Here is a 56690-nt window from a genome sequence, read left to right as displayed (position 1 = left end):
GTCGGCCGGCCGGCCCCCACGGCGGAACGGAGGCGCAGGAGTCGATGGTCCCCGAGGTCAGGACGCGACCGGACCCGGCACCGGACGGGGGGCGGTGAGGGCATGCCGCCGGACCTCGCCGGTCTCGTCGCCGCGGACACCGGTCCGGCGCTGCTGGACTCCCCGCTGAGCCAGGTGGTGCGCGACACGGGCGCCTCCATGGGCCTGGTCTACCTGATGACCCCCGAGCAGGACCTGCTGCGGCTGACGGTGGTCGTCGGCGTCTCGCGCAAGATCGACACGATCTGGGGGCGGGTGGCGCCCGGCGCCTCCAGCCCCATCGCCGACGCCGTCCGCGAACGACGCATGGTGCTGCTGTGCGGCCACGAGGACACCGCCCGGCTGTACCCCCGGCTCGCCCTGGTCCTGCCGTACGACTTCCCGCTCGCCGCGGCCCCGATCACCAGCGGCTCCACCATCTGGGGCGCGCTGTGCCTGGTGTGGCCCGGCGGGCATCCCGGGCGGATCACCCGGCGGGCCCGGGAGGCGTACCGCGGGGCCTGCGACCGCATGGGCCGCCTCCTGCGCAGGGCCGCCGAGGACGGCGAGCCGGTGCTGCCCCCCGCCGAGCCGCGGGTGCTGCCCGCGCTCCGCACCCGCACCCACGGCCCGGACGAGGCCCTGGCCGCCGCCGACCTCGCGGAACGGCTCCCGGAGGGCTCCTTGGCCCTGGACCTGGACGGCCGGATCACCTTCGTCACGGAGACCGCCGCCGCCCTGCTCGGGGCGGAGGTGCCCGACCTCCTGGGCACCGAGCCCTGGGAGCTGCTGTCCTGGCTGGACGACCCGGTCTTCGAGGACCGCTTCCGCAGCGCGATGATCAGCCGCCGTCCCGGCTCGGCCACGGCGCTGCGCCCACCGGACCGCTGGCTCACCTTCGAGCTCTACCCGGACGGCACCGGTGTGAGCGTCCGCGTCACGCCCGCCCCCACGCCCGAGGCCGCGGACACCCCCGCGGCGCAGCTGCCCGCGGGCCCCACGCCGGACCGGGCCATCGCCCTGTACCACCTGCTGCACATGTCGGCCACGCTCACCGAGGCCGTCGGCACGCAGGACGTCATCGACCTGGTCGTCGAGCAGATGCTGTCCGTCTTCGGCGTGCAGGCAGTGGCCCTGCTGACCGCCGAGGAGGGACGACTGCGGATCATCGGGCACCGGGGCTACCACGAGGACTTCATGGAGTCCGTCGACGCCCAGCCGATGGACGTCGACAACCCGGCCGTGCGCGTCCTCAAGACCGGGGTCCCGGGCTTCTTCGCCAACGTCGACGAGTTCCTGCGGATCTACCCCGGCACGGTCGTCCGGGACCGCAAGGCCGCCTGGGCCTTCCTGCCCCTGATCACCTCGGGCCGGCCCGTCGGCACCATGGCCCTGGCCTACGACCGCCCGCACCCCTTCTCCTCCGGCGAGCGCAGCGTCCTCATCTCGATCGCCGGCCTGGTCGCGCAGGCCCTGGACCGGGCGCGCCTGTACGACGCCGAGCACAACCTCGCCATCAGCCTGCAGGCGCGGCTGCTGCCCCGCGCCCTGCCGGACGTCCCCGGCCTGGAGGTGGCCGCCCGCTACATGCCGGCCACCCGCGGCATCGACATCGGCGGCGACTTCTACGACGTGATCCGGCTGGACACGACCACCTGCGCCGTGACGATCGGCGACGTCCAGGGTCACAACGTGAACGCCGCCGCGCTCATGGGGGAGGTCCGCACCGCCGTCCGCGCCACCGCGGGCGCCTCCCCCAGCGAGGTGCTGGCCCGCTCCAACCGGCTGCTCGTCGACCTCGACCCCGGCCTGCTCGCCAGCTGCCTCTACGCCCAGCTGGACCTGGAACGGCACACCGCCTGCGTGGCCACCGCCGGACACCCGCCGCCGGTGCTGCGGCACCCGGACGGCACCACCGTGGTGCTGCCGCTGCCGCCCGGCCCGCTGCTGGGCGTCGACCCCGACGCCTGCTACCCGACGACGGAGATCGCGCTGCCGCCCGGCGCGGTGCTGGTGCTGTACACCGACGGCCTGGTGGAGACCCCGGGCGTCGACATCGACGTGTCCGCCGCCGACCTCGCGGCGCACCTCGCCCGGGCCGGCCCGGACGCCTCGATGGACGCCCTGGCCGACAGCCTCCTCGGGCACGCACAGCGGTCCGGCCCGCGCAACGACGACATCGCCCTGCTGCTCACCCATGTGACGGGACGGCCTGCCAGGCCCGCCGTGTGACGACCCCTCAGGGAGCCGTCCCGCCCCACACCGGGCGGCTCTTGCGCGTCGCCTTCCGGGCGAAATGGTTCCGCGAACCGGGCGCCCCGGCTGCTAGCATCGAGGCATGATCGCGAACCCGTACCACCGGCAGATGATGGCCCCCGCCCGGGGCCGCTGACACCGGACGCGTCCGCGTCTTCCGAGGCCCCCCACCGGGGCCTCGATCCTTTTGCGCGTCGGAGCCCCGCCACCGTCCTTCCCGGAGGTTCCGATGACCGCGCCCCAGGCTTCCCGTTTCTACGTCACCACCACCATCCCGTACGTCAACGCCCGCCCCCACCTCGGCTTCGCGCTCGAACTGGTGCAGGCGGACGTGCTGGCCCGGCACCACCGCCGACGCGGGGAACCGGTGCGCTTCCTCAGCGGCACCGACGACAACTCGCTGAAGAACGTGCTGGCCGCCGAGGCCGAGGGCATCCCCGTCCAGGACCTCGTGGACCGCAACGCGGCCGCCTTCGCGGCCCTGGACGGCCCGCTCGCGCTCTCCCTGGACGACTTCATCCGCACCAGCCGCGACCCCCGCCACCGCGCGGGCGTGGAGCGGCTCTGGCGGCGCTGCGCCGCCGCGGGCGACCTCTACCGCGAGCACTACGAGGGCCTGTACTGCGTGGGCTGCGAGCAGTTCTACACCCCGGACGACCTGGTGGGCGGCCGCTGCGCCGAGCACGGCACCGAGCCGCAGACGGTCGCGGAGGAGAACTGGTTCTTCCGGCTGTCCCGGTACACCGACGAGCTGCGCGGGCTGATCGAGGACGGGCGGCTGCGCATCGAGCCGGCCGCGCGCCGCAACGAGGTGCTCGCCCTGCTCGCGCGCGGGCTGCGCGACTTCTCCGTCTCCCGGTCCCAGACCCGGGCCCGTGGCTGGGGCATCCCGGTGCCCGGAGACCCCGGGCAGGTGATCTACGTCTGGTGGGACGCGCTCGGCAACTACGTCACCAGCCTCGGCTACGGCGGCCCCGACGGGGAGGGCGACGCGGCGTACGGCCGGTGGTGGGCGGGCGACGGGCGGCGCGTGCACCTGGTGGGCAAGGGCGTGCTGCGCTTCCACGCCGTCTACTGGCCCGCGATGCTGCTGTCGGCGGGGCTGCCGCTGCCGACGGACGTCCTCGTCCACGACTACCTGACGGTGGAGGGGCGCAAGATCAGCAAGTCGGCGGGCACCACCGTCGACCCGGAGGAACTGACCGCCGAGCACGGCACCGACGCGGTGCGCTGGTGGCTGCTGCGCGAGGTGCCGCGGGTCGGCGACGCCGACTTCACGCGCGAACGGCTGGTCGCCCGCGCCGACGCGGACCTGGCCGGGGGGCTCGGCAACCTGGTGCACCGGGTGGTGACGATGGTCCACCGGTTCCGTGACGGCGTCGTCCCGGAGGCGGGCGGGTCCGGAGAGCCGGGCACGGAGGCCTTGCTGACGGCATGCCGGGAAGCGCCGGACGCCGTCGCGGCGGCGCTGCACGACGTGGACTTCCGGCGTGCCACGGCCGCCGTCTGGCGGATCGTCGACGAGGCCAACCGCTGCATCGACGAGACCCGGCCCTGGGAGCTGGCCCGCGCCGAACGCCGGCACCGCAACGCCTCCGCCGGCCGCCGCCTGGACGCGGTGCTGGCCGCCCTCGTGCACGCCTGCCGTGCACTCGCCGGTGAACTGGAGCCCTTCCTGCCGGGTGCCGCGGCCCTGATCGCGCGGCGCTGCGCGGCCGGGGACGACGGCCGCCTCCCGTCCCCCGCACCGCTGTTCCCCCAGTCCGGCGCGGCACGGCGGACGGGCTGACCGCGGGGTGCCTTCGGCGTGGGGGCGGCTCGCAGGCCGGTGGCCGGCGGGTGTCCGGGCTCCGGGGCGGGTGGCCGCTCCGGTGGTGCCGGTCCCGTCGCCGTCCGCGGATGCGGTGGGCGCTGCCGCGCCCTCGCCGAGGGGGTCGCACGCCGTACGACGGGCCGCTGCGCCAGGGTGTGAACGCCGGGTCCGGGAAGAGGTGCCTAGGCCGTGTCGTCAAAGGAGCGCCGGCCGCCCGGAGGGCGGGCCCAGCGGCGTCTGGTGCGGTGCATCGTAAGGCGGAGAGTCGTCCTCGTAGTGGGCTACTCGGACGATTCGACAACGCAGCGAGGTGCCGTGCCAGGCGCCGCTGGGCAGGCGGGACTTTGACGACACGGCCTAGGTGTATTGACCCGCAGCGTTGTTGACGCGGCTGATTGGGGGCTTGCCTCCGAGTGCGGTGTGGCAGCGATGGTGGTTGTAGGTGTGGAGGAAGTCTGCCAGGGCTTTGGTGCGCTCTGCGTTTGAGGTGTAGGGCCGTAGGTAGGCCCATTCTTCGAGCAGGGTGCGGTTGAAGCGTTCGACCTTGCCGTTCGTCTGTGGCCGGTAGGGCCGGGTGCGTTTGTGGGTGATTCCGGCCGCGACGAGGGTGTCTCGCCAGGCCTTGGATTTGTAGCAGGAGCCGTTGTCGGTCAGGACACGCTCGACGGTGATCCCGTGGGCGGTGAAGAAGACTTGCGCCCGTTGCCAGAAGGCGATGGCGGTGTCCTTGCGCTCGTCGGGCAGGACCTCGCTGTAGGCCAGGCGGGAGTGGTCGTCGATGGCGGAATGGATGTAGCTGTAGCCGATCACCGGCGTGCAGTTCTGCCGCTGGGTGGTGGTGGCTTGCCGGTTTCGGTCTCCCGCGGCCCTGCCCACGGTGCGCCAGCCGCCTCCGTCTGGGATGTTGCCCAGTTTCTTGATGTCGACATGGACCAGCTCGCCCGGCCGGGCCCGTTCATAGCGGCGGATCGGCTCGCCGGTGGGTCGGTCGATCCAGGCCAGCCGGTGCAGGCCGTGCCGGGTCAGGATCCGGTGAACTGTCGAGGCCGGCATCCCGAGGATCGGCCCGATCCGTGCCGGGCCGAGCTTACGAGTGGTCCGCAGGTGACAGACCCGGGCCTCCATGGCGGCCGGTGTGCGGTGGGGGACGGTGTGTGGCCTGCTCGTACGGTCGTGCAGGCCGGCGTCGCCCTCGGCCCGCCAGCGGCGGACCCACTTGTGCGCCGTGGCGCGCGAGATGCCCATCTCCGCCGCGACATGAGCGACCGGGCGACCCGCGCAGACACGCTCGACCAGTAGCCGCCTGCCGTGCACGGTCAGGCGGGCATTACGGTGGGACACGAAGACCTCCGGTGCGGTGCAGTCCTAGACAGCTCCACCACACCGGAGGTCTTCGCCGTGATCAAGACCCAGCAGGTGTCAACAACGCTCGTGGTCAATACACCTAGCCCGCCAGCATCTTCTGGATCGCCTGCCGCGTCACCCCGAGCTCCCGTGCGATGTCGGCCTGCGACACGCCCTGGCCGATCAGGTCCTGCATCAACTCGCGCCGCTCGGCGGCGAACTGCTGGGCGAGGCGGGCGTGGTGGATGGCCTGCGCCCGTACCTCCTTGATGCGGCGGAGGGCAGGTTCGTGCGCGGAGAGGTCCCTGGTGTCTGCCATGACCACAGGGTGACAACCCGGGGTTGTCGTTGTCAACCCCCTGTTGTCGGGGCCCGGTTCAGGTCGTGGCGGGTTTGCCCGAGGGCTCGGCCTCCTCCCGCCCCTCCGCCCGGCCGGGGCCGGTCGCCGTGGACGGCAGGGCACGCCAGGGCAGGAGCAGGGCGCTGGCCAGGCACAGCACGCCCGCGACGACGATCGCGACGCGGACGCCCGCCACGGCGGCGATGACGCCGCCGGCCAGCATGGACAGGGGCTGGGCCGTCTTGGAACTCACCGACCACGCGGTCACCACCCGGGTCATGACGCCGTCGTCCGTGGCGGCCATGCGGTACGTGATGAACGACGGGTTGAAGACCCCGGCGGCCAGCAGCAGGAAGGTGTCGGCGGTGACCAGGACGACGGGCCCGAGGGGACCGGCCGGCGCCCAGGCGAGCAGCAGGAGCCAGGGGGTGCGCAGCACCCCGAACAGCAGCAGCACCCGGTGCGGGCCGAGCCGGCCGGTCAGCGGGGCGGTGAGGCGGGAGCCCAGGACACCGCCGAGGCACGGCAGCCCCAGCGCCAGGCCGTACTGCCACGGGGTGAAGTGGAGTTCGCGGAGCATCAGGACGGCCAGCAGCGGGTTGCTCATCATGATGGACCCGCCGAAGAGCATGGCGTTCCAGAAGAGCGGCCGCAGTCCGCGGTGCCCCAGGACGTAGGTCCAGCCGGCCACGAGGTCCCGGCCGCGGCCGTGCGACCCGGCCCGGGCCGGGGGCTCCGGTTCGGGCCGGCGGATCCGGCGGACGCCCAGCGCGGACAGCAGGAAGGAGACCGCGTCCACGGCCAGGGTGACCGTCGCCCCGAAGGCGGTGACGAGCAGTCCGCCGACCGGCGGCCCCGCGCTCAGGCTGAGCCAGTCGGTGGTCTCCAGCCGCGAGGCCGCCCGGAGACGGTCCGCCGGCGGGACGAGGCCCTTGAGGTGCGCGGTGCTCGCCGCGCCGAACACGATGGCCGCGGCCGCCTGGACGATGCCCACCAGGCACAACTGCGCGAAGGTGAGCACGCCGAGGGCCGCCGCGACCGGGACGCTGAGCAGCACGAGGCAGCGGAGCAGATCCGTGGTGATCATGACCGGCCGTTTGCGGCGGTGCTCGATGCGGCCGCCCAGGGGGAGGGTGATGGCGGCGCCCGCGAGCGCCGACAGCGCCGCGAGCAGGGAGACCTGGAAGGTCGTGACGTCCAGCGCCAGGACGGCCACCAGCGGCAGGGCCCCGGAGCCGACCGCGCTCCCCGCCGCGCTCACCGCGTAGGCGCCCCACAGGCGGCCGAAGTCACGTCGCGCATCCGTCACTTGCTCGTCCGGCGAGGTCATGACGGCGGAGCCTAGCGCCGGTGTCAGTCGCGGACGATCACCTGGGCGTGGTCACTCACGCCGAGTTCCCGCAGGGTGTGGTGGATCCTGCGCAGAGCGCCGTCCCTGTCCACGTCGTCGTCGAGCTCCAGGTCGAGGTGGCAGCTGCCCATGCCGGTCCCGGCGCCCGTGATCTCGCCGTCGGCCTCGAACGCGGCCGCGAGCGCCTCCTCGACCTCGTCGCGGTCGAGGGGCAGGGCCCTGAGCACGATCTCCACGAACACCGCGCGACCTCCTGCGAACCGGGTGCCGGTGCACCCTACCGGCGACGGCGACGGCGCCGGCCCGCTCCGGGTGGCCCTTACCCTTGACCCTTGTGTCCTCTCTGCAAGCCGCCCTCGCCGGTCTCCTCGACGGGCTCCCGCCCGGCCGTGCCACCCAGGCCGTCGACCGGCTGATCGCCACCTACCGGGGGCGTACGCCCAGCAGCACCCCGATCCTCCGCGACCGCTCCGACGTCGCCGCCTACGCGGCGTACCGCATGCCGGCCACCCACGCCGCGGTCGGCGCGGCGCTGGCGGAGTTCCGGGCCCGGGCGGGGGAGTGGGCCCCGGCGAGCCACCTGGACGTGGGCGGCGGGACCGGCGCCGCGACCTGGGCGGTCGCCGACGCCTGGGAGGACGGGGCGCACACCAGCACCGTCCTCGACTGGTCGGACGCCGCGCTCTCGCTCGGCCGTGAGCTGGCCGCCGGGGCGGAGCACGCCGGCGTGCGGGACGCGCGCTGGCACAAGGCGCCGCTCGGCACCGGGGCACGGCTGCCCGAGGCGGACCTGATCACGCTGTCGTACGTCATCGGCGAGCTGACGGAGGCCGACCGCGACGCGGTCGTCGCCGAGGCGGCGCGCGCCGCGGCCGGCGCCGTGCTCGTCGTCGAACCGGGCACCCCGGACGGCTACGCCCGGGTCCTCGCGGCGCGCGAGCGGCTCATCGCGGCCGGCTTCCACGTCCTCGCCCCCTGCCCCCACGACGGCACCTGCCCGGTGCAGGCCCCGGACTGGTGCCACTTCGCGGCCCGGGTCGCCCGCACCTCGCTGCACCGGCAGGTCAAGGGGGGCTCCCTGCCGTACGAGGACGAGAAGTTCAGCTATGTCGCGGCCGCCCGCTTCCCCGCGGCGGGCGACGGCTCACCGGACCGTGTGGTGCGGCATCCGCAGATCCGCAAGGGACAGGTCCTCATCGACCTGTGCACGGTCGAGGACGGCCTGCGCCGCGACACCGTCAGCAAGCGGCACGGGGCGCTCTACCGTGCCGCCCGCGACGTCGCCTGGGGCGACGCGTGGCCGCCTCCCGCGGCGGAGCCGGAGTAGCCCCGGGTCCGCGGGGGCGACCGCCCGCCGCCGGCGTGCGGCACCGCGCAGGGCGCTCAGCGGTCGCCCAGCACCGCCATGGCCGCGTTGTGCCCCGGGACGCCGCTGACCCCGCCGCCGCGCACCGCGCCCGCCCCGCACAGCAGCACGTTCGCGTGCGCGGTCCCCACGCCCCAGGCGCCGCCGCCCGACTCCGCGTAGGGGAACGCCAGGTCGCGGTGGAAGATGTGCCCGCCGGGCAGGCCGACCTCCCGCTCCAGGTCGAGCGGGGACTTCGCCTCGATGCAGGGCCGCCCGTCCGCGTCCACCGCCAGGCAGTCCGCCAGCGGTTCCGCGAGCACCGCGTCCAGCTGCGCCAGGGTGGCCTTGAGGAGGGTTTCCTTGGCCTGCGCGGGGTCGTCGGCGAAGAGCCGCGCCGGGGCGTGCAGCCCGAAGAGGGTGAGGGTGTGCACGCCCTGGGCGGCCAGGTCGGGGGCGAGGATCGACGGGTCCGTCAGCGAGTGGCAGTAGATCTCGGACGGCGGCGCCGTGGGCACCGCGCCCTCGGCCGCCTCGCGGTAGGCCCGGTCCAGCTGGGTGTACGACTCGGCGATGTGGAAGGTGCCGGCGAAGGCGTCGCGCGGGTCTACCGCGGTGTCGCGCAGCCGCGGCAGCCGCCGCAGCAGCATGTTCACCTTGAGCTGCGCGCCTTCGGGCTTCTCCGGGGCCGTCTCGCCCAGCAGCCCGGCCAGTGCGTACGGGGAGGCGTTGACCAGCACGTGCCCCGCGCCCACGCTGCCGCCCTCGAACGACACCTCGGCCCGGGTGCCGTCGGTCTCGACGGCCGTGACCTCGGTGCCGGTCACGATCTCCGCCCCGGCCGCCCGGGCCGCGTCCGCCAGGGCGTCGGTGAGGGCGCCCATGCCGCCGACGGGCACGTCCCAGTCACCCGTGCCGCCGCCGATGACGTGGTAGAGGAAGCAGCGGTTCTGCAGCAGGGAGGGGTCGTGCGCGTGGGTGAAGGTGCCGATCAGGGCGTCGGTCAGCACCACGCCGCGCACCAGGTCGTCCTCGAAGGCGGCCTCGACGGTCTCGCCCAGCGGCCGCTCGAACAGCGTCGACCAGGCCTCCGGGTCGTCCACGGTCCGCTCCAGCTCGGCCCGGGACGGCAGCGGCGCGGTCAGCGTCGGGAAGACGCGCTCGGCGACCCGCTGCGTCATGCCGTAGAAGTGCTGCCAGGCCTCGAAGTCGCGGTCGGAGCCGGTCAGCCGGACGAAGCTCTCGCGCGTCGCGGACGGCGACTCGGCGTCGACGAGGAGCCCGCCGTCGCCGTAGGGGGTGTAGGAGGAGATGCGGCGGCGCCGGACGGCGAAGCGCAGCCCCAGGTCGTCGACGATCTTCCGGGGCAGCAGGCTCACCAGGTACGAGTACCGGGACAGCCGTGCGTCCAGACCGGTGAACGCCCGCGTGGAGACGGCGGCGCCGCCGGTGCCCGGGAGCCGCTCCAGCAGGAGCACGGAGCGGCCCGCGCGGGCGAGGTACGCGGCGGCGACCAGGCCGTTGTGGCCGCCGCCGACGATCACGACGTCGTACGAGGGGTGAAGGGGCAGCTGCGACATGGGCCCTTTCGTATCACGCTCAGTCGCGCAGCTCCATGGTGCAGCACTTCACGCTGCCCCCGGCCTTGTGCAGTTCGGACATGTCCACCGGCACCGGCTCGAAGCCGCGCTCGCGCAGCCGCCGCAGCAGCCCGGTGGCCCCGGAGGGGACCAGGACGTTCAGGCCGTCGCTGACGCAGTTGAGCCCGAAGGCCGTGGCGTCCTGGCGGGTGGCGGTCAGCGCGTCGGGGAAGAGCCGGCGCAGCACCGCGCGGCTGCCGGGGGAGAAGGCGTCCGGGTAGTACATGATCTCGTCGCCGGCGAGCACGCACAGCGCCGTGTCGAGGTGGTAGAAGTGCGGGTCGGTGAGCTCCAGGCCGATGACGGGGCGGCCGAAGAACTCCTGGAGCTCGGCGTGCGACAGCGGGCTGCTGCGGAAGCCCTTCCCGGCCAGCAGCCAGCTGCCGGTGACGGCGAAGTCCCCCTCGCCCTCGTTGACGTGGTGCGGGTCGTGCACCTCGCCGTAACCGCGGTTCAGGAACCACTCGCGGTGCGCGGGCGCCTCCGCGGCCCGCTCGGCGTTGGCGAAGCGGGCGCCGAAGACCCGGCCGTCGACCACGGTGGCGCCGTTGGCGGCGAAGACCATGTCCGGCAGGCCCGGCAGCGGCTGCAGGATCTCGACGGTGTGCCCCAGCGAGCGGTAGCGGTCGCGGAGGTCCTCCCACTGGAGCAGGGCGAGCGCGGGGTCGACCGGCTTCGTGGGGTCCATCCAGGGGTTGATGGAGTACGTGACGCGGAAGTACGTGGGAGGACACATCAGATACCGGCGGTACGAGGCGGTGCGCGCTGCGCTCAATGAAGGCTCCTCGCGGTGTGGTTGAGGCCGTAGTGACATGGTGGACCCACAGCGGACACCCCGCACCGGATTGCGGACGCAAACACCCCCCGGCGGAGCCCTCCCAGAAGCACGAGGGGGCCGTCTGCCGGGTTGTCCAAAGTTCCCCTTATGATTCGGGGGTGTTCGATTCCAGGCACATCAAGACCTTCCACACCGTGGTCACGGCCGGCTCCTACTCGGCCGCGGCCGCGGCGCTGGGCTACACCCAGCCCGCGGTCACCCAGCAGATGAAGGCCCTGGAGCGCTCGGTGGGCACCGCGCTCTTCGTCCGCGTCGGACGGCGCATGCGGCTGACCGAGGCGGGTGAGGCGCTGGCCCGGCACGCCGAGACGATCCTCGACAGCATCACCGTGGCCTGGGAGCAGATAGGCGCGGTGACCCGGCTGGAGACCGGCCGGGTGAGGCTGTGCGCCTTCCCCAGCGCCAACGCCACCCTGATCCCCGAGGCGCTGGCCCTGCTCGCGGCCGAGCACCCCGGGATACGGGTCGAGCTGCTGGGGGACGAACCGCCCGACTCGCTGGAGCGGGTCACCCGCGGCGAGTGCGACATCACCCTCGCCTTCACCTACCCGGGGCTGCACGAGGCGGTGCCGGACGACCTGGTCGAGATCCCGCTGCTGGAGGACCAGCTCATGGTCCTGATGCCGGCCGGGCACCGGCTGGCCAGGTCCCGCTCGGTCAGGCTCGGCGACCTGGCCGACGAACGCTGGATCGCCGGCTGCATGCGCTGCCGGGTCAACTTCCTCCACGAGTGCGCCGAGCTGGGCTTCGCCCCCGACATCGCCTTCGCCACCGACGACAACCTCGTGGTGCAGTCGCTGGTCGCGGAGGGGCTGGGGGTCGCGATGATGCCCGGGCTGGCGCTGTCCTTCACGCGGCTGGACCGGGTCACCGGCCGGCCGCTGGACCCCGTCTCCCGCCGCCGGGTCGCGGCGTACGTGCCGCGCGACCATCTGCGGATCCCGGCCGCGGCCCTGGTGCTCGACGCGCTCAAGGCGGTCGCCGAGCGGCGCAGCGGCTGCTGACCCGCACCCCATCCATAAGGAGGGGCAAAGCGGGGTGAAGGAACTGTCAGTGGACGCGCGGGCCCGTGCGCACGGACGCTGCGGACATGACCTCCGCGACCGTTCCGGCGCTCTCCGCGCCCACCGCCCGGCTGGCCCGCCTCGTCGACGAGGTGCGCGAGACGGTCGGCCGCGGCCTGCCGCCCGGCCCGACGGCCCACCTGGTGGGCGAGCGGCTCGCGCCGCACCTCGGCGCCCCCGACCTGCTGGCCGAGCGGCACGCCGAGGGCGACCCGGACCGCTACCGGCAGCACATCCTGCACGCCGAGGAGGACGGCAGCTTCTCGATCGTCGCCCTGGTCTGGCTGCCGGGGCAACGGACGTCCATCCACGACCACGTCTCCTGGTGCGTCACGGGGGTGCACCAGGGGCAGGAGCACGAGCGCCGCTACCGGCTGGTCCCCGACGGCACCGGCTCCCGCCTCGTCCCGACCCAGGACGTCGTCAACGCCCAAGGCGAGGTCTGCGGCTTCGCGCCGCCCGGCGACATCCACCAGGTGTGGAACGGCGGGACCGGCAAGGCCATATCGCTGCACATCTACGGTGCCGACATCTCCCGCCTGGGCTCCAGCGTGCGGCGGGTCTACCGGCTGCCGGTCGGCGAACGGTGAACCTCCGCACCGCGACGCGCACCCCCGTGCCCGTCGCCCGTGGGGCGGCGCCGACCGCCCGCCCCGCCGCGTCCCCCGCCGGAGGCGGTGCGGGCCGCCGCCGGGCCACAGCCACCGTGCTGCCCGGGCTGCTGGTCACCGCCCTCGGCGCCGTCCTGGCGACCGCACTGCACCGGCTGCTGCCGGCCGTGCCGGTGCCCACCACCGCCGTCCTCCTCGGCATCGCCGCCGCGAACCTGCCGGGCCTGCGCGCGACCCTGCGCGGCCGGGCCCGGCCGGGGCTCACCTTCGCCGGGAAACGGCTGATGCGCATCGGCATCGTGATCCTGGGACTGCAGCTGAGCCTCGACGACGTGCTCGGTCTCGGCTGGGCCACGGCCGGCATGGTGGTGTGCGTCGTGGCCGCCACCTTCTGGGGCACCCTCTGGCTCGGCCGCCGCATGGGCCTGCGCGGCGACCAGCCGCTGCTCATCGCCACCGGCTACTCCATCTGCGGTGCCTCCGCCATCGGCGCGGTGAGCCAGGTCAGCGGCAGCGACGAGGAGGACGTGGCCGCGTCCGTCGCCCTGGTCACGCTCTGCGGCACCCTCGCCATCGGCGTGCTGCCGCTGCTGCACCACCCGCTCGGCCTGGACGACGTGCAGTTCGGCCGCTGGGCCGGGGCCGGCGTGCACGACGTCGGACAGGTCGTCGCGACGGCTCAGACCGCGGGCCCGGCGGCACTCGGTGAGGCGGTGCTCGTCAAGCTGATGCGCGTCGCGCTCCTGGCACCCCTGGTCGCCGCGGTCGCCTACGCCCTGCGCCGGCGGCACGCCATGTCGGGCGCCGCGGGGCCGGACGCCGCCGCCTCCGCGCGGCGGACCCCGCTGCTGCCCCTGTTCGTCGTCGGCTTCCTCGTCATGATCGCCGTGCGCAGCACCGGAGTCCTGCCGGCCGGCGTGCTCGACGGAGCAGAGCAACTGCAGCAACTGCTGCTGGCCATGGCCATGGTGGGGCTCGGCAGCATGGTGCACCTGCGCGCCCTGGCGCGAACCGGGCCGCGTGTGGCCGCCGTCGGCCTGATCTCCTGGACCCTCATCGCCACCGTCTCCTACGCCGGCGTGCTCCTCACCAGTTGACGACCCCGGCCGCCGGCCGACGGTCAGCCGAGGGCCGCGAGGCCGGGCAGGCCGAGGGCGACCGCGAGGACGGCAAAGCCGGTGCCATGCGCCCGGCACCCCGCCCGGGCCCGCCTCTAAGGTGAGCGCATGCCGACACCGCAGACCGACCCCGACGACGCCCTGCTTCCGGACACCCGCCGGGCCCTGCTGCACCGCATCGCGGTCGCCCAGTCCAGCAGCCGTACTCCCTCCCTCGTGGGAGCCGTCGTCCGGGACGGCGAGGCCGTGTGGACCGGAGCGCGCTCCTGCGTGGACGGGCACGCCCCGGACGGGGACACCCAGTACCGGATCGGCTCCCTCACCAAGACCTTCGTGGCCGTCCTGGTCATGCGGCTGCGCGACGCGGGGCGCCTCGGGCTGGACGACCCCGTCGAGAAGCACATCGGCGGCACCCCCGCCGACGGCGTCACCGTGCGCCAACTCCTCACGCACACCGCCGGACTGGCCGCGGAGACCCCCGGCCCCTGGTGGGAGCGCACGCCCGGCGCGCTGCGGCCGGAGACGGCCGACCTCCTCGGCGGGACGCCGCGGCTGCACCCCGCCGGCGAACGCCACCACTACTCCAACCCCGGGTACGCCCTGCTCGGCGCCGTCGTCGAGGCGCTCCACGACGGCCGGCCCTGGGACGAGGTGCTGACCGCCGAGGTCCTCGAACCGCTGGGGATGACCCGTACGACGCGCCGCCCGCAGGCCCCGCACGCCGGGGGCTGGGCCGTCCACCCGTACGCCGAGCTGATGATGGCCGAGGCCGTGCAGGACACCGGGCTGATGGCCCCCGCGGGCGAACTGTGGTCGACCGCCGACGACCTGTGCCGCTGGGCCGCCTTCCTCGCCGCGGGCGACGCGCGCGTCCTGGTGCCCGCGACGCTGGAGCAGATGCGCCGGCCGGCCGCGCCGGGCGACGACCAGGGCCTCGGCGTGCAGCTGATGAAGACCCCGGACGGCCGGGTGCTGGTGGGGCACGGCGGCTCGATGCCCGGCTTCGTGGCCGGGCTGTGGTGCGACACGGAGGAGGGACTCGGCGCGGTCGTCCTCGCCAACTCCACCACCGGCGCCCCGGCCACGACGATCGCCGCCGACCTGCTGCGCATCGTCGCCGAGCGCGAGCCCCGCATCCCCGAGCCGTGGCGGCCCGACTCCGACCCCGACCCGGAGCTGCTCGCCCTCACCGGCCCCTGGTACTGGGGCACCGCCCCGTACGTCCTGCGCCTGCGCACCGGCCGCGACCTGGAACTCACCGCCCTGTCGGGCACCGCCCGCGGCGCCCGCTTCCGCGCGGAACCGGACGGCACCTGGACCGGCCTGGACGGCTACTACGACGGCGAGACCCTCCGCGCGGTGCGCGCCCCCGACGGCACCGTCGGCCATCTCGACCTCGGCTCCTTCGTCTTCACCCGCACCCCCTACGACCCGGCGGCCCCGGTCCCGGGCGGAGTCGACCCCTCGGGCTGGACCTCCCCCCTCGGCTAGGCCGCGTCCTCACATGAGCTCCCCCAGCTGACGCTGGGAGGTCCCCCACCGTCCGAAGGGCAGGCCCCGCGGTTCCCCCGGCTTCGCTGGGGGTGCCGTGCCTGGGGACACCTCCCAGCGTCAGCTGGGGGAGCGTCGCGGGGCGGGGGCACCCCCGGCCGAAGGTTGAGGGAGGCCATTCGACGACACGGCCTACGGGGGACGGGCGCCCGAACGGCGGGGACCAGCCGGGCCGCCGGGCCGTCAGGCGGTCAGCGGGAACTCGCGGCCCAGCGCGGCGAAGACCGCCGCGTTGTGGGCGAAGGCCCGCCGGCACTCCTCCACGACGCGCTGCTTCTCGAGCTCGTCGACCGGCAGGGCGTCCAACAGGCTCCGGTACTCGCGCTTGAACGCCGCGGGGTTGCCGATCGCGTCGAAGACGTAGAAGCGCACGCCGTCGCCCTTGCGGGAGAAGCCCCAGGTCTTCTCCGCGATGCCGCGGATGACCTGGCCGCCCGAGAGGTCGCCGAGGTAGCGGGTGTAGTGGTGGGCGACGTAGCCCGCCGGCCACGCGCGGGCGGTCTCGGTGACGCGGCGGGCATACGCGAGGGTCTCGGGCAGCGCGCCGGCGCGGTCGCGCCAGCCCGGCGCGAGCAGGTGGTCCAGGTCGCGTTCCAGGGCGGCGACGCGCATCAGCTCCGGACGCAGGAAGGGGCCGGCCACGGGGTCGCCGGCCAGGTGCGCGGCGGCGTCCTCCAGCGCCCGGTAGACGAACCAGAGCTGCTCGGTGTAGCGCGCGTACGCGGCGACCCCCAGGCGGCCGCCGAGCAGGTCGCCGATGAACGTCGAGGTCTCGGCCTCGGTGTGCCGGTCGTGGCTGGCGGAGCGGATGACGGCCGAGAACGGTGCGGTCGCGGTGCCGTGGGCTGGCGTCAAGGGAATCCTCCTGCGTCGGGCCTGCAGGAATCGTCGCAACTTAGGGGACCCTAAGTCAATGGGTTGCCGACAACCTGTCGGAAAACCAGGCTAGCGCGGATCCGCCCTCCGGGGCGGACGGCGCGTCGTCCCGCGGGTGACGGTGGTCACGGAGGGGAGGCCGGTGCCGGTCGCCGCCCCGGGTGCCGTGGGCAGCGGGGACAAGGGAAACGTGCCCGGATCCGCCCGGGACGGGGTCCGTCGTGCAGGGGGACCCCGCGCGCGGCCGGAATGCGGACGGGGAGCAGGATGGTTTCCACCATCCGTGGATTCCGCTTACGGCCTTTCCCTCGTTACGTAGGGTGGAGCAAGGGTTCACGGGGCGAGGAAAGGGGCTCGATGGTCACCAAGGGCAGGTTGTCCGACTGGCTGCGCCGCAAGGCGGGGGAGCGCGGCGCCGGAGTGGACGGGGCCGCGGTCCGCGCGGCCGCCGGTGGCCGGAACGGGGACGACCTGCGCCGGGACGAGCTCCTCCTGGAAGCCGCGGACGCGGGCCTGCCGCTGGCGCCGGCCGCCCATCCGTCGCCCGTGTCCGGTTACCGCTGTTCCTGCGACCGGATCGGGTGCCCCACGCCGGGCACGCACCCCGTCTCCTTCGCCTGGCAGACCCAGGCCACCACGGACGCGGAGCAGGTCAGGCGCTGGCTGCGCGCGCACCCCCTGGCCAACTTCATCACCGCCACCGGCATCGCCCACGACGTCCTGGACGTACCCGCAGAGGCGGGCCGGATCGCCCTGGAGCGGCTGGCCGCCGAGGGTTCCGCGGCCGGACCCGTCGCGGTCTCCGACGGGCGGATGCTGTTCTTCACCGCCACCCGTGCCACGGCCGACGAGGACGAGTGGTGGCCGTGCGAGCTGGACTGCCATCCCGAGACCGTCGACGAGCACCCGGGCCTGCGCTGGCACCACCGCGCCAGCTACGTGCTGCTCCCGCCCTCGCGGCTGCCCTCCGGCGCCACCGTCGCGTGGGTCGCCGGCCACGGACCCGACCAGGTGCTGCCCGACCCGCTGCCGCTGCTCGGGGTGCTGACCGACGCCTGCGCCCAGGTCGAGCCCGAGCCCGAGACGGCCGGCTGGCTGCACTGACCCCGGCCCGGAGACCGTGAAGCGGTCGGGAGCCCGGCGGCCTCAGCCCTTGTCCCCGACCGGAACCGCGGCGGACGGCTTGACGGCCGGCGCGGTGACCCTGCCGGGGCGCAGGAAGAGGAACATCGTGGGCGCGAGGTACAGCGCCCAGACGCCGACCTGCAGCCAGGTCGGGTCGGGCTGGAAGTTGAACACGCCCTTGAGCAGCGTCCCGTACCACGAGTCCGGCGGGATCTGGTCGCTGACGTCGAAGGCCTCGGTCCCCAGCCCCGGCAGCCAGCCGGCCTCCTGCAGGTCGTGGAAGCCGTACGCGAGCACGCCCGCCGCGACCACCACCAGCATGGCGCCGGTCCAGGTGAAGAACTTGGCCAGGTTGATGCGCAGCGCGCCCCGGTAGAACAGCCAGCCCAGCACCACCGAGGTCAGCAGGCCCAGCACCGCGCCCACCAGCGGGCGCACGCCGTCGTCGGTGGCCTGCACGGCGGTCCAGATGAACAGCGAGGTCTCCAGCCCTTCACGCCCCACGGCGAGGAAGGAGGTGATCACCAGTGCCCCGGTGCCCATGGCGATCGCGGCGTCCAGCTTGCCGTGGAGTTCGGCCTTCAGGTGGCGCGCGGTGCGCCGCATCCAGAAGACCATCCAGGTCACCAGGCCGACCGCGACGATCGACAGCGAACCGCCCAGCGCCTCCTGCGCCTCGAAGGTCAGCTCGGAGGAGCCGAACTGCAGCGCGGCGCCGAAGGCCATGCTCACCAGGACCGCGGTGCCGACGCCGAGCCAGACCGGCGGCAGCTTGTCCTTGCGGTCGGTCTTCACCAGGTACGCGACCAGGATGCAGACCACGAGGCTGGCCTCCAGGCCCTCACGGAGCCCGATCAGGTAGTTGGCGAACACCGCCGGTACTTCCTCTCAGTCGTGTCGGAAGAGCTCGCGGCCCCACCAGTCGTCCTTGTCCCGGACGCCCGGCGGTACGGCGTAGACGGCCGAACCCACGTGCTGGATGTACTCGTTGAGGGAGTCGAGCTTCGCCAGCCGCATCTGCAGCGGCACGAAGCCGTCCCGGACGTCGCGCTGGTACGCGATGAAGAACAGCCCGGCGTCCAGGCGGCCCAGGCCGTCGGTGCCGTCGGTGAAGGAGTAGCCGCGGCGCAGGATCGTCACACCGCTGTTGTCCGGGTGCGCCAGCCGGACGTGCGCGTCAGGGAGCATCGCCTTGAAGTCCGGGGCGTCGTGCTCGCGCTGCCTGCCGATCGGGGCGCCCTCGCCCTTCGTCCGGCCGAAGATCTGCTCCTGCTCCTGCAGCGGGGTGCGGTCCCAGGTCTCGATGTGCATCCGGATGCGACGGGCGACGAGGTACGAGCCGCCGGCCATCCAGGACGGGCCGTCCTTGGCGGACACCCACACATGCGCGTCCTGGGTGGCCCTGTCGGAACCCGCGACGTTGTGCGTGCCGTCCTTGAAGCCCATCAGGTTGCGCGGGGTCTGCTCCTCGGGAGTGGTCGAGGAGGTCTTGCCGAAGCCGAGCTGCGACCAGCGCATCGCGACCTTGCCGAAGCCGATCCGGGCCAGGTTGCGGATGGCGTGCACCGCCACCTGCGGGTCGTCCGCGCAGGCCTGGACGCACAGGTCGCCGCCGCTGCGGTTCGGGTCGAGGGCGTCACCGGGGAACTTGGGCAGGTCCACCAGCGCCCCGGGGCGGTGCGCCTTCAGCCCGAAGCGGTCCGCGCCGTCCTTCGTCGTGAACAGCGAGGGGCCGAAGCCGATGGTGAGGGTGAGCCGGGAGGGCTGCAGGCCCAGCGCCTCACCGGTGTCGTCCGGCGGGGCCTCGGCGAGGCCGCCGACCGCGCCCTCGCCGACCGGCCGGCCCTGCGTCATCTTCCGGGCGGCGTCGGTCCATTCCTTCAGGAGCGCGACCAGTTCCTCGCGGTCCTCGGTCTTGACGTCGAAGGACGCGAAGTGGAGCCGGTCCTGCACCGGGGTCGTGATGCCGGCCTGGTTCTCCCCGTGGAAGGCGATCGCGCTGCCCGCGGCGCCCGCGGGCTGCACGTCGTCCCCGGAGCGGACCGCGGCCACGGCGCCGCCGGCCGCGGCGGCCGCGACGACGACACCCGCACCGGTCCAGCCGAGCACCTTGCGACGCGACGTGACACTCTCATCGGACATGGTCCGTTGCCCCCCGGGGGTTACTTGGCGACGGCCGCGGCGAGCTTCGACAGGGGCTCGGCGAGCGCGTTGACCGCGTCCGAGAGCTCCTTGCGCTGGTCCTTGCCGACGGTGTCGTAGGAGACGAACTCCGTGGTGCTGCCGCTCTTGCGGTACTTGTCGAGCAGCGCCGTCAGGGCCGGGAACTGCTTGTCGAGGTCGGCGGTGAGCGCCGCGTCGTTCTCGGCGGCGACCGGCTTCAGCAGTTCGTAGGCCTTCATCGCGCCCTCGACGTTGGCCTGGAAGTCCGACAGGTCGGTGTGGGAGTAGCGGTCCTCCTCACCGGTGATCTTGCCGGTGGCGACCTCGTCCAGCAGCTCCTTGGCGCCGTTGGCCATGCTGGTGGCGGTGATGTCGGCCTTGCCGACGCGGGTCTGCCAGTCCTTCAGGTCGGTGACGAGCTGGTCGGCGAGGGCGCCCTCCTCGGCCCCGGCCTTCTTGTCCTGCCACAGGGACTTCTCCAGCCGGTGCCAGCCGGTCCACTTCTGGCCGTCCTCCAGGCCGTCCTCGCGGGTGTCGGTCAGCGGGTCGATGTCGCCGAACGACTCGGCCACCGGCTCGGTGCGCTCCCAGCCGACCCGGGAGGGCGCGAAGAGCGACTTGGCCTTCTCCACGTCGCCCGCCTTGACGGCGTCGGCGAACTGCTGGACCACCGGGATCGTCTGGTCGGCCTGCTCCTGGGCGTACTTGCGGTACGCGGCCACGGCGGCGTCCAGGCGCGGGTCGCCCTTGGCGGCGCCCTTGCCGGTGACGGTGATCTTCTGGCGGATGCCGTCGCCCTTCATGCCGGGCTTGCAGGCGATCTGGTACGTACCGGCCTTGATCTCGGCGGTGATGGTGGCCTTGGTGCCGGGGCCGATGTTCTCCCGCTCGGTCACGATCTGGTCGCTGGGCGTGTAGACGTAGACCTCGGTGACCTTGGATCCCTTGTTCTCGACGGCCAGCTGCACGTGCCCGGCCGGGAAAGTCGTCCTGGAGACCTCGCACTTGGTGTCCGTCGCGGTCACCGTGACGGCGTCGGACGCCTTGCCGTCCGCCTTCTCCGCGCACCCGGTGACGGCGGTGACGGCGACCACTATGCCGGCGGCGGCTACTGCGGACATGCGGACGGCGGACATGCGATCTCCAGGCGGCTCGGGAAGCTGTGACTTAGGCAAGCCTTTCCTGGGAAAGGCTTGCCTAACCTATCCGAGGCCTATCGCGACATGGCCGCATTCCGGTAAAGGAATCCCCATGAGGAGGTCAAGGAAGCGTCAGGATCTCTGCGCCTGTGTCCGTCACCACAAGGGTGTGCTCGAACTGCGCGGTGCGCTTGCGGTCCTTGGTGACGACCGTCCAGCCGTCGTCCCAGATCTCGTACTCGTGGGTGCCCAGGGTCAGCATCGGCTCGATGGTGAAGGTCATGCCCGGCTTCATGATCGTGGTCGCCCGCGGGTCGTCGTAATGCGGGACGATCAGGCCGGAGTGGAAGGCGGTATTGATGCCGTGGCCCGTGAAGTCGCGCACGACACCGTAATTGAACCGTTTGGCATAGGACTCGATGACCCGGCCGATCACATTGATCTGCCGCCCGGGCTTCACCGACTTGATGGCGCGATTCAGGGATTCCCGGGTGCGCTCCACCAACAGCCTTGATTCCTCGGCGACTTCGCCGACGAGATACGTGGCGTTGGTGTCCCCGTGCACCCCGTGGATGTAGGCGGTGACGTCCAGGTTGACGATGTCGCCGTCGCGCAGCCCGGTGGAGTCGGGGATGCCGTGGCAGATGACCTCGTTGATGGAGGAGCACAGGGACTTGGGGAAGCCCCGGTACCCGAGGTCCGAGGGGTAGGCCTGGTGGTCGCACATGTACTCGTGCGCGATCCGGTCCAGCTCGTCGGTGGTGACACCCGGCGCGATCGCCTTCGCCGCCTCCTCCATGGCCCGCGCGGCGATCCGCGAGGCGATCCGCATCTTCTCGATCGTCTCCGCCGACTGCACCTCCGGGCCGTCGTACGGCCGCGGCGCGGGCCTGCCCACGTACTCCGGACGCGGGATCGAGGCGGGCACGGGACGGGTGGGGGAGAGCTTGCCGGGAACCAGGACAGACATGTCAGCGAGTGTATCGGCGGCCGGTCGGGCAGCATGGCGGCAGGACGTCGTACGAGGAGGGACGATGGCGCTGTTCAGGCGAGTCCGCAAGCCCGCGGGGAAGCCCGGCGAGTGGTTCTACTGCATCGAGCACCACAAGGTCGAGGAGGGGCCGGAGTGCCCCGCCAAGGACCGGATGGGGCCGTACCCGAGCCGCGCGGACGCGGAGCGGGCGATGGAGACGGCCGCCGAGCGGAACCTGCAGTGGGAGAACGACCCGCGGTGGAAGGACCGCTCTCGGGAGGGCGGGGAGGAGTGAGCCCGCCGGGGGCCACCGGGTGCACGATGGAAGGGTGAAGCTCGGGCTGGCCGGCGACACCATGCTCGGCCGCATGGTGGCCGCGCGGCTGGCCGAGGCCCCTCCGGAGGCGCTGTTCTCCGAGGAGGTCGTGGCCGTCGCGCGGGAGGCGGACCTCTTCGTCCTCAACCTGGAGTGCGCGATCTCCGACCGCGGTGAGCCCTGGCCCGACCCCTTCAAGCCCTTCTTCTTCCGTGCCCCGCCCGTCGCCGTGCGCGCCCTGACGCACCTGGGCGTGAGCTGCGTCAACCTGGCCAACAACCATGCCCTGGACTACGGCCGGACGGCGTTGCTGGACACGCTGGAGCACCTGGCCGCCGCCGGGATCGCCGCCGTCGGGGCCGGAGCGGACGAGAGCGCGGCGCGCGCCCCGGCGGTGCTGGGCGGCCCCGGGGGCGCGGCGGGCCGCCCCAGCCTGGGCGTCGTCGGCGTCACCGACCATCCGGCGGAGTACGCCGCGGGACCGGACCGCCCCGGGGTGGCCTACGCGGACCTGCGCGAGGGCGTCCCGCGCTGGCTCACCGACGGCGTCGCGAGCCTGGGCGCGCGGACGGAGGCGGTCCTCGTCACCCCGCACTGGGGGCCCAACATGACCACCGGCCCGGCCCGCTACATCCGGGACGCCGCCGGGGCCCTGCGCACGGCGGGCGCCACGCTCGTGGCGGGCAGTTCCGCGCACGTCTTCCACGGCGTGACGGACGGGGTGCTCCACGACCTCGGCGACTTCGTCGACGACTACGCGACCGATCCGCGGCTGCGCAACGACCGTGGCCTGATCTTCCTCGTCACCTTCGACCCCGCCGGCCACCGCCCCGTCCGGCTGGAGGCGGTGCCGATCGCCCTCGAGTTCTGCTTCACCCGGCTGGCCGACCGCGGTGAACGGGCCTGGATCGCCCGGCGGTTCCGGCGCGCCTGCGCCGGGTTCGGGCAACGGGTCACGGAGGAGGGCGGGCGGCTGGTGGTCCGCTGGGACGGCGAAGCTACCAACCCGTAGCACAGACGGCCCCCACCTGTCCGAGATTCCGAACGGATTGAGGTCCAGACCAACGACGCTCCGTTTCCAAGGGCACGTGGACCGGATCCGACCGACGGCCGGTCGGAGGAAAGGGGCCCCCATGTCCAGGAAACGCACGATGAGCACCAAGCAGAAGATCGCGCTCGTGACCGGCGCGGCCACCCTGGCCGGCGGCTTCGCCGTGGTGACCATGAGCATGGGTCATGCGTCGGTGGTGTGCGACGGGCTCGACCAGGCGCTGCGCAACAACGAGAGCTTCATCGCGGCCCAACGGGCCAATCCCGACTCCCAGTCGGCGGCCCGGATCGCCAACCGCGAGGCCGTGATCAAGCAGATCAACGTGCAGCGGGAGGCCTCCGGATGCGGTGCCGCGCAGGCGGCGCCCGCGGCGCCCGCCGCCCCGGCCGGACAGGGTCAGGGCCAGAACCAGGGCCAGAACCAGGGCCAGAACCAAGGCCAGAACCAGGGCCAGGCCGCGCCGCCGGCCGGCGGCGCCGTCGGCCAGGTCGTCTGCGCGGGTTCGACGGTCACCCTCTCCGGCGAGGGCGGTGCGCCCGCCGCCTCCAGCAACCAGTTCCCGCTGGGCACCAAGCTCAAGGTGACCAACCTGGACAACAACAAGTCGACCACGGTGTCGGTGACCTCGACCTCCGGGAGTTGCGCGCTGCTGAACAACGCGGCCTTCGAACAGGTCCGGGAACCCGGCAAGTTCCTGATCAGGAAGGCGCGCATCGAACGCGTCGGCTGACCGGGGGACCCCGCGGCCGGTCCGGGCCACTGCCGTACCAGGAAGCGGCAGTGGGCCGGACCTCTTGACGGGAGCACGACACTTCGCTTCAATCCGCGATGACAGGTCCAGACCAACGGTCCAGACCACTCGCACAGCGCAGCCCCCCGCCGCCCCCCCCACTGGGAGGTCACGTGCTCTTCCGTCGTCAGGTCCCCCGTACCGGATCGCGCAGATCCCGCATCCTCGCCGGCGTCACCGCCGCCTTCCTCGCCGCCGCGGGCAGTCTGATCGCCCTGCCCGGCACCGCCCACGCCGCCAACCTCGTCGCCAACCCGGGCTTCGAGAGCGGCAGCCTCTCCGGCTGGTCCTGCTCCGGCGGATCGGTCGTCGGCAGCCCCGTGCACAGCGGCACCAAGGCACTCGCCGGCGCCGTCAGCAGCAGCGACACCGCCCAGTGCACCCAGACCGTCTCCGTGCAGCCCAACACCGCCTACTCGCTGACCGGCTGGGTGCGCGGCGCGTACGTCTACCTCGGGGTGACCGGCGGTGCGTCCACCTGGACCCCGTCCGCCACCTCCTACACCCAGCTGACCGTCCCCTTCACCACCGGCGCCTCGCAGACCAGCGTCCAGATCTACGTGCACGGCTGGTACACGCAGGGCACCTACAACGCCGACGACATCAGCCTCGACGGCCCCGGCGGCGGGGGCGGCGGTGACACCCAGGCGCCCACCGCGCCCGGCGGCCTCACCTCCACCGGCAAGACCTCCTCCAGCGTCTCGCTGTCCTGGAACGCCGCCACCGACAACACCGGCGTCACCAGCTACGACGTCTACCGCGGCAGCACCCTGGCCACCACCGTGACCGGCACCTCCGCCACCGTCACCGGCCTGGCCGCGAGCACCTCGTACACCTTCACCGTCAAGGCGCGCGACGCCGCGGGCAACACCTCCGCCGCCTCCAACGCCGTGACCGTCACCACCAACGCGGGCGGCGGCGGGGGCACCGGCTTCAAGCAGGCCGCGCCCTACCTCTACCTCGGCTGGGGCGACCCGCCGAGCCCGTCCACGGTGATGAGCGCCACCGGCGTCAAGTGGTTCACGATGGCCTTCATCCTCTCCTCCGGCGGCTGCAACCCCGCCTGGGACGGCTCCCGGCCGCTGACCGGCGGCACCGATCAGTCCACCATCAACGCGATCCGCGCCGCGGGCGGCGACATCGTCCCGTCCATCGGCGGCTGGAGCGGCAACAAGCTCGGCCCCAACTGCTCCACGCCCGAGGCGCTCGCCGGCGCGTACCAGAAGGTCATCGACGCCTACGCCCTCAAGGCGATCGACGTCGACATCGAGAACACCGACGAGTTCGAGAGCGAGGTCGTCCAGGACCGCGTCCTGAACGCGCTCAAGATCGTCAAGCAGAACAACCCCGGCATCCGGACGATCGTCACCTTCGGCACGTCGACGACGGGCCCGAGCTACTGGGGCAACCGCCTCGTCGAGCGGGCCAACGCGCTCGGCGCCAACATCGACGTCTTCACGATCATGCCGTTCGACTTCGGCGGCGGCGCCGACATGTACGGCAACACCGTGAACGCCGCCGAGGGCCTGAAGGCCAAGCTGAAGTCCACCTTCGGCTGGGACGACGCCACCGCCTACGCCCACCTCGGCATCTCCGGCATGAACGGGCTGAGCGACCAGCAGGAGAACACCACCCCGGCCATCTGGACCCAGATCCGGGACTGGGCCAACTCCCACCACATCGCCCGGCTCGCCTACTGGGCCGTCAACCGGGACCGCCCGTGCCCCGGCGGCGGCGTGACCAGCAACTGCTCCGGCATCAGCCAGAGCACCTGGCAGTTCACCTCGATCACCGCCGGCTTCACCGGCTGATCGGACCCCGGCCCCCACGGGTCAGGCGGCGGAGGACACCGTGTCCTCCGCCGCCTTCCGCATGCCCACGGCGTGCTCGTTGGTCCGGGCGTCGTACGCCATCAGCGTCGGCAGGCAGGCGGCCAGCGCCCCGACCGCCGCCACGCACGCCAGCCCGCCGGTCCACACCGAGGTGCGCAGGCCCAGCAGCGCGGCCGAGCCGCCGGCCCGCACCTGGCCGAACTGGGGGCCGATGGTGAAGGAAAGGAGTTCGATGCCGGCCAGCCGGCCGCGCAGCGCGTCGGGGATGGTCTGGTTCCAGATCGTGGCCCGGAACACCCCGCTGATCATGTCGAATGCACCCGCCAGCGCCAGGAAGGCCAGCACCAGCCACACGTTGCGGGACCAGCCCGCCGCCGCCATGCACAGACCGAAGGCCGCCGCGGCCAGCACGATCGCCCGCCCGTGCCGGTGCACCCGCGACGACCAGCCGCCGGTGAGGCTCATCAGCAGCGCACCCGCCGGCAGGGCCGCGTACATCAGGCCCAGCGCCCAGGGCGCGCCCAGGTCGTCCGCCATGAAGGGGAACACGGCGATCGGGAACGCCAGACCGGTCGCCGCGATGTCCACCACGTAGGTGCCCAGCAGTTCCTTACGGCTCCAGGCGTAGCGCGCCCCCTCCGCGATCGAGCTCAGCGAGGGGCGCTTCGCGTCGTGCGAGGGCGGGGAGGGCCGCAGCCCGAGGCCGAGGACGACCGAGAGGGCGAAGGTGAGGGCGTCGACGGCATACGCCCATCGCAGGCCCGCGTACGCGATCAGCACACCCGCGAGGGAGGGCGCCGCGATCGCCCCGATCTGCCAGCGCAGCGCGTTCAGCGAGGCGGCGGCGGTCAGTTGCCCGTGCGGGACGATGCGCTGCACGATCGCGTCCAGTGCCGGCCGCTGGAGCCCGCCCAGCGCGCTGGTCAGCGCGGCGACCACGTACAACGGCCAGAGCACCGGCCGCGGCAGCAAGGCGTTGACCAGGAGCACGGCTGACAGTACCCCGAGGGCCGCCTCCGTCCACAGGATGAGCTTGCGCCGGTCCAGGGCGTCCGCGAGCGCCCCGCCGTAGAGGCCGCAGACGATCAGCGGCACCAGTTCGACGGCGCCGAGGGCGCCGACCGCCAGGGTGGAGCCGGTCAGCTCCTTGACCTGGACCGGGACGGCCACGAAGGTCAGGAAGCTGCCGAAGGTCGTGATCAGGCCCGCGCACCACATCAGGCGGAAGTCGCGCGAGGTCCGCCACGGTGCGAGGTCGGGAAGGAGTCTGGACACGAGGTCGCATGCTCCGCGCGCGGGCCTGCCGGCGCAACCGGATTTCTCCCTGCGCCGGGCACGGGCGGGGCACCGGCGGCCCGGTCAGCGCATCAGCCCCGCGGCCGCCAGCCGCTGCCGGACCACCGCGACGGCGGTGTCGTCCAGCGCGACCTGCGGGGGCGCCGTGGCCGCGCAGCCGATGACGCCGCGCAGCCGCAGCGCCGCCTTGAAGGCACCCAGCGCCGAGGAACTCGGGCCCATCGCAGCGGAGTCCGCGCCCGCGTCGACGATGGCGTAGAGCCGCGCGAGCCGGTCCTGCTCCGCCGCGGCCTCGCGCCAGCGTCCCGCGACGGCGTGCGCGTGGAGCCGTACGTAGCCGTGCGGATCCACGTTGCCGAGGCCGGGGACGACGCCGTGCGCGCCCGCCAGGAGGGCGCCGTCCACCGCGAGTTCGGACCCGGTGAGCAGGGCGAAGGAGGAGTCCAGGCCGCGGTGGCGCAACTCGGTGAGCAGCCGGCGCATGGGGCCGTCGGCGCCGCTGCTGTCCTTCAGGCCGGCCAGGGTGCCCTCCTCCGCGAGGGCCAGCACGGTCGCGGCGGGCAGCTTGGTGTGCACCGCCGAGGGGATGTCGTACGCGAACAGCGGCAGCCCGCCGGCCCCGTCCCGCACCCGCCGGAAGTGGTCGGCGATCTCCACCGGATGCGTCGCCGCGTAGAAGGGCGCGGTCGCCACCAGGGCGTCGGCGCCCGCCGCGACGGCGGCCCGCGCGTGCTCCAGGACACGCGGGGTGGTCATGTCGACGACGCCGGCGAGCACGGGCACCCGGCCCCCGACGGCCTCCACGACCGCCGTGAGCGCGGTGCGCCGCTGCGCGTCGGTGAGGAAGGCCGTCTCGCCGCTGGACCCCAGGGCGAAGACCCCGTGCACCCCGGCCGAGAGCACATGTCCGACCAGGGCGCGCAGGCCCTCGGTGTCCACGTCCCCCGTCTCCGTGAGCGGGGTGCACAGAGGTGGTACGACCCCGCGCAGCGGGCGGAGCGGATCGGTCCCGTTTGCGGTCATGGACCGCTTCCTACCAGCTCGCGGGCGGTGGCGACACCAACTGCTCGGCGAGCCGCGCGAGTCGGGGCAGCCGGTCCCGCAGCCGCACCCGGCGTCCGGCCGCCGCGCTGACCAGGTGCTGCAGCACGTCCATGCCGACCTCGGAGGGCTCCGGCGGCACGGTCAGCGCCTCGTGCGCCAGCCCGCGCAGCTCCGGGTCGCCCGCGTCCATCGCCAGCACTGTCGCACCGGAGCGCCGCGCGTCCTCCACCCGCTCCAGCAGCCCGGCCCCGGCCCGCACGGGGGTGACCACCAGCACCGTCTCGCCCCTGCGGGCCGCCTCCAGGCGGGCCGTCCCGACCGCGAGGTGCGCAGGCGCGCCCGGCGGCACGCGGTGCCGCACCAGCGTCGGCGACAGCTCCGGCAGCCCGCTCCAGGCGGCCTCGTCGTCCAGATGGGCCGCCATGTGCCAGGGCTCGTACTCCCCGCTGCCGACCAGCAGCAGCCCGCCCGCGGGCCCCCGGCGGACGGACCCGCGCAGGGAGCCGGCGAAGGACCGGGTCAGCTCCGGCCACTCGCTCCCGGCCAGCAGTTCACGGACGACCTCGACCCGTACGGCATCCATGCACCGCATCCTCGCGGACCATGCACCGGCCGGGCCCCGCTTCGCGCCGTGCTCACCCGAACGGGGTCAGTCCGTGCCGTCCGCGGGCAGGGCCCTGGACACCCGCTCCCTCACGTCCGTGAAGTGCCGCCGCATGGCGGCCCTGGCCGCGCCCGCGTCCCCGGTGCGCAGTGCGCCGACGACGGCGCGGTGGTTGGCGACGACGCGCTCGGCCGGGTCGTCGGCGGGCGCCAGGGTGGCGCCGACCTCGTGGTAGGCGCTCCGGAACAGGTCCACGAGCTGCAGCACGAGCTCGTTGCCGCAGGAGGCGTAGAGCAGCGCGTGGAAGGCCCGGTCCGCGTCGGGGTCGTCGACCATCCGGGCGGCGAGCGCGTCGAGTTCGTCCAGCCGCTGCGCCGGTATCGTCCCGGCGACCTCGCCTATCAGGCCGACCTCGAGCAGCTCGCGCACTGCGACGAGGTCGGCGAGGGCGCGCACCCGGGACCGCAGGTGGAAGGTGAGCGAGGGCATCAGCACCCGCAGCGGCGCCTCTCCGACGAACGTCCCCGTGCCGTGCCGGATCTCCACGATGCCGAGCGCCTGCAGCGCGCGCACCGCCTCCCGCACGCTGTTGCGGCTCGCACCGAGCAGGTCCATCAACTGCGGCTCGGTCGGCAGGGTGGCGCCGGGGGCGAGCCGCTGCTCGTGGATCAGCTCGATGATGCGGTCCTGGAGCCTCGGGCCGCGGCTCCTGCCGACGGTTCTGGTCACGGGCGGCTGCCTTTCCCTGTGCTGTCGTGCACTTTTGACGTTCCGTCAGCTGTCCCGTGCGACCCGCACGGGACAAGGGACGTCCAGCGTCCACCCCGCGGCCGCGCATCGGGAGGCAACACCGATGTCATACCTCACATCCGTCGTCCCCCGAGCCAATACCGGCGTGTACGGGGGCTTTCACGCACCGCGGAGCGCCCGCGACGCGGGGCGGAGCGGGACGCGTCACAACGCCTGCGCGGGCCATGCACCGCCCCCACCTGGCAGGATCGCGGTATGACTGTTGACAGTGGCAATGAGACCCCCGCCCCCAAGGCCCCGGCGAAGGACCCCTGGGAGCTGCCGGACGTGTCCGGCCTCGTCGTCGGCGTCCTCGGCGGCACCGGCCCGCAGGGCCGCGGCCTGGCGTACCGGCTCGCCAAGGCCGGCCAGCAGGTGGTCATCGGCTCGCGCGCCGCGGACCGCGCCCAGGCCACGGCCGACCGGCTCGGCCTCGGGGTGCAGGGCGCCGACAACGCGGAGACCGCCCGCCGCAGCGACGTCGTCATCGTCGCCGTCCCCTGGGAGGGCCACGGCGAGACCCTCCAGGCACTGCGCGGCGAACTCGCCGGCAAGCTCGTCGTCGACTGCGTCAACCCGCTGGGCTTCGACAAGCAGGGCGCCTACGCCCTGAAGCCGCAGGAGGGCAGCGCCGCCGAGCAGGCCGCCGCGCTGCTGCCGGAGTCCCGGGTCACCGCCGCCTTCCACCACCTGTCCGCGGTGACCCTCGAGGACCCGGAGATCGACTCGATCGACACCGACGTCCTCGTGCTCGGCGACAGCCGTGCCGACACCGACCTGGTCCAGGCCCTGGCCGCGCGCATCCCCGGCATCCGCGGCGTCTTCGCCGGCCGGCTGCGGAACGCGCACCAGGTGGAGGCGCTGGTCGCCAACCTGATCTCGGTCAACCGCCGCTACAAGGCCCACGCCGGTCTGCGCCTGACCGACGTCTAGGCCCGCGGGGGCATGGGGGACAATGGGCGGGTTCGCGACCGACCCGACAGGAGCCGCCCCCCATGCCCCGCCTCGCCCTCTACGCGCTCGTCCTGTGCGCGCTCGCCGTGGCCGCCGCCGTCGTGTCCTTCGTGGAGGGCAGCTGGCTCGGTGTCTTCTGGATCCTGATCGCGGGCCTCACCAGCAACATGTGCTGGTACTACCTGCGCAAGGCGAAGGCCGAGCGGGAGTCCGCCGAGCAGCGGATCACTGGCTGAACGGGTCGCCCTTCCAGAACTGGAAGAAGGCGTAGCCCAGGCTCGACAGCCAGTCCGGGATCCCGAAGACCGCCATCACCGAGTCGACGAAGCCGAAGAACGCTGAGTTGACCTCGGGGATCCACAGCACACCGAAGACGGCCAGCAGCCCGAACTGCCCGAACGGCTCCAGCTGGCGCCGCGTCCGGTACGACAGCCAGGGCTCGATCACGCCGTAGCCGTCCAGGCCCGGCACCGGCAGCAGGTTCAGGATCGCCGCCGTGACCTGCAGCATCGCCAGGAACGCCAGCGCCGACGCGAAGGGCGCGTGGGCCTGGTCCAGGGAGACGACGCCGAAGGTGAAGGGCAGCATCAGGGCGATCGCGAACAGCACGTTGGTCAGCGGGCCCGCGGCCGAGATGAGGCTGTGCTTCCAGCGGCCGCGGATCCTGCCCCGCTCGATGAAGACGGCGCCGCCGGGCAGGCCGATGCCGCCCAGGATCACGAAGATCACCGGCAGCACGATGCTCAGCAGCGCGTGCGTGTACTTCAGCGGGTTCAGGGTCAGGTAGCCCTTGGCCCCGATCGAGATGTCGCCGCCGTGCAGCGCGGTACGGGCGTGCGCGTACTCGTGCAGGCACAGGGAGACGATCCAGCCGGACACGACGAACAGGAACACGGCGAAGCCGGTGCTGGTGGAGAAGTCCGTCCACACCGCCCAGCCCGAGACGGCCATGATCGCGGCCAGGCCCAGGAAGATCGGGCTGATCTGCCGTTCACTGCGGGTTGCTGCGGTGGTCATCGTGCGGGCTCCTGCGGAGGCGGTGCGGCATCGGTCGTGGTGCTGGCCGCCCGATGATGCCATCCGGCCGCCGCCGGGCACACCCACGGCGGGATAACGCCCCGGCGACGCCGGACGTTCCTGCGGCCCGTCGGCGACGCCCGGGTCGCGACCGCGTTGCGATACGTCATCGATCGCTCCCGCTCCGTCGCCGCGGGGGCCACGGCGGGCGCACCCTGAAGTCGTCCGGGGCCGGGGGGCCCGAGGACGGGGTCAGGACGGGGGAGCCATGACGTGGAAGAGGTTCGCCGTTCCGGCGCTGCTCGGCATCGCCGTGTGCGGCACGCTGACCGGATGCACCGTGGCGGTGGGCGGGGTCACCGGCATCGCCGTGAGCGAGGACGGCAGGCCGCTGGGGGTGATGCTGGTCTGCCGCGACCACATCGACGGGGCCACGCTGTACGACTCCGACGACTCCGACGACGCGGACGACTCGGCCCGCCTCGGCAGGTGGAGCCGCGCGAAGCCGGCCACGGGGTTCACGGTGTGGTCGCTGGAGAGCGGCGGCAGGGGCTGGCGGGCGGAGGTGCCGGCGTCGGCCGCCTTCGCACCGCACCGCACGTACAGCCTGTACGGCTGGACCGGGGACAACTCCTCGTCGACGGCTCACGTGACGTTCACGGCGGCGCAGTTCGCGAGCCTCGAGCCCGGGCAGGTCCGCTGGTACAAGGGGGAGGGGGAGCCGGGTACGGACCGGGACGGGAACGCCACGACGTCGATGGGGGAGTTTCGGGCGGAGGGGTGCGAAGGGATGTGACCGGGGCATCGTGTTGCGGCCGGTTGTTGTGTGCGGGTTGTATGCGCCTGCGGCGGGCGTCCACCCGCCCTCCCTCCCCCAGCCTTCGGCCGGGGGGACCCCCATCCGGCGCGGTTGGTGCGGGCTTCGCGCGTGCGTGGTGGGCCGGGGTCGGGGCCTCCGGGGCTGGGCATTCTGGACCGCATATTTATGTGCATGGCGGGCGGTCCAGGTCGGACCCCGGATGCCGCACAACACATACACGTCAGCGTCCAGAACGCCCACCCCAACGACCCCGCCCCCTCCGTATCGTGCGGCGACCAACGGCCGGTGGGGGTTCAGAAGGCGGTGCGGGGTTGCCGCAGGTGCCCTTCTGACCCCCCACCGGCCGTCGTGCGCTCATACGACGGGAGGGAGTGTGGCGGGGTGCGCCCGGAAGCGACGAGCGGCGGACCCGGGCGCCGAATGATGTGGACGTGAACCGCGAGCGCTGTGGGGGTCCCCCCGGCCGAAGGCTGGGGGAGTGCGCCGGCGCGGCACCGACCCCACCCCAACAGAGCGCAGGCCCGCACTGACCGCGCCGGGCAATCGGGAGGGCGGGCGGGGGAGAAACCCCAACCGCAACCACAATGGCGCCGCACACGACAACGGGCCGCAATCACAACCCGGGAGCGGGGGTACCGGGGGCTCGGACAGAATGGGGGCGTGCGTTACGGCATTCTCGGGACGACCCAGGCTCACCGCGGCGACGGCACCGTCGTGCCGCTGGCCGGTACGCGGCTGAGGGCGCTGCTCGCCGCGCTGGCGCTGCGCCCCGGGCGGGTGCGGACCACCGAGGCGCTGATCGACGAGGTGTGGGAGGGCGAACCGCCCGCCGACGCGACCGGGGCGCTACAAGCCCTGGTCGCCAGGTTGCGCCGGGCCGTGGGTCATGAGGCCGTGGGCTCGGTGGACGGCGGCTACCGCCTGGTCGCCGCGCCGGACGCCGTGGACCTGTACCGCTTCGAGCGGCTCGTGGAGGACGGCGGCCGGGCGCTCGCCGACGGCGACGCCGCCAAGGCCGCCGAGGCGCTGGACTCCGCGTTGGCGCTGTGGCGCGGCCCGGTGCTCGCCGACCTTCCGGACCGGGCGTCCGTCGCGCCCCGCTACGACGCGCTGCGGCTGGACGCCCGGCGGCTGCGGATCACCGCCGAGGTGGCGCTCGGCCGCGCCGAGCAGGTGCTGCCGGAGGCGGTGGAGCTGGCGGTGGCCCATCCGCTGAACGAGGCGGTGCAGGTGCTGCGGCTGCGTGCGCTGCGCGAGGCGGGCCGGGGCGCCGACGCGCTGGTGGCGTACGAGGAGGTGCGGCGCGAGCTCGCCGACACGCTGGGCACCGATCCGGGCCCGGAGCTGCGGGCCCTCCACGCCGAGCTGCTGAATCCTTCCGCCCCCGCCCCCGCCGGGGCCGCCGCGCCGGCGCCCGTGTCCGGGAGCCCGGCGCGGCTCGGCAACGCGCGGGCCCGGCTGACCAGTTTCGTCGGCCGCGAGGCGGACCTGTCCGCGATCGCCGCGGATCTTGCGGTGGCGCGGCTGGTCACCGTCACGGGCCCCGGCGGCACCGGCAAGACCCGCCTGTCGCAGGAGGCCGGCGACCTGGTCGCCGGGCGCTGGCCGGACGGCGTCTGGTTCGCGGAACTGGCGCCCGTGGAGGACCCGCGCACCGTGGCCGTGGCCGTGGTGAACGCGCTGGGCCTGCGCGAGACGCTGCTGCACGCGGCCTCGGCGACCGAGGCGGCGCTGGCCGCGGAGGCGAAGGGGGCCGCCGCCAAGGACCCGCTGCTGCAGCTCACCGAGTACTGCGCGGAGCGCCGCATGCTGCTGGTCCTGGACAACTGCGAGCACGTGATCGGCGCCGCCGCGGAGCTCGCGGAGCGGCTGCTCGCGCACTGCCCCGGTGTGGCGGTGCTGGCCACCAGCCGTGAACCGCTCGGTGTGCCCGGCGAGTTGATCCGGCCGCTGGACCCGCTGCCGGAGCCCCCCGCCCTGCGGCTGCTCGCCGACCGCGGCGCGGCGGCCCGCCCCGGCTTCACCCCGGACGAGGACCCGGAGGCCTGCGCGGAGCTGTGCCGCAGGCTCGACGGACTGCCGCTCGCCATCGAACTGGCCGCGGCCCGGCTCCGGATGATGACGCCCCGCCAGCTCGCGGACCGGCTCGACGACCGCTTCCGCATCCTCACCGCGGGCAGTCGCACCGTGCTGCCCCGGCAGCAGACGCTGCGCGCGGTCGTCGACTGGAGCTGGGGCCTGCTCAGCGAGGCCGAACGGATCGTGCTGCGACGCTTCGCGGTGTTCGCCGGCGGCTGGGACCTGGCCGCCGCCGAGGCGGTGTGCGGCGAGGACGGCGGCGCCGTGGACGCCCGGGACGTCGCCTCCGTCCTGGCCTCGCTCGTCGACAAGTCGCTGGTCGTCGCCGACCTCGCCGAGGACGGCGCGCGCTACCGGATGCTGGAGACGATCGGCGAGTACGCGGCCGAACGCCTCGACGAGGCCGGTGAGCGCGACACCGTGGGGCGCCGCCACACCACGTACTTCCGCGAGTACGTGCGCACCGCCGACCCCGAGCTGCGCGGGCCGCGCCAACTGCTCTGGCTGGACCGGCTGGAGCGCGAGCACGAGAACCTGCGGGCGGCGATCCGCCGGGCGGTGGACACCGGGGACGAGCAGGAGGCGCTCTGCCTGGTGCTGGCCTGCAGCTGGTTCTGGGAGATGCGCAACTACCGCAGCGAGATCGGCCACTGGCCCGCCGTGGTGGTCGCGATGAGCCCGGTGGACGCCTTCGCCGAGCCGGTACGGCTCCCGCCGCTGGACCGCGGGCCGCTGGAGGACCCGCCGCCGATGACGCCGCAGCAGCTCACCGAGGCGCGGCGCTGGGTGCGCACCGGCGAGGTGTTCGCGTACATGGGCGAGCACGACGTGTGGAACGATCCGAGGCTGGTCGGTCTGGGCGAGGCGATCATCGAGGCCTACCCGCCGGAGCTGCCGCAGTCCAGCCTGCGGCCCGGGCTGTTCCGCGTGCTCGGCGCGATGCTGACCGGTCGCTTCGACCGCATGCCCGAGCTCATCGACGGCACGGTGGAGAGCTGCCGGCTGCACGGCCGGGTGTGGGAGCTGGCGTTCGCGCTGCAGTTCCGCGCCAAGGTGATGAACGACGTGGAGGGCCGGCTCGACGCCTCCATGGACGACATCCGCGAGGCCAGGGAGTTGTTCGGCCGGGTCGGCGACGACTGGGGCATGGCCGAGGCGCTGGCGGCGGAGGCCGAGGCGAGCGCCAACGCCGGCGACTGGGCGCGTGCCGCGGACAGCTGCCGACTGGCCATCGAGCTCGCCCGCAAGCTCGGTGCGTACCAGCACGTGCCGATCATGATGGTCCGCCTCGGCGACGCCCTCGCCAACGCCGGCGACCTGGAGGAGGGGGAGCGGCTGATCCGCGCGGGAGTCGCCGAGGCCGCGTCCTTCCGGCCGGTGGGCGACGACGCGGGCTACTACGGCAGGGTGCTGCTCATCGCCCTGCTCGCCCGGCGCGGTGAACTGGACGAGGCCTTCGCGCTGCTCGACGCCATGCAGGCCGACCCGCCGCGCGGCATGCCCTCGTTCATCGTCGGACTGCTCGCCGCCGTCCGCGGCTGGCTCACCGGCATGGCGGGCGACCCGTACGGGGGGCTGCCCCATCTCGCCGAGTCCGTCGCCTACATGGAGGGGCATCCGCTCAGCCCGGTCATCGGGCCGCGTATCGGCGTGCTGCTCTTCCCGCCGGGCGTCGCGCTCTTCACCGGGATCGCAGGGCTGCGCAGCGGCGACGACGTCCGCGGCCCCGCGCGCCGCGCCGCGGTGGTGCTGGGCGCGCACGACGCGCTGCGGCAGACCGCCTGCACCCCGTGGGAGCGGACGAGCATGGACGAGGACGCGGTGCGGCTGCGCGGGTACCTGGGTGAGGAGGACTTCGCGGCGGCCTACCGCGAGGGCGGGGGGCTCACCTTCCCCGAGGCGGTAGAGCTGCTGCGCGAGCCCGTCTGACGCGTCCTCAGCCCGCCTTCTTGCGGGGCGTCGCCTTCTTCGCCGTGGTCTTCTTGGCCGCCGCCTTCTTCGCGGGGGCCTTCCCGGCGGCCGCCTTCTTCGCCGGGGCCTTGCCGGAGGCGGTCTTCTTCGCTCCGGCCTTCTCCCCGCCGCGGGCGTCGATGCTGGCCTGGAGCGCGGCCATCAGGTCCACCACGTTGTCGGGGGCGGCGGTGACCTCGGCCATCTCGGGGACGGGTTCGCCCTCCAGCCGGGCGGCGACGAGTTCGTCCAGCGCGTGCTGGTACTCGTCGTGCATCGACTCCAGGTCGAAGTCCTCGGAAAGGGTGTCCATCAGGCTCTGCGCCATCTTCAGCTCCTGCGGCCGCACGGTGACCTTCTCCGGCGGCGCCAGCCCCTCCGCGGCGCGGAGCTCGTCGGGCCAGTACATCGTGTGCAGGACCAGCACGTCCTGGTGGACGCGCAGCAGCGCCAAGGACTCGCGGGTGCGCAGCGCGATCTTGGTGACGGCGGCCTTGCCGCTGCTGCTCAGGGCCTCGCGGAGCAGGACGTACGGCTTGGCGGCGGCGGTCTCCGCGCCGACGTAGTAGGCCCGCGACAGGGACAGCGGGTCGATCTCGTCGGCGTCGACGAAGGCGAGCACGTCGATCAGCTTCTTGCTGGGCAGGGGGAGGGCGGCCAGGTCCTCATCGGTGAGCACCACCGTGCGGCCGGTCTCGTCCTCGTACCCCTTGGCGATCTCCGCGTAGGGGACCTCCTTGCCCTCCTTCTCGCAGTACCGCTTCATGCGGATGCGGCCGCCGTCCTCGGCGTGCACCTGGTGCAGGGAGACGCCGTGCTCCTCGGTGGCCGCGTAGAGCTTGACCGGAATGGAGACCAGCCCGAAGCCGATCGCACCTTTCCACATGGATCGCATACTTTTGTCCCTTTCCGGGGACTTTCCAGACTATGCCCGCCCCGTCAGCCTCGCCCGACCGGCAGACGGTCGAGGTGGACGGCCGCCGCGTGGTCCTCACCCACCTGGACAAGGTCGTCTTCCCGGTCACCGGTCACACCAAGGCACAGCTGCTGCAGTACTACGCCCGCGTCGCCCCGGTGCTGGTGCCGCACGCCGCCGGTCGCCTCGCCTCCTTCGTCCGCGCCCCCGAGGGCCCGCACGCCCAGCGCTGGTTCGCCAAACGCCCGCCCGGCGGCACGCCCGACTGGGTGACCACCGCCGGGGAGGCCGACGAGCCGCACATCGTCGTCGACTCCACCCCGGCCCTGGTCACCATGGCCAACCTCGGCGCCTGGGAGGTGCACGTCCCGCAGTGGACCGTGGCGGGCGGACGCGACGCCCACGACCGCCTCGTCCTCGACCTCGACCCCGGCGAGGGCGCCGACCTCGTCCTCTGCTGCCGGGTCGCCGAACGCCTGCGGCAGATGATGGAGGACGACGGGCTCGTCTCCTTCCCCGTCACCTCCGGCAGCAAGGGGCTCCACCTCTACGCGCCGCTGCGTCCCGCCGCCGAGGCCGCGGCCACGGGCTACGCCAAGGCACTCGCCACCCGCATGCGCGACGAGCACCCCGGCCTCGTCGTGTTCTCCATGACCCGCAGCCTGCGCGCCGGGAAGGTCTTCATCGACTGGTCCCAGAACGCCTCCGCGAAGACCACCGCCTGCCCCTACACCCTGCGGCTGCGCGACCGCCCGGGCGTCGCGACCCCCGTCACCTGGGACGAGGTCGCCTCCTGCCGGAAGGCGGAGGACCTCGCCTTCACCCCGGAGGAGGTCCTGCAGCGCACCGCCGACCACGGCGACCCGCTGGCCGCCCTGGACGACCCCGCCGGCCGCGGCACCCTGCCGTGACGGGCGCCCCCTCGTGACCGATCCCCTCCCGCTCCCCGTGCGCGTCGCCCTCGCCCGCCGCGTCGACACCGTTCCCGCGGCCGACGCCCTCCCCGGCGGCTGCGCCTACGAGCCGAAGTTCGACGGCCACCGCATGGTCGTGCTCACCGACCCCGTACGCCTGCAGACCCGTTCCGGCCGGCTCGTGACGGCCACCTTCCCCGAGATCGCGGAGGCCGCCGGGGCCCTGCCGGCCGGCACCGTCCTCGACGGCGAGGTCGTCATCTGGCGGGACGGCCGCGTCGACTTCGGTGCCCTCCAGCGCCGCGCCCTGCGCGGGTCGCGCCGCCGTACCGACCTCCCCGCCAATTACGCGGCCTTCGACCTGCTCGCCGCCGCCGGCACCGACCTGCGCGGCCGGCCGTACCACGAACGTCGCGCGGCCCTCGTCGCCCTGCTGGAACCGCTCGGGCCGCCGCTGCAGGCCGTGCCCATGACGACCGACCGCGACGAGGCCGTCCACTGGTACGCCTCGCTCGCCCCGCTCGGCATCGAGGGCCTCGTCGTCAAGGGCCGCGGTCAGCGCTACCGTCCCGACCGCCGCGACTGGCTCAAGCTCCGCCACGCCGTCCCGCAGGACGCCGAGGCCATCGGCTTCACCGGCACTCCCCGCGCCCCCCGCGCCCTCGTCCTCGACCTCGGCGACGGCCCCTTCGCCACCGCGCCCCTGGACGCCCCCCTCCGCACCCGGCTCGCCGCGCTCCTCGTCCCCCCGCCGCCCCCGCCCGGCGCGACCCTCGACGACGGCACCCCCTACCGCCCCCTCCCCGCACCGCTCCCCGTCGAGATCCTCCAGGGCGAGGGCCGCCACGCCCTGACCACGGTGCTCCGCCTGCGGCCCGACGCCTGACCGCGGGGAGGACCGCGGGCAGGAGTGCACCACCCCACCCCGGAAAGGCCGTTGAGCAGCGGTCGGCGGGGGAATACGATGGCGCGTCGCCGCTCGGCCCGTCGCGGGCGACTCCCCCTTCGGTTCCCAGGAGACCCCTTCCGGCATGCGTGCGTTCCTCCAGGCCGTCCGGCTGCTCGTGCTGCTGCTCGGCTTCTACGTCATGGCCGTCGGCCTGCTCGCGTCGATCGTCGCCGCGGACGTCGTCCTCACCGACGTCGCGCTGCGACAGGGCTACGTGACCTGCCTGTTCCTGGGCATCAGCGTCGCCTTCGCCTCACCGCTGGTGTCGGGCCTGTTCGCCTCCGTCCGCGGCGTCAACCGTCACCGGCCGGCCGGGGTGCGGGTGACCGCGGACGAACAACCGGAGCTGTGGGCGCGTGTGCGCCGGGTGGCCGAGGCCATGGAGACGGCCGCCCCCGTGGAGATCTGGCTCGTGGCGGAGCCGGTGGCGGCCGTCTGGCAGAGCTCCTGGGTGCTCGGCCTGGTCGCCGGGCGCCGGCGGATGGTGCTGGGCATCCCGTACCTGACGGGGCTGACGGAACGCCAGATCGACGCGGTCATCGCCCACGAACTCGGCCACTTCGCCCGGCGCGACACCCTCCTGGCGGGGCTGGCCGCCCGCAACCGCGCCGGCCTGATGCGGGTCCTGGAGCGGTACGCCGAGGACGGCAACGGCATCGGCCACGCGATGGGCTCGATGTTCGCCGGCTACGCCCGCTTCTGCCTGCGGACGACGCAGGCCCAGGCACGCCTCGGGGAACTCGCCGCGGACCGCGCCGCCGCGCGGATCGCCGGACGGGACACCACCGCCGCCGCCCTGCGGCGCATCCCCCTGCTCGACGCCGCGCACACCCGCTACGTCCGGGAGTACGCCGGCATCGGCACCGCGCTCGGTCTGCTCCCTCCGGCCGAGGAGGTGCACCCCGGCTTCGGCGCGTTCCTGGACAGCGGCACCTGGCGGGAGGAGGAGCGGCGGCTGATCGCCGACCCGCCCCGGGAGAAGACCTCGCCCTACGACTCGCACCCCCCGATGCGCGAGCGGGTCGCGGCGATCGAGGCGCTGCCCGCGGACGCCGCCGGGACGTTCCCCGGCGAGCCGGCACCGGCGGGCGCCGGCCTGCTCGGGGATCCCGTGGCAACCGGTGCCCGCACCGTGCTGGCGCTCCCCGGTGCCGCCGGGCTGCGGCAGCTGCCCTGGCGGGACCTGGCCGCCGAGGTGGGGACGGCGGAGCTCGGCGCCGAGACGACGCCGGTGCTCCGGGCCGCCCGCGCGGTCCTGCGCACCCCCGCGGACCTCGGGATGCTGCTGGACGCCCTCGACGCCGGACGCTGGCCGGAGGTCGTCGACTGCATGCCGCGCCCCGGCCACGGGGGCCACATGCTCCTCGACGACTCCCTGCGGGCGCGCGCCCGCGCCGATGCCGCGGACGGGCTGTACTCCCTGGCGCTGGCCGCCCTGGTCGAGGACGGCCGGGCCCGCTGGGAACTGGACTGGGAACGCGGCAGGCACCTGGAGTTCGACGAGGGCGTCCACGCCGCCCTGGACCGTGCCGTGGACGCCGCCGTGTCCCCGCAGGACGCAGCGGAACCGGACAGCTCGGGCCTGCGGGAACTCCTCGGGCTGCCCGTGGACCGGGCACCGGCTCAGACCTGAGACGCCGCGGCCGGCACCTCGCGGGTGCGGGTCCAGCGCAGCAGGGTGTCCGCGTCCCAGGTGTTGACCACCCGCTGCGGAGGGACGCCGCACTCCTCGGCGCGGGCACAGCCGTGGATCTGCCAGTCCAGCTGGCCGGGGGCGTGGGCGTCGCTGTCGATGCTGAAGAGGACCCCGGCCTCCACGGCCTTGCGCAGCAGCCGCCGCGGCGGGTCGAGGCGGTCCGGGCGGCTGTTGATCTCCACGGCCACCCCGAAGCGCTCGCAGGCGGCGAAGACCAGGTCCGCGTCGAACTCCGACTCCGGGCGCAGCTTGCCGGCCACCAGCCGTCCCGTGCAGTGCCCCAGCACGTCCACCAGCGGATTGCTGATCGCGGAGATCATCCGCCGGGTCATCGCGTCCCGGTCCATCCGCAGCTTGGAGTGGACGGACGCGACGACGACGTCCAGCCGGTCCAGCAGCTCCGCGTTCTGGTCGAGGGCGCCGTCCGCGAGGATGTCGCACTCGATGCCGGTCAGCAGCCGGAAGGAGCCGGGGAGACGGGCGCCGACCTCGGCCACCACCTCCAGCTGGGCGCGCAGCCGCTCGGCGGTGAGCCCCCGGGCGACGGTCAGCCGGGGGGAGTGGTCGGTGAGCGCCGCCCACTCGTGGCCCAGCTCCATCGCGGTGCGGGCCATCGTCTCGATCGGGCTGCCGCCGTCGGACCAGTCCGAGTGCAGATGGCAGTCGCCGCGCAGCGCGGCCCGCATCCGCCGCCCCGCGCCGCCCTCCGGCCGGGGGACCGCGTCCGCGGCGCCCTCCGCCAGCCGGGTCAGGTAGGCGGGCCGGTCGCCCGCCAGCGCCTCCCGGACGACGGCGGCGGTCTTCGGGCCGAGCCCCTTGACCTCCTCCAGGCCGCCCGGCCGTTCCGCGCGCCGCCGGAGTTCCTCCGGCGGCATCGCGGAGACGGTGGCGCAGGCCCCGCGGAAGGCACGGACCCGGTACGTCGGGGCGCCGTCCCGCTCCAGCAGGAAGGCGATCCGGTCCAGCGCCTCGACGGGGTCCATGCCTCCAGGATCAGGTCTTGTTGCGGAACCTCGCCACCGCCAGCGGCGCGCTGATCACCGTGATGCCCACGGCCCACATCAACGTCATCATCGCCGAGTGCGCGACCGCACCGCCGTTGATCAGGTTGCGGGAGGCGTCGGCGAGGTTGGACAGCGGGTTGTAGCGGGTGAAGGCCTCCAGCCAGCCCGGCATGGTCGTGGGCTTGGCGAAGATCGAGCTCCCGAACTGCAGCGGCAGGACGACGATCATGGCGAGTCCCTGGACGGACTGGGGGGTCCGGGCGACCAGACCCAGGAGGATGAAGACCCACATCAGCGAGGCCCCGAAGGTCAGCGACAGCACCACCGCGCCCACCAGCCCGAACACACCGTTGTCCACGTGCAGTCCGAGGATGAAGCCCATCACGAGGAGGATCACCGTGGCGACCAGCGCCCGGCCGATCTCCACCACGATCTTCGCGATCAGCACGGAGGAGCGGGCGATGGGCATCGTGCGGAAGCGGTCCATCACCCCGGTCTTGAAGTCCGAGTTGACGCCCGTGCCGACGGCCATGGCGATGTTCATGCCCATCATGGCCATCAGGCCGGGCACCATGTAGTTGACGTACTTCTCCTGGCTGCCCTCCAGCGCGCCGCCGAAGACGTACACGAACAGCAGCGTGAAGACGATCGGCATCAGCAGCGCGTCGAACATCGACTCCGGGTCCTGCCGGATCTGCAGGACGTTGCGCCGCACGAGGGCGCCGATGTGCCGGAGGTTGGCGCGCAGCCCGATCCGCGGATCGGCGGTGGCGGCCTTGGCGTTCCCCGCGGGGACGGTGACGGCGGTCATGCCGCGAGCTCCTCTCGGTCCCGGGTGCCGCTGCCGCGCGTGACGGCCAGGAACACCTCGTCCAGGCTGGGCAGATGGGTGTCGATGCCGGCGATGGCGAAGCCGTGCGTGCCGAGCGCGGCCACGACGTCCGTCAGCTGCTCGTCGCTGAGGATGGGCACGTTGAGCACCCCGCCCGCGTGGTCCGGCACGGCCTGCGTCCCCGTGCCGAGCACCGTCGCCATCGCGTCCAGCTCCCCGGGGTCCACCGGCCGTACCTGCAGGGTCCGGCCGCCGACCTTCGCCTTCAGTTCCTCGACCCGGCCGCCGGCGATCACCCGGCCGCGGTCGATGACCGTCAGCTCGTGCGCGAGCTTCTCGGCCTCCTCCATGTACTGCGTGGTCAGCAGCACGGTCGAGCCGTCCGCGACCATGTTCTGCACCTCGTCCCACACCTCGTTGCGGGTGCGGGGGTCCAGGCCGGTGGTGGGCTCGTCCAGGTACAGCACCGCCGGCCGGCCGATCATCGACGCTGCCAGGTCCAGGCGGCGGCGCATGCCGCCGGAGTACTCCTTGGCGGGCTTGCGGGCGGCGTCCGTCAGCGAGAACCGCTCCAGCAGCTCGTCCGCCCTGCTCCGGGCGTCCCGCCGGGACAGGTCCAGCAGCCTGCCGATCATGTAGAGGTTCTCGCGGCCCGACAGGGACTCGTCGACCGACGCGTACTGCCCGGTCAGCCCGATCACCCGGCGCAGCTGCCGGGGCTGCGCCACCACGTCGTAACCGGCCACCGTCGCCGTGCCGGCGTCCGGCCGGACCAGCGTGGACAGGATCCGCACCAGCGTCGTCTTCCCGGCGCCGTTCGGCCCCAGCACGCCGAGTACGGTCCCCTGCCGCACGTCCAGGTCCACCCCGTCGAGGGCCTTCGTCTCCCCGTAGCGCTTCACGAGCCCCCGCACCCTGACGGCGGCGTCCGCGCTCTTGGCATCCCGTTGTGTCATGCCGCCACGGTCGCGCGCCCCACCGACACGGCGCCGACATATCGCTGACAGCCCCACCGACACGGTGCCGACGCGCCACCGGAGAACGCCCGAGGGGGGACGCGCACCGCGCGTCCCCCCTCGGGCATCGGCCCCGCAGGGCCTACGTGGTGACCGACACCAGCCGCTGGCCCTGGGACGTGACGACGTCGAACCGGGAGATGGAGTCCGGCTGCATCCCCGCCGACCCGTCCAGCGTGAGCGGGTTGGGCTGGTCGGAGGTGCCGTAGCCGGCCGTCGGGACGCTCCAGGTGCCGACCGTCTGCTGGGAGCCGTCCTTGCCGACGACGACCAGGCGGCAGGTCAGCGGGCCCTGGACCCCGGCGAGGGTGAGGCCGACCTCGCTGCCCCACTTCTTCTCGTTGACACCGACCGTCGCCTTGACGCCCGTGGAGTTGTCGGTGCCCTTGAACTGCTCCGCGTAGACCCTGGCCTGGGCGTCGTCGGAGCCGCCGCCGGAGGCGAGCACCGCGACGGTGGGGCCCGCCACGATCAGCGCCACCGAGGCGGCGAGCGCGAACATCCTGCGCCGGGCGCGGGTCCTGCGGTCGTCCGACACCTTGCCGAGGAGACGTCCGAGCACCTTGTCGCCGCTGGGCGGGAGGGGCACTCCGGCGCCGGCGGGAGCGAGTTCGGCGAGTACCGGCACGAGACCGCTCAGCTCGTCGAGTTGCTGTCCGCACTGGTGGCAGATGGCGAGATGCTCCTCGAAGCGCGCCATGTCGGCGTCGTCGAGCACACCGAGGACGTACGCCCCGACGTCGACGTGCGGGTCGTGGGGGGTACCTGCCCCGGAGCCGTAACCGTAGACCGTCACGAGGTGGTCACACCCCTTTCCTCAAGAGCGATTTTCAGGGAGCGGAGGGCGTAGAAGACGCGCGAGCGCACGGTGCCGGGCGGTACCCCCAGCGCCGCCGCGGCCTCGTTGACCGTCCGGCCCTTGAAGTACGTTTCGATCAGCACCTGGCGGTGGGCCTCGGTGAGATCATCCAGTGCGTCGGAGATCGTCATCAGCCTCAGGGAGCGTTCGAGTTCGTCCTCGGCCGGGAGCTGGTCGAGGGCGGCCGGTGAGGCCTCCGGGGGCCGTGCCTGACGGCTGCGGTGGCCGTCGATCACGATCCGCCGGGCGACCGTCACCAACCAGGGCCGCAGGGAACGGGCGCCCGGGTCGAGCCGGGACGCGCTCTTCCACGCGCGCAGCAGGGTCTCCTGCACGACGTCCTCGGCCAGGTAGCGGTCACCGCCGACCAGCCGAAGAACGTATGCGAAGAGCGCACCCGCGTGTTCGCGGTAGAGCGCCCGCATGAGGTCCTCTTCGGGGACCCCACCTGAGCGATGGTCGGCCACGAGCGCATCCTGCCCTACTGATCGCTGGGGGTCGAGTCCTCTCAATGCCTGCTGTCCCATCAGTACCCGTCTGACCCGTTCTCGGAGGAGGCGCTCTTCGGCTGCGCGGGCGCCCCGGCCTTCTCGCCGTCCGGGGTGGCCGCGTACCAGGTGCGGTTCGCGCCCTGGCCCTTGGTGTCGCCCGGGTTCTTGTCGCCCGCGAAGTGGTAGAGCGGCATTCCGTTGAGCGTGAGCTGCATCGTGCCGTCGGGGCGCTTCACGCTGCCGACCAGGTTCTGGTCCACGCCCTGCACCTGGGTGTCCGAGACCGCGGCGGCCGGCAGCCACTGGGTCGCGCACTCGCCGGTGCAGGTCGAGGTCGGCGGGTTGGGCTTGTCCTGCTCGAAGCGGTACAGCACCCAGCCCTTCTCGTCGGTGACCAGCTTGCCGAGCTGGGCGTTGTCGACGGTCCGGAGGCCGGGCGCCGGTGCGGGCTGCGACGCCTGGATCGCGCCCACCGGGGGACTGGCATTGTCGACGCCCGCGTTGCAGGCGGTGGCGACGATCAGCGCGGCGGAGGCGAATGCCCCCGCCCCCACCGATCGGCGCAACTTCGGAACGTTCATGCCACGGCCCCCGGCACTTTCTCGTCGGTGCTCCGCCCCTGGTGGGCGGTTGCCCACTCATACGGGGGTGAGGGCCGGTGTACTCAACGTCCCCAGAAAAAACTTCCGCCCCGGGGAGGGGGTGCCCGGGGCGGAAGCCGGCGGTGGGTCGCACCGCCTCAGGGGGAAGTCGCGCGTGACGCCGCGACGGGTCGTCGCAGGGTCAGTGGAAGCTGTGCTCCGGGGCCGGGTAGGCACCGCCCACGACGTCCTCGGCGAAGGCCTTGGCCGCACCGCCGAGGGTCTCGCGCAGCGCCGCGTACTGCTTGACGAAGCGCGGCACCCGGCCGCCGGTCATCCCGGCGAAGTCCGTCCAGACCAGCACCTGGGCGTCGCACTCCACGCCCGCGCCGATGCCGACCGTCGGGATGTGCAGGATCCGGGTGACCTCCGCGGCCAGCTCGGCCGGGACCAGCTCCAGCACGACGGCGAAGGCGCCGGCGTTCTGCACGGCCTTGGCGTCGCGCAGCAGCTGCTGGGCGGCCTCCTCGCCGCGGCCCTGCACCGGGTAGCCGCCGAAGGCGTTGACCGACTGCGGGGTGAGGCCGATGTGGGCCATCACGGGGATGCCGGCCTGGACCAGCAGGTCGATCTGCTGGGCGGAGCGCTCGCCGCCCTCCAGCTTCACGGCGCCCACCCCGGCCTCCTTGACCAGCCGGGTCGCGCTGCGCAGCGCCTGCGTCGGACCCTCCTGGTACGAGCCGAACGGCAGGTCGCCGATGACCATCGCGCGCTTGGTGCCGCGCACCACGGCTGCGGACAGCATCGTCATCTCGTCCAGCGTGACCGGGACGGTGCTCTCGTAGCCGAGGTGACAGTTGCCCATCGAGTCGCCGACCAGCAGCACGGGGATGCCGGCCTCGTCGAAGACCGAGGCGGTCATGGCGTCGTAGGCGGTGAGCATGGGCCACTTCTCGCCGCGCTCCTTGGCGGCGGCGATGTCCCGGACGGTGATCCGCCGTGTCCCCTTGCCGCCGTACAGCGCCTTGCTGCTGTCGGGAGCGGGCTGGGCGGGCGTCTGGGCAGCCGGAACGGCATGCGTCATTGCAACTGCTCCTTGTGTCATCTCGAGGCGCCCTGACGGCGTCCCCGGACCGATTCCATGCTGACACGCGCCGCCGTCCGCGCAAAGGGGGGCGTCCGTCACTCCCCCTTTTGCCGAGGTTTTACAATACGAGACGGTCCCGTATCGGAAATCGGGTCTACGTTGACGGCATGCCCGCCGACACAGCCCAGCCGCAGAGCCCCAGCGTCCCGGAGGCGGTCCACCGCCGCCGCTGGGGGATCCTGACCGTCCTGCTGTTCAGCCTCCTCGTGGTGGTCCTGGACAACTCGATCCTCAACGTCGCGATGAAGACCATCGCCGAGCCCGCCCCGACCGGCCTGGGTGCCACCCAGAGCCAGCTGGAGTGGGCGATCAACTCCTACACGCTGGTCTTCGCCGGTCTGCTGTTCACCGCGGGCCTGCTCGGCGACCGCCTCGGCCGCAAGAAGGTGCTCCTGTTCGGCATGGCCGTCTTCGGCGTCGGATCGGTGCTCTCGGCCTTCGCCGGCTCCTCCGGCGAGCTGATCACCTTCCGCGCGGTCATGGGCTTCGGCGGCGCCTTCGTGATGCCCGCGACGCTCGCCATCATCATCAACGTCTTCGAGCGCGAGGAGCAGCCCAAGGCGATCGGCATCTGGACCGGCGCGGTGGGCCTGGCGATAGCCATCGGCCCGGTCACCGGCGGACTGCTCCTCGACCACTTCTGGTGGGGCTCGGTCTTCCTGGTGAACGTGCCGATCATCGCCGTCGCCCTGGTCGCGATGGTGCTCATCGTCCCCGACTCCCGCGACCCGCGGCCGGGCCGCCTCGACCCCGTCGGCGTGCTGCTGTCCATCGTCGGCCTGGTGCTGCTGGTGTACGGCATCATCAAGGGCGGCCAGCTCGCCGACTTCACCGCCCCCACGCCCCTGACGGCCATCATCGGCGGCCTCGTGGTCCTCGGCGCCTTCGTCTGGCACGAGGCCCGCAGCAGCCACCCCGCCTTCGACGTCTCCTACTTCCGCAACCCGACCTTCTCGGCCTCGGTCTCCGCGATCGGCCTGGTCTTCTTCGCGCTCATGGGCGTGACCTTCTTCATGGTCTTCTACACCCAGAGCGTGCGCGGCTACAGCGCCCTGGACTCCGGCCTGCTGCTGCTCCCGCTCGCCGTCGCCCAGCTCGTCTTCGCACCCCGTGCCCGGCTGGTCGTCGACCGGATCGGCGCCCGCCTCACCTGCGCCGCCGGGCTCGCGCTGATAGCGCTCAGCTTCCTCGGCTTCCAGCTGCTCGACGCCGACACCCCGATCTGGCAGCTGGAGGTGCTGTTCTTCCTCATGGGCACGGCCATGGCCCACGTGATGCCGCCCGCGACCGTCGCCATCATGTCCTCCCTGCCGCGTGAGAAGGCCGGCTCCGGCTCCGCCGTCAACAACACCTTCCGGCAGGTCGGCGGCGCGCTCGGCGTTGCGGTGCTGGGCTCGCTGATGTCGACGGTCTACCGTGACGGCATCGCGGACCACCTGACCGGCCTCCCCGCCGACGTGCAGCACCGGGCCGGCGAGTCCATCGAGGCCACGCGCGCCGTGGCCGAGGGCATGGGTCCCGCGGGCAAGGCGCTGCTCGCCCCGGCCACCGACGCCTTCCTCGACGCCATGCACGTCACCGCCTACGTCGCGAGCGGTGTCGCGCTGCTCGGCATGCTCGTCGTCGTGGTCTTCCTGCCCGGCAAGGCCGCCGGGGGGCGCCCCGCGGGCGGAGAGGAACGCGAGGTCAGCCCGGTGGGGGCGGAGCGGTGACCGGCACCCGGGCGGCGACGGCACCCGGCGGCGACACGGTCCCCGGGTCCGCCGGGCGCCTCCCGCGCGGCCGTCCGCGCAGCGCCGCCGCCGACACCGCGATCATCGAGGCGGTCCTCAGCCTGCTGGAGGAGGGCGCCACGATCGGGGAGCTGTCGATGGAGCGCATCGCCCGCGCCGCCGGCGTCGGCAAGGCCACCGTCTACCGGCGCTGGGCGGGCAAGAACGCGCTGATGCTCGACGTCATGAAGTCCGTCGACGAGCAGACCCCGCGGCTCGCCGGCCGCTCGGTCCGCGACGACCTGGTCACCTGCGTCGAATTCATACGGCGCAGGGCCCTGGTCAAGCGCTCCTCCGCCCTGCTGCGCAACGTCCTCGCCCAGGCCCAGAACGAGCCGGAACTGTGGGCCGCCTACCACGACACCGTCATCGCGGCCCGGCGCGCCCAGGTCCGCGAGGTCCTGGGCCGGGGCATCCGCAGCGGCGAACTCCGCGACGACATCGACCCGGAACTCCTCGGGGACCTCTTCATCGGCCCCATGCTGTCGCGTTCGATGCTGCGGCCGGACGCGGCACTGCCGGAGGGGCTGTCGGAGCTGATCGTCGACTCGGTGCTGCAGGGCGTCCGCGCCGGCCGCTGAACGCCTGGGGGACCAAGGGGGAATGTCCTGGTTCTGTCACAGGGTGCCCTTTCGTCGGGCGGCGGGGGAACCTGTCGCCCGGCGAGTCCCGTCCTCCGGGCGTCGATCGCCTATGGTCGACTGAGCACCTGGCAAGACAGTGAGGACTCCCCCCATGGCTCAGGCGTACGACGCGGACGTGACCACCGACGGCGGTACCAGGCCGCAGGGTTCGGGTGCGAACGGACGTTTCGGACGCTTCCGGCGGTTCTGGTCCTTCGGCGACGGTATGTGGCGGCGGGGGATCGTCACGGCCGTACTGTCCCTCGCCATTGCCGTGGTGATGGCCTTTCACGGCGCGGTGCCCAACCGGATCGGCAACCTGGGCAGCCTGCTGGAGACCTTCCTGCCCTGGCTCGGGCTCGCGCTCCCGGTGCTGCTGGTGGTCGGCGTGCTGCGGCGCTCGGCGACCGCGCTGATCGCCGTCCTGCTGCCGATCGTGGTGTGGCTGCACTTCTTCGGCGGGCTCCTCACGGACAAGGACGCCGGTGAGGGCGACCTCACCGTGCTGACCCACAACGTCAACGCCGACAACCCCGACCCCGCCCGCACCGCGCAGGACCTCATCGGCTCCGGTGCCGACCTCGTCGCGCTGGAGGAGATCCCCGCCGGGAAGGTCTCCGTCTACAAGTCCGGGCTCAAGGACCGCTACCCGTACAGCGCCGTGCTGGGCACCGTCGGGCTGTGGAGCAGGTACCCGCTCAGCCAGGTGCGGCCGGTGGACATCCGGCTCGGCTGGACCCGCGCCCTGCGCGCCACCGCCACCACGCCGCACGGGAAGGTCGCGGTCTACGTCGCGCACCTGCCCTCGGTGCGGGTCAAGTTCAACGCGGGCTTCACCGCCGGCGAGCGCGACCACAGCGCCGACGCGCTCGGCGAGGCCGTCGCGGACGAGGAGCTGCCCGACGTCATCCTCATGGGCGACCTCAACGGCACGATGAACGACCGCGCGCTCGCCAACATCACCTCCCAGATGCGGTCCACGCAGGGCGCCGCGGGCGACGGCTTCGGCTTCAGCTGGCCGGCCGGGTTCCCGACCGCCCGCATCGACCAGATCCTCGTCAGGGGCCTGGAGCCGACCGCCTCCTGGGTGCTGCCGGCGACGGGCAGCGACCACCGGCCGGTGGCGGCGAAGGTAGCACTCCCGTAACGAGTTCTTCGCCCACGGGAAGAACGGGCCGGGCAGACTTTGTTCCGCAGTTAAACTAATGACTGCTCCCGACCCTGCCCCGGAAAGGCCTGTCATGCCTCTCGCCCTGCTCGCACTGGCGATCAGCGCATTCGGCATCGGTACGACGGAGTTCGTGATCATGGGCCTGCTGCCCGACGTCGCGGACGACCTGCACACCTCCATCCCGACCGCCGGCTACCTCGTCTCCGGCTACGCCCTCGGCGTCGTCATCGGCGCCCCGCTCCTGGCCGCGGTCACCACGCGGATGCCGCGCAAGGCCCTGCTCCTGTCCCTCATGGTCCTGTTCACCGTCGGCAACACGCTCTCCGCCCTCGCCCCGAGCTTCGGCTGGCTGCTCGCCGGGCGCGTGCTGTCCGGACTCCCGCACGGCGCCTTCTTCGGCGTCGGCGCGGTCGTCGCCGCGGGCATGGTCGACCCCGCGCGCAAGGCCCGCGCCGTCTCCCTGATGATCGCCGGGCTCACCGTCGCGAACATCGTCGGCGTCCCCGCCGCGACCCTGCTCGGCCAGCACCTCGGCTGGCGCGCCACCTTCCTCGCCGTCGGCATCATCGGCCTGGCCGCCATCGCCGGCATCGCCCTGCTCGTGCCCCGCATCCCCCTCGCCCCGGGCGGCGGACTGCGCCGGGAACTGTCGGCCTTCCGCAGCGGGCAGGTCTGGCTGGCGCTGGGCACCACGATCTTCGGCTTCGCCGCGGTCTTCGCGGTCTACAGCTACGTCACGCCGATGCTCACGCAGGTCGCCGGGTTCGGGGAGAGCAGCGTCACGCTGGTGCTCGCCCTCTTCGGCGTCGGCGCGACGATCGGCAACCTCCTCGGCGGCCGCCTCGCCGACCGCGCCCTGCGACCCGCGCTGCTCGGCGGGCTCGGCGCGCTCGCGGTCGTCCTGCTGCTGTTCACGGTCACCGCGCACGCCCGCTGGAGCGCGGCGCTCACGGTCGTCCTGCTCGGGATCGCGGCGTTCGCGACGGGGTCGCCCATGATGATGCTCGTCATGGAGAAGGCCCGGCACGCCCCCGCGCTGGCCTCCTCCGCGAACCAGGCCGCGTTCAACCTGGCCAACGCGGGCGGTGCCTGGCTCGGCGGGCTCGTCCTCGCGCACGGCCTCGGCTACACCGCCCCGGCGGTGGCGGGCGCGGTGCTGGCGGTCACGGGGCTCGCGATCGCGACGGTCGCGAGCCTGTGGGAGCGGCGCGCGGGTTCCGACGCGGGGTCCTCTTCGTCCCGGGTCGTCGTGTCCGGGCAGCCGCCCGCTGTGCGGGAGCGCGTGCGCTGACCCTGGCCCGTGCCTCGTGTGCGGCGCCGTTGTGGTTGCGGTTGGGGTTTCTCCCCCGCCCGCCCGCCCGATTGCCCGGCGCGGACAGTGACCGCCTCGCTCGGTCGTTGTGGGTCGGTGCCGCGCCGGGGCCCCCAGTCTTCGGCCGGGGGGACCCCCACCTCGGCGTTCGCGGCGCTGGTCTACGTCATTCGGCGCCGCGCGTACCGCTCGTCTCCCCCAGCCCTCGGCCGGGGGGACCCCCATGGGGGCACCCCGCCACACCCCCTCCTGCCGATGCGGCGACTAACGGCCGGTGGTGGTTCAGAAAGGCACCTGCGGCAACCCCGGACCACTTTCCACCCCCCACCGGCCGTCGTGCGCCCCAACCGGCATGAGGGGGTGTGGCGGGGTGCGCCCGGAAACGACGAGCGGCGAACCCGGCGCGGAATGATGTGGGGGTAAACCGCGAGCGCTGTGGGGGTCCCCCCGGCCGAAGGCTGGGGGAGTGCGCCGGCGCGGCCCCGACCCAGGCACACGGTGCGAGGCCCGCACCGACCGCGCCGGGCAATCGGGCGGGTGGTGGGGGATGCCCGCCGCAGGCGCAAACAACCCGCACACAACGACGGGCCGCAACCACAACCCCGGGCACTCGCTATGCGTGCTCGCGCCAGCGGTTCGTGATGGGGAGCCTGCGATCCTTCCCGAACCCCTTCGCGGAGATCTTCGTCCCCGGCGGATACTGCCTCCGCTTGTACTCCGCCGTGTCCACCATCCGCAGCACCTTCGCCACGAGCTCCCCGTCGAACCCGGCGGCGACGATCGCGTCGCGCCCCTTGTCCTGGTCGACGTACATCGCCAGCACCCGGTCCAGGACGTCGTAGTCCGGCAGGGAGTCCGTGTCGACCTGGCCCGGCCGCAGCTCCGCGCTGGGCGGCTTGGAGATGGAGTTCTCGGGGATGGGCGGGGTCTGGCCCCGCTCCGCCGCGGCCTGGTTGCGCCACTGCGCGAGGCGGAAGACGGTCGTCTTGTAGACGTCCTTGATGGGCCCGTACGCGCCGACCGAGTCGCCGTACAGCGTGGAGTAGCCGACCGCGAGCTCGCTCTTGTTGCCCGGGGCGAGGACGATGTGCCCCTCCTGGTTGGAGATGGCCATGAGCATCGTGCCGCGCAGCCGGGACTGCAGGTTCTCCTCCGCCAGTCCGGTCAGCCCCAGGGAGCCCATGTAGGCGTCGAACATCGGGGCGATCGGCACGGTGCGGAAGTTGAGCCCGGTCCTCCGGGCCAGTTCGGCGGCGTCGTCCTTGGAGTGGTCGGAGGAGTACCGCGACGGCATGGAGACGCCGTAGACGTTGGCCGCCCCGACCGCGTCGCAGGCGATGGCCGCGACCAGGGCCGAGTCGATGCCGCCGGAGAGGCCGATCAGCACGGAGCGGAAGCCGTTCTTGGCGACGTAGGCCCGCAGGCCGACGACCAGCGCGGTGTAGACCTCCTCGTCGTCGCCCAGCCGCGGGGCCTCGCCGCCGTGCACCTCGGGCTCGTACGCGGGGAGCGGCTCGGCGGAGAGGGTGACGTGCTCGATCTCCAGGCCGTCGTCGGCGATGCCGCCCGGCACCTTGGTGGCGTCCGCGGCGGGCAGGTCGAGGTCGACCAGGACGCAGCCCTCCTCGAACTGCGGGGCGCGTGCGATCACCTCACCGTCCTCGGAGACGACGATCGAGTCGCCGTCGAAGACGAGCTCGTCCTGCCCGCCGATCATGGCGAGGTAGGCGAGGGTGCAGCCGGCCTCCTGGGCGCGCTTGCGCACCAGGTCCAGGCGGGTGTCGTCCTTGGCGACCTCGTAGGGGGAGGCGTTGACGGAGAGCAGCAGACCGGCGCTGGCGGTGCGGGTGGCGGGCACCCGGCCGCCGTCCTGCCATAGGTCCTCGCAGATGGCGAGGGCGACGTCGACCCCGTGCACCCGGATCACCGGGAGGGTGTCGCCGGGCACGAAGTAGCGGAACTCGTCGAAGACGCCGTAGTTCGGCAGGTGGTGCTTGGCGAACTTCAGCACGACCTTCCCGCCGTGCAGCACGGCGGCGGCGTTGCGCGGTGAGCCGGCCGGCTGGCCGTAGCGGGGCTGGGCCTTCTCGCTGCGGTCGAGGTAGCCGACGACCACCGGCAGCTCTCCGAAGCCCTCGGCCGCCAGGCGCTCGGCGAGGGCCTCCAGGGCGGCACGGCTGGCTTCGACGAAGGAGGAGCGCAGGGCGAGGTCCTCCACGGGGTACCCGGTCAGCGCCATCTCCGGGAAGGCCACGAGGTGGGCTCCCTGTTCGGCCGCGTGCCGGGTCCAGCGCACGACCGACTCCGCGTTCCCGGCGAGGTCGCCGACGGTGGAGTCGATCTGATTCAGGGCGAGGCGAAGTTGAGGCACGCCGCCCAGTGTAATCGTCAAACCGACGCGATGTCGTGGGCGACGCCTGTGGGGTCGCGCACTCGGCCCGGGAAGCCATGGCGGACGGGCCTTTCCGGGGTCGGCCCCCTGTGTCAAGATCGCAAGGGTGCATCACAATGGTGGCGAGGGGTGTCCGGCGGTCCCGGCCGCCGCCGAAACAGACCGGTAACCCCGTGACGTGATACTGGTCTGGCCCTCGCTCGAGCCGGCACGGACAACAGGCCCCCATGACCTGTGAGGTTGGATAGCTATGGATAAGCAGCAGGAGTTCGTGCTCCGTACCCTCGAAGAGCGCGACATCCGATTCGTGCGGCTGTGGTTCACCGACGTGCTGGGCTACCTCAAGTCGGTCGCCGTGGCGCCTGCCGAGCTGGAGCAGGCCTTCGACGAGGGCATCGGCTTCGACGGGTCCGCGATCGAGGGCTTCGCGCGGGTGTACGAGTCGGACATGATCGCCAAGCCCGACCCCGGCACCTTCCAGATCCTCCCGTGGCGCGCCGAGGCCCCCGGCACCGCCCGGATGTTCTGCGACATCCTCATGCCGGACGGCTCCCCGTCGTACGCCGACCCCCGCTTCGTCCTCAAGCGGTCCCTGGCCAAGGCCTCCGACCTCGGGTTCACCTTCTACACGCACCCCGAGATCGAGTTCTTCCTGCTGAAGAACCTGCCGCTGGACGGCAGCGTGCCGGTGCCCGCCGACAACTCGGGCTACTTCGACCACACCCCGCAGAACGTGGGCCAGGACTTCCGCCGCCAGGCCATCACGATGCTGGAGTCGATGGGCATCTCGGTGGAGTTCTCCCACCACGAGGGCGCCCCCGGCCAGCAGGAGATCGACCTGCGCTACGCGGACGCGCTGTCCACCGCCGACAACATCATGACCTTCCGCCTGGTCATGAAGCAGGTCGCGCTGGAGCAGGGCGTGAACGCCACGTTCATGCCCAAGCCCTTCAGCCAGCACCCCGGCTCCGGCATGCACACGCACCTGTCGCTCTTCGAGGGCGACCGCAACGCCTTCCACGAGTCCGGCGCCGAGTACCAGCTGTCGAAGGTCGGCCGCTCCTTCATCGCGGGCCTGCTGCGGCACGCCGACGAGATCTCCGCGGTGACCAACCAGTGGGTCAACTCGTACAAGCGCATCTGGGGTGGCGCCAACCGCACCGCGGGCGCCGGCGGCGAGGCCCCGTCGTACATCTGCTGGGGCCACAACAACCGGTCCGCGCTCATCCGCGTCCCGATGTACAAGCCCGGCAAGACCGGCTCCACCCGGGTCGAGGTCCGCTCCATCGACTCCGGCGCCAACCCCTACCTCACCTACGCCGTCCTCCTGGCCGCCGGCCTCAAGGGCATCGAGGAGGGCTACGAACTCCCGCCCGGCGCCGACGACGACGTGTGGGCCCTCTCCGACGGCGAGCGCCGCGCCCTCGGCATCCAGCCCCTCCCGCAGAACCTCGGTGAGGCCATCTCCCTCATGGAGCGCAGCGAACTGGTCGCCGAGACGCTCGGGGAGCACGTCTTCGACTTCTTCCTGCGCAACAAGAAGCAGGAGTGGGAGGAGTACCGGAGCGAGGTCACGGCGTTCGAGCTCCGCAAGAACCTCCCGAACCTGTAACCGCAGGTCAGCGGGGTACCCCGAGGACGATGCGATCCGGGCCGGCAGCGCGATGCTGTCGGCCCGGAGTCGTCTCAGCTCACTTGGGCCGTCCGTGGGCCGTCCGAGGACGAAGGCGGCGACTGGTATGTGTGCCGGTGGGCCAGCGTCGGAGACTGCGGCATCGGGGTTACCGGGACGACTAGCCGCTCGTCCGAGGCTGGAGAACCCAGAACGTGGAGCCCGGATCCTCATATCACCACAGCCGGATCATCTCCTGACCACCGGAGTCGAGAACGATGTAGTCGGATTCTCCGGGATAGGGAAGCCAAACTGAGATCCCATTCGACCAGTGATAGATCTCGACCGAGGATGCCAGGGCGGAGTCGAACCTCACTGTGATGAAGTCGCCCTCGGTGATCTCGAAAACTTCGCCAATAGGTTCAAAGGTGATTCGTGCGGGTCCATCGGCCGCAGCCAGTTTGATGTCCATCATCGATTGCGCAGCAGTCATCGCAGCTCCAAGCGTCAACGACGTGCATGATCGCATCCATCGTCCGCCGTCGTGGGGTCACCTTCAACGCGATGGCCTCAAGGGTTCGGCGATGGTCGGCCACCGCCGACCGGATCAGCCAACCTCGGTGACCGTAGCGCCCCTAGTTCGCATCGGGCGTGCCACAGCCGTGCCAGGTGAGGCGGTACCGAACGGGGACCCACGCGGAACAGCGGTGACGGGGTCGCTTTGCCGCAGGTCAGCGTCCGCCCAGGTGAGGCAGGGGGCGCAGCCTCAGTCCTCCAAACTGGGGATCTTACGCGAGCGAGCTGTCGGCTATGTGCGGACCCATTCCGCGATTTCCGCGGCACCACTGCGGACGGCCCCATCCGGATCGTCGGCAAGAGCAGCGCACGCAGCCGAAACGGCACGACCCGCTTCACCTGGCGGCCAGGCCACATCGTGCGCGGCAGTCTGCAACCAATCGCCGTGGTTGTCATCAGCGCGAGCGACAGCCCGGGCCACGAGCCGCACCGCGACCAACGGCCCGTGCCTCAGGAGGGCTTCTGCGGTAACCCTGGTCACGAACGTGTTCTCTGGATCGAGCAACAGGCGTTCCAGAACGGCCGCAGCGGACGCCACTCCCGCGTGCGGGGCGAGTCGCGGGCCAGCAGCGGCCCGCACGGACCACGAAGGCGACAGACCGTCTTCGATTGCCTCCGTAAGATCGCCACTGCTTGTGAAACTCGGCATGCCGGCATGTTGCCACGGCAGGCTCAGACCAGCCCAGTCAGCAATACGGATCAGGCACGGCGCAAGCATCG

50 protein-coding genes are annotated in these 56690 nt (G+C 73.0%); 24 read left to right on the top strand and 26 right to left on the bottom strand.

Annotated features, from left to right (window positions below):
* The first annotated feature begins 102 nt into the window (after nt 1-102).
* The gene (locus tag AC1VWI_RS15355; RefSeq protein WP_499511570.1) at nt 103-2250 is read left to right on the top strand and encodes a SpoIIE family protein phosphatase; all 2148 of its coding nucleotides are present in this window, start codon (nt 103-105) and stop codon (nt 2248-2250) included.
* A gap of 253 nt (nt 2251-2503) precedes the next feature.
* Nucleotides 2504-4063 carry a methionine--tRNA ligase gene (gene metG, locus AC1VWI_RS15350; protein ID WP_499511569.1) on the top strand — a complete coding sequence of 520 codons (1560 nt, stop codon included), beginning with the start codon at nt 2504-2506 and terminating at the stop codon, nt 4061-4063.
* A 381-nt stretch (nt 4064-4444) separates the two neighbouring features.
* On the opposite strand, the gene AC1VWI_RS15345 is transcribed toward metG, so the two are convergent.
* From AC1VWI_RS15345 to AC1VWI_RS15330, 4 genes are all read right to left on the bottom strand, one after another.
* Nucleotides 4445-5428, bottom strand: coding sequence for an IS481 family transposase (locus AC1VWI_RS15345; protein ID WP_499511568.1), 984 nt, complete (start codon nt 5426-5428; stop codon nt 4445-4447).
* Nucleotides 5429-5531: 103 nt separating this feature from the next.
* Nucleotides 5532-5750: a TrfB-related DNA-binding protein gene (locus AC1VWI_RS15340; protein WP_499511567.1), complete on the bottom strand. Its 219-nt coding sequence runs from the start codon at nt 5748-5750 to the stop codon at nt 5532-5534.
* 58 nt (nt 5751-5808) lie between these two features.
* Nucleotides 5809-7101, bottom strand: a complete 1293-nt coding sequence (locus AC1VWI_RS15335; protein ID WP_499511566.1) for an MFS transporter — start codon at nt 7099-7101, stop codon at nt 5809-5811.
* Nucleotides 7102-7124: 23 nt separating this feature from the next.
* Nucleotides 7125-7364: a hypothetical protein gene (locus AC1VWI_RS15330; protein WP_499511565.1), complete on the bottom strand. Its 240-nt coding sequence runs from the start codon at nt 7362-7364 to the stop codon at nt 7125-7127.
* Between the two features lie 92 nt (nt 7365-7456).
* Between AC1VWI_RS15330 and AC1VWI_RS15325 the strand changes: the two genes are divergently transcribed.
* Nucleotides 7457-8449, top strand: coding sequence for a small ribosomal subunit Rsm22 family protein (locus AC1VWI_RS15325; protein ID WP_499511564.1), 993 nt, complete (start codon nt 7457-7459; stop codon nt 8447-8449).
* Between the two features lie 56 nt (nt 8450-8505).
* On the opposite strand, the gene AC1VWI_RS15320 is transcribed toward AC1VWI_RS15325, so the two are convergent.
* Entirely contained in the window at nt 8506-10038 is a 1533-nt protein-coding gene (locus AC1VWI_RS15320) for a phytoene desaturase family protein (protein WP_499516814.1), read from the bottom strand.
* Nucleotides 10039-10066: 28 nt separating this feature from the next.
* A complete protein-coding gene (gene ddaH / locus AC1VWI_RS15315) occupies nt 10067-10882 on the bottom strand; it encodes a dimethylargininase (RefSeq protein WP_499511563.1) in 816 nt (271 codons plus the stop codon).
* A 161-nt stretch (nt 10883-11043) separates the two neighbouring features.
* On the opposite strand from ddaH, the gene AC1VWI_RS15310 reads away from it, so the two are divergent.
* The 4 genes from AC1VWI_RS15310 to AC1VWI_RS15295 all read left to right on the top strand — a co-directional run bounded on the left by AC1VWI_RS15310 (nt 11044) and on the right by AC1VWI_RS15295 (nt 15229).
* Nucleotides 11044-11949: a LysR family transcriptional regulator gene (locus AC1VWI_RS15310; protein WP_499511562.1), complete on the top strand. Its 906-nt coding sequence runs from the start codon at nt 11044-11046 to the stop codon at nt 11947-11949.
* 86 nt (nt 11950-12035) lie between these two features.
* Nucleotides 12036-12599, top strand: a complete 564-nt coding sequence (locus AC1VWI_RS15305) for a cysteine dioxygenase family protein (RefSeq protein WP_499511561.1) — start codon at nt 12036-12038, stop codon at nt 12597-12599.
* Nucleotides 12596-13717, top strand: a complete 1122-nt coding sequence (locus AC1VWI_RS15300; protein ID WP_499511560.1) for a YeiH family protein — start codon at nt 12596-12598, stop codon at nt 13715-13717. The genes AC1VWI_RS15305 and AC1VWI_RS15300 overlap by 4 nt, the downstream gene beginning before the upstream one ends.
* Nucleotides 13718-13846: 129 nt before the next feature.
* Nucleotides 13847-15229 (top strand): serine hydrolase domain-containing protein, encoded by a 1383-nt coding sequence (locus AC1VWI_RS15295; protein ID WP_499511559.1) that lies wholly within the window; start codon nt 13847-13849, stop codon nt 15227-15229.
* A gap of 243 nt (nt 15230-15472) precedes the next feature.
* On the opposite strand, the gene AC1VWI_RS15290 is transcribed toward AC1VWI_RS15295, so the two are convergent.
* A complete protein-coding gene (locus AC1VWI_RS15290; RefSeq protein WP_499511558.1) occupies nt 15473-16144 on the bottom strand; it encodes a biliverdin-producing heme oxygenase in 672 nt (223 codons plus the stop codon).
* A 378-nt stretch (nt 16145-16522) separates the two neighbouring features.
* Between AC1VWI_RS15290 and AC1VWI_RS15285 the strand changes: the two genes are divergently transcribed.
* Complete coding sequence (locus AC1VWI_RS15285) at nt 16523-17269, top strand: bifunctional DNA primase/polymerase (protein ID WP_499511557.1); 747 nt, start codon at nt 16523-16525, stop codon at nt 17267-17269.
* A 42-nt stretch (nt 17270-17311) separates the two neighbouring features.
* On the opposite strand, the gene efeU is transcribed toward AC1VWI_RS15285, so the two are convergent.
* From efeU to map, 4 genes are all read right to left on the bottom strand, one after another.
* A complete protein-coding gene (gene efeU, locus AC1VWI_RS15280; RefSeq protein ID WP_499511556.1) occupies nt 17312-18163 on the bottom strand; it encodes an iron uptake transporter permease EfeU in 852 nt (283 codons plus the stop codon).
* Between the two features lie 15 nt (nt 18164-18178).
* Complete coding sequence (gene efeB, locus AC1VWI_RS15275) at nt 18179-19432, bottom strand: iron uptake transporter deferrochelatase/peroxidase subunit (protein ID WP_499511555.1); 1254 nt, start codon at nt 19430-19432, stop codon at nt 18179-18181.
* A 20-nt stretch (nt 19433-19452) separates the two neighbouring features.
* A complete protein-coding gene (gene efeO / locus AC1VWI_RS15270; RefSeq protein WP_499511554.1) occupies nt 19453-20589 on the bottom strand; it encodes an iron uptake system protein EfeO in 1137 nt (378 codons plus the stop codon).
* Between the two features lie 124 nt (nt 20590-20713).
* On the bottom strand, nt 20714-21562 hold the full coding sequence (gene map / locus AC1VWI_RS15265; RefSeq protein WP_499511553.1) for a type I methionyl aminopeptidase: 849 nt from the start codon (nt 21560-21562) through the stop codon (nt 20714-20716).
* A 64-nt stretch (nt 21563-21626) separates the two neighbouring features.
* On the opposite strand from map, the gene AC1VWI_RS15260 reads away from it, so the two are divergent.
* From AC1VWI_RS15260 to AC1VWI_RS15245, 4 genes are all read left to right on the top strand, one after another.
* On the top strand, nt 21627-21860 hold the full coding sequence (locus tag AC1VWI_RS15260) for a hypothetical protein (RefSeq protein ID WP_499511552.1): 234 nt from the start codon (nt 21627-21629) through the stop codon (nt 21858-21860).
* A 34-nt stretch (nt 21861-21894) separates the two neighbouring features.
* Nucleotides 21895-22893: a CapA family protein gene (locus AC1VWI_RS15255; protein WP_499511551.1), complete on the top strand. Its 999-nt coding sequence runs from the start codon at nt 21895-21897 to the stop codon at nt 22891-22893.
* A gap of 121 nt (nt 22894-23014) precedes the next feature.
* On the top strand, nt 23015-23662 hold the full coding sequence (locus tag AC1VWI_RS15250; protein ID WP_499511550.1) for an SCO2207 family protein: 648 nt from the start codon (nt 23015-23017) through the stop codon (nt 23660-23662).
* 173 nt (nt 23663-23835) lie between these two features.
* A complete protein-coding gene (locus AC1VWI_RS15245; RefSeq protein WP_499511549.1) occupies nt 23836-25533 on the top strand; it encodes a carbohydrate binding domain-containing protein in 1698 nt (565 codons plus the stop codon).
* 21 nt (nt 25534-25554) lie between these two features.
* Here the strand turns inward: AC1VWI_RS15245 and AC1VWI_RS15240 are convergent, their stop codons facing one another.
* From AC1VWI_RS15240 to AC1VWI_RS15225, 4 genes are all read right to left on the bottom strand, one after another.
* Nucleotides 25555-26829, bottom strand: coding sequence for an MFS transporter (locus AC1VWI_RS15240; RefSeq protein ID WP_499511548.1), 1275 nt, complete (start codon nt 26827-26829; stop codon nt 25555-25557).
* A gap of 84 nt (nt 26830-26913) precedes the next feature.
* On the bottom strand, nt 26914-27873 hold the full coding sequence (locus AC1VWI_RS15235) for a dihydrodipicolinate synthase family protein (protein ID WP_499511547.1): 960 nt from the start codon (nt 27871-27873) through the stop codon (nt 26914-26916).
* 10 nt (nt 27874-27883) lie between these two features.
* Nucleotides 27884-28477 (bottom strand): hypothetical protein, encoded by a 594-nt coding sequence (locus AC1VWI_RS15230; RefSeq protein WP_499511546.1) that lies wholly within the window; start codon nt 28475-28477, stop codon nt 27884-27886.
* A 66-nt stretch (nt 28478-28543) separates the two neighbouring features.
* A complete protein-coding gene (locus tag AC1VWI_RS15225; RefSeq protein ID WP_499511545.1) occupies nt 28544-29227 on the bottom strand; it encodes a FadR/GntR family transcriptional regulator in 684 nt (227 codons plus the stop codon).
* A 276-nt stretch (nt 29228-29503) separates the two neighbouring features.
* On the opposite strand from AC1VWI_RS15225, the gene npdG reads away from it, so the two are divergent.
* Nucleotides 29504-30220, top strand: coding sequence for an NADPH-dependent F420 reductase (gene npdG / locus AC1VWI_RS15220; RefSeq protein WP_499511544.1), 717 nt, complete (start codon nt 29504-29506; stop codon nt 30218-30220).
* Nucleotides 30221-30282: 62 nt separating this feature from the next.
* A complete protein-coding gene (locus AC1VWI_RS15215; RefSeq protein ID WP_499511543.1) occupies nt 30283-30477 on the top strand; it encodes a hypothetical protein in 195 nt (64 codons plus the stop codon).
* On the opposite strand, the gene AC1VWI_RS15210 is transcribed toward AC1VWI_RS15215, so the two are convergent.
* On the bottom strand, nt 30467-31258 hold the full coding sequence (locus AC1VWI_RS15210) for a site-2 protease family protein (RefSeq protein WP_499511542.1): 792 nt from the start codon (nt 31256-31258) through the stop codon (nt 30467-30469). The two genes, AC1VWI_RS15215 and AC1VWI_RS15210, sit on opposite strands and share 11 nt — an antisense overlap.
* Before the next feature lie 268 nt (nt 31259-31526).
* Here AC1VWI_RS15210 and AC1VWI_RS15205 point away from each other — a divergent pair, with 268 nt between their 5' ends.
* Entirely contained in the window at nt 31527-32054 is a 528-nt protein-coding gene (locus tag AC1VWI_RS15205) for a hypothetical protein (RefSeq protein WP_499511541.1), read from the top strand.
* Nucleotides 32055-32738: 684 nt separating this feature from the next.
* The gene (locus tag AC1VWI_RS15200) at nt 32739-36086 is read left to right on the top strand and encodes an ATP-binding protein (RefSeq protein ID WP_499511540.1); all 3348 of its coding nucleotides are present in this window, start codon (nt 32739-32741) and stop codon (nt 36084-36086) included.
* A 7-nt stretch (nt 36087-36093) separates the two neighbouring features.
* Here AC1VWI_RS15200 and ku read toward each other — a convergent pair whose 3' ends face one another.
* Nucleotides 36094-36993, bottom strand: coding sequence for a non-homologous end joining protein Ku (gene ku / locus AC1VWI_RS15195; protein WP_499511539.1), 900 nt, complete (start codon nt 36991-36993; stop codon nt 36094-36096).
* A 41-nt stretch (nt 36994-37034) separates the two neighbouring features.
* Here ku and ligD point away from each other — a divergent pair, with 41 nt between their 5' ends.
* The 3 genes from ligD to AC1VWI_RS15180 all read left to right on the top strand — a co-directional run bounded on the left by ligD (nt 37035) and on the right by AC1VWI_RS15180 (nt 40519).
* Nucleotides 37035-37934 (top strand): non-homologous end-joining DNA ligase, encoded by a 900-nt coding sequence (gene ligD / locus AC1VWI_RS15190; protein WP_499511538.1) that lies wholly within the window; start codon nt 37035-37037, stop codon nt 37932-37934.
* A 13-nt stretch (nt 37935-37947) separates the two neighbouring features.
* Nucleotides 37948-38823, top strand: coding sequence for an ATP-dependent DNA ligase (locus AC1VWI_RS15185; RefSeq protein ID WP_499511537.1), 876 nt, complete (start codon nt 37948-37950; stop codon nt 38821-38823).
* Nucleotides 38824-38968: 145 nt separating this feature from the next.
* Nucleotides 38969-40519 carry a M48 family metallopeptidase gene (locus tag AC1VWI_RS15180; RefSeq protein WP_499511536.1) on the top strand — a complete coding sequence of 517 codons (1551 nt, stop codon included), beginning with the start codon at nt 38969-38971 and terminating at the stop codon, nt 40517-40519.
* On the opposite strand, the gene AC1VWI_RS15175 is transcribed toward AC1VWI_RS15180, so the two are convergent.
* From AC1VWI_RS15175 to panB, 7 genes are all read right to left on the bottom strand, one after another.
* Nucleotides 40510-41565, bottom strand: a complete 1056-nt coding sequence (locus tag AC1VWI_RS15175) for a PHP domain-containing protein (RefSeq protein WP_499511535.1) — start codon at nt 41563-41565, stop codon at nt 40510-40512. The genes AC1VWI_RS15180 and AC1VWI_RS15175 overlap by 10 nt on opposite strands.
* Before the next feature lie 10 nt (nt 41566-41575).
* A complete protein-coding gene (locus AC1VWI_RS15170; protein WP_499511534.1) occupies nt 41576-42397 on the bottom strand; it encodes an ABC transporter permease in 822 nt (273 codons plus the stop codon).
* Entirely contained in the window at nt 42394-43374 is a 981-nt protein-coding gene (locus tag AC1VWI_RS15165) for an ATP-binding cassette domain-containing protein (RefSeq protein WP_499511533.1), read from the bottom strand. The genes AC1VWI_RS15170 and AC1VWI_RS15165 overlap by 4 nt, the downstream gene beginning before the upstream one ends.
* Nucleotides 43375-43516: 142 nt before the next feature.
* On the bottom strand, nt 43517-44230 hold the full coding sequence (locus AC1VWI_RS15160) for an anti-sigma factor family protein (protein ID WP_499511532.1): 714 nt from the start codon (nt 44228-44230) through the stop codon (nt 43517-43519).
* Nucleotides 44227-44820 carry a sigma-70 family RNA polymerase sigma factor gene (locus tag AC1VWI_RS15155; protein WP_089221762.1) on the bottom strand — a complete coding sequence of 198 codons (594 nt, stop codon included), beginning with the start codon at nt 44818-44820 and terminating at the stop codon, nt 44227-44229. Before AC1VWI_RS15155 ends, AC1VWI_RS15160 begins: the two co-directional genes overlap by 4 nt.
* Entirely contained in the window at nt 44820-45365 is a 546-nt protein-coding gene (locus tag AC1VWI_RS15150; protein ID WP_499511531.1) for a hypothetical protein, read from the bottom strand. Before AC1VWI_RS15150 ends, AC1VWI_RS15155 begins: the two co-directional genes overlap by 1 nt.
* 202 nt (nt 45366-45567) lie before the next feature.
* On the bottom strand, nt 45568-46449 hold the full coding sequence (gene panB, locus AC1VWI_RS15145; protein ID WP_431961130.1) for a 3-methyl-2-oxobutanoate hydroxymethyltransferase: 882 nt from the start codon (nt 46447-46449) through the stop codon (nt 45568-45570).
* A gap of 170 nt (nt 46450-46619) precedes the next feature.
* Here panB and AC1VWI_RS15140 point away from each other — a divergent pair, with 170 nt between their 5' ends.
* The 4 genes from AC1VWI_RS15140 (at nt 46620) to AC1VWI_RS15125 (ending at nt 51369) form a co-directional block, all read left to right on the top strand.
* On the top strand, nt 46620-48224 hold the full coding sequence (locus AC1VWI_RS15140; protein ID WP_499511530.1) for a DHA2 family efflux MFS transporter permease subunit: 1605 nt from the start codon (nt 46620-46622) through the stop codon (nt 48222-48224).
* Complete coding sequence (locus AC1VWI_RS15135; protein WP_499511529.1) at nt 48221-48865, top strand: TetR/AcrR family transcriptional regulator; 645 nt, start codon at nt 48221-48223, stop codon at nt 48863-48865. Before AC1VWI_RS15140 ends, AC1VWI_RS15135 begins: the two co-directional genes overlap by 4 nt.
* Before the next feature lie 268 nt (nt 48866-49133).
* Nucleotides 49134-50054 carry an endonuclease/exonuclease/phosphatase family protein gene (locus AC1VWI_RS15130; RefSeq protein ID WP_499516813.1) on the top strand — a complete coding sequence of 307 codons (921 nt, stop codon included), beginning with the start codon at nt 49134-49136 and terminating at the stop codon, nt 50052-50054.
* Between the two features lie 94 nt (nt 50055-50148).
* Nucleotides 50149-51369 carry an MFS transporter gene (locus tag AC1VWI_RS15125; RefSeq protein ID WP_499511528.1) on the top strand — a complete coding sequence of 407 codons (1221 nt, stop codon included), beginning with the start codon at nt 50149-50151 and terminating at the stop codon, nt 51367-51369.
* Nucleotides 51370-52003: 634 nt separating this feature from the next.
* On the opposite strand, the gene AC1VWI_RS15120 is transcribed toward AC1VWI_RS15125, so the two are convergent.
* On the bottom strand, nt 52004-53761 hold the full coding sequence (locus tag AC1VWI_RS15120; protein WP_499511527.1) for an NAD+ synthase: 1758 nt from the start codon (nt 53759-53761) through the stop codon (nt 52004-52006).
* Nucleotides 53762-54032: 271 nt separating this feature from the next.
* Between AC1VWI_RS15120 and AC1VWI_RS15115 the strand changes: the two genes are divergently transcribed.
* Nucleotides 54033-55394 (top strand): glutamine synthetase family protein, encoded by a 1362-nt coding sequence (locus AC1VWI_RS15115; RefSeq protein WP_499511526.1) that lies wholly within the window; start codon nt 54033-54035, stop codon nt 55392-55394.
* Between the two features lie 235 nt (nt 55395-55629).
* On the opposite strand, the gene AC1VWI_RS15110 is transcribed toward AC1VWI_RS15115, so the two are convergent.
* A complete protein-coding gene (locus AC1VWI_RS15110) occupies nt 55630-55887 on the bottom strand; it encodes a hypothetical protein (protein WP_499511525.1) in 258 nt (85 codons plus the stop codon).
* Nucleotides 55888-56690: the final 803 nt, after the last annotated feature.

This window comes from Streptomyces sp. TOM-9, from assembly GCF_056858595.1.
The sequence above is the reverse complement of the archived record's forward strand: the minus strand, read 5'-3'. Positions and strand labels throughout refer to the sequence as shown.

What these genes read in the sequence shown, in the direction of transcription:
- AC1VWI_RS15285 (WP_499511557.1), top strand. Translation starts at nt 16,523, where the DNA reads ATGGTCACCAAGGGCAGGTTGTCCGACTGGCTGCGCCGCAAGGCGGGG.
- AC1VWI_RS15295 (WP_499511559.1), top strand. Translation starts at nt 13,847, where the DNA reads ATGCCGACACCGCAGACCGACCCCGACGACGCCCTGCTTCCGGACACC.
- AC1VWI_RS15335 (WP_499511566.1), bottom strand. Translation starts at nt 7,101, where the DNA reads ATGACCTCGCCGGACGAGCAAGTGACGGATGCGCGACGTGACTTCGGC.
- AC1VWI_RS15215 (WP_499511543.1), top strand. Translation starts at nt 30,283, where the DNA reads ATGCCCCGCCTCGCCCTCTACGCGCTCGTCCTGTGCGCGCTCGCCGTG.
- AC1VWI_RS15235 (WP_499511547.1), bottom strand. Translation starts at nt 27,873, where the DNA reads ATGACCGCAAACGGGACCGATCCGCTCCGCCCGCTGCGCGGGGTCGTA.
- ligD (WP_499511538.1), top strand. Translation starts at nt 37,035, where the DNA reads ATGCCCGCCCCGTCAGCCTCGCCCGACCGGCAGACGGTCGAGGTGGAC.
- efeB (WP_499511555.1), bottom strand. Translation starts at nt 19,432, where the DNA reads ATGTCCGATGAGAGTGTCACGTCGCGTCGCAAGGTGCTCGGCTGGACC.
- AC1VWI_RS15115 (WP_499511526.1), top strand. Translation starts at nt 54,033, where the DNA reads ATGGATAAGCAGCAGGAGTTCGTGCTCCGTACCCTCGAAGAGCGCGAC.
- AC1VWI_RS15180 (WP_499511536.1), top strand. Translation starts at nt 38,969, where the DNA reads ATGCGTGCGTTCCTCCAGGCCGTCCGGCTGCTCGTGCTGCTGCTCGGC.
- AC1VWI_RS15110 (WP_499511525.1), bottom strand. Translation starts at nt 55,887, where the DNA reads ATGACTGCTGCGCAATCGATGATGGACATCAAACTGGCTGCGGCCGAT.
- ku (WP_499511539.1), bottom strand. Translation starts at nt 36,993, where the DNA reads ATGTGGAAAGGTGCGATCGGCTTCGGGCTGGTCTCCATTCCGGTCAAG.
- AC1VWI_RS15150 (WP_499511531.1), bottom strand. Translation starts at nt 45,365, where the DNA reads ATGAACGTTCCGAAGTTGCGCCGATCGGTGGGGGCGGGGGCATTCGCC.
- AC1VWI_RS15210 (WP_499511542.1), bottom strand. Translation starts at nt 31,258, where the DNA reads ATGACCACCGCAGCAACCCGCAGTGAACGGCAGATCAGCCCGATCTTC.
- AC1VWI_RS15250 (WP_499511550.1), top strand. Translation starts at nt 23,015, where the DNA reads ATGTCCAGGAAACGCACGATGAGCACCAAGCAGAAGATCGCGCTCGTG.
- AC1VWI_RS15155 (WP_089221762.1), bottom strand. Translation starts at nt 44,820, where the DNA reads ATGGGACAGCAGGCATTGAGAGGACTCGACCCCCAGCGATCAGTAGGG.
- AC1VWI_RS15175 (WP_499511535.1), bottom strand. Translation starts at nt 41,565, where the DNA reads ATGGACCCCGTCGAGGCGCTGGACCGGATCGCCTTCCTGCTGGAGCGG.
- AC1VWI_RS15230 (WP_499511546.1), bottom strand. Translation starts at nt 28,477, where the DNA reads ATGGATGCCGTACGGGTCGAGGTCGTCCGTGAACTGCTGGCCGGGAGC.
- AC1VWI_RS15305 (WP_499511561.1), top strand. Translation starts at nt 12,036, where the DNA reads ATGACCTCCGCGACCGTTCCGGCGCTCTCCGCGCCCACCGCCCGGCTG.
- AC1VWI_RS15165 (WP_499511533.1), bottom strand. Translation starts at nt 43,374, where the DNA reads ATGACACAACGGGATGCCAAGAGCGCGGACGCCGCCGTCAGGGTGCGG.
- AC1VWI_RS15130 (WP_499516813.1), top strand. Translation starts at nt 49,134, where the DNA reads ATGTGGCGGCGGGGGATCGTCACGGCCGTACTGTCCCTCGCCATTGCC.
- AC1VWI_RS15340 (WP_499511567.1), bottom strand. Translation starts at nt 5,750, where the DNA reads ATGGCAGACACCAGGGACCTCTCCGCGCACGAACCTGCCCTCCGCCGC.
- map (WP_499511553.1), bottom strand. Translation starts at nt 21,562, where the DNA reads ATGTCTGTCCTGGTTCCCGGCAAGCTCTCCCCCACCCGTCCCGTGCCC.
- efeO (WP_499511554.1), bottom strand. Translation starts at nt 20,589, where the DNA reads ATGTCCGCCGTCCGCATGTCCGCAGTAGCCGCCGCCGGCATAGTGGTC.
- AC1VWI_RS15260 (WP_499511552.1), top strand. Translation starts at nt 21,627, where the DNA reads ATGGCGCTGTTCAGGCGAGTCCGCAAGCCCGCGGGGAAGCCCGGCGAG.
- metG (WP_499511569.1), top strand. Translation starts at nt 2,504, where the DNA reads ATGACCGCGCCCCAGGCTTCCCGTTTCTACGTCACCACCACCATCCCG.
- AC1VWI_RS15140 (WP_499511530.1), top strand. Translation starts at nt 46,620, where the DNA reads ATGCCCGCCGACACAGCCCAGCCGCAGAGCCCCAGCGTCCCGGAGGCG.
- AC1VWI_RS15170 (WP_499511534.1), bottom strand. Translation starts at nt 42,397, where the DNA reads ATGACCGCCGTCACCGTCCCCGCGGGGAACGCCAAGGCCGCCACCGCC.
- panB (WP_431961130.1), bottom strand. Translation starts at nt 46,449, where the DNA reads ATGACGCATGCCGTTCCGGCTGCCCAGACGCCCGCCCAGCCCGCTCCC.
- npdG (WP_499511544.1), top strand. Translation starts at nt 29,504, where the DNA reads ATGACTGTTGACAGTGGCAATGAGACCCCCGCCCCCAAGGCCCCGGCG.
- AC1VWI_RS15355 (WP_499511570.1), top strand. Translation starts at nt 103, where the DNA reads ATGCCGCCGGACCTCGCCGGTCTCGTCGCCGCGGACACCGGTCCGGCG.
- AC1VWI_RS15205 (WP_499511541.1), top strand. Translation starts at nt 31,527, where the DNA reads ATGACGTGGAAGAGGTTCGCCGTTCCGGCGCTGCTCGGCATCGCCGTG.
- AC1VWI_RS15125 (WP_499511528.1), top strand. Translation starts at nt 50,149, where the DNA reads ATGCCTCTCGCCCTGCTCGCACTGGCGATCAGCGCATTCGGCATCGGT.